This window comes from Rhodospirillales bacterium (genome assembly GCA_016872535.1).
In the GTDB taxonomy this organism is placed as follows: domain Bacteria; phylum Pseudomonadota; class Alphaproteobacteria; order Rhodospirillales; family 2-12-FULL-67-15; genus 2-12-FULL-67-15.
The window spans coordinates 1-57,671 of the sequence record VGZQ01000005.1; the positions used below are offsets into that span (position 1 = coordinate 1).

At 64.5% G+C, this 57,671-nt stretch carries 50 protein-coding genes, 3 tRNA genes and 2 rRNA genes (1 of these 55 running past the window's edge); 28 read left to right on the plus strand and 27 right to left on the minus strand.

Going from position 1 to position 57,671, the window contains the following annotated elements:
• The 4 genes from FJ311_02000 to FJ311_02015 form a co-directional block, all read right to left on the minus strand.
• The coding region (locus tag FJ311_02000) for a DUF2497 domain-containing protein (GenBank protein ID MBM3950210.1) at nucleotides 1-153 on the minus strand (153 nt) is incomplete at its 3' end.
• A 104-nt stretch (nucleotides 154-257) separates the two neighbouring features.
• Nucleotides 258-1,661 carry a TolC family outer membrane protein gene (locus tag FJ311_02005; GenBank protein MBM3950211.1) on the minus strand — a complete coding sequence of 468 codons (1,404 nt, stop codon included), beginning with the start codon at nucleotides 1,659-1,661 and terminating at the stop codon, nucleotides 258-260.
• A 239-nt stretch (nucleotides 1,662-1,900) separates the two neighbouring features.
• Complete coding sequence (locus FJ311_02010) at nucleotides 1,901-2,566, minus strand: protein-L-isoaspartate O-methyltransferase (protein ID MBM3950212.1); 666 nt, start codon at nucleotides 2,564-2,566, stop codon at nucleotides 1,901-1,903.
• A 72-nt stretch (nucleotides 2,567-2,638) separates the two neighbouring features.
• Nucleotides 2,639-3,880 (minus strand): hypothetical protein, encoded by a 1,242-nt coding sequence (locus tag FJ311_02015; GenBank protein ID MBM3950213.1) that lies wholly within the window; start codon nucleotides 3,878-3,880, stop codon nucleotides 2,639-2,641.
• Between the two features lie 233 nt (nucleotides 3,881-4,113).
• On the opposite strand from FJ311_02015, the gene FJ311_02020 reads away from it, so the two are divergent.
• From FJ311_02020 to FJ311_02030, 3 genes are all read left to right on the plus strand, one after another.
• Nucleotides 4,114-4,187, plus strand: a tRNA-Cys gene (locus tag FJ311_02020).
• A gap of 28 nt (nucleotides 4,188-4,215) precedes the next feature.
• Nucleotides 4,216-4,291, plus strand: a tRNA-Asn gene (locus FJ311_02025).
• Nucleotides 4,292-4,655: 364 nt separating this feature from the next.
• Complete coding sequence (locus tag FJ311_02030; GenBank protein ID MBM3950214.1) at nucleotides 4,656-5,048, plus strand: hypothetical protein; 393 nt, start codon at nucleotides 4,656-4,658, stop codon at nucleotides 5,046-5,048.
• A gap of 114 nt (nucleotides 5,049-5,162) precedes the next feature.
• On the opposite strand, the gene FJ311_02035 is transcribed toward FJ311_02030, so the two are convergent.
• On the minus strand, nucleotides 5,163-5,657 hold the full coding sequence (locus FJ311_02035; GenBank protein MBM3950215.1) for a thermonuclease family protein: 495 nt from the start codon (nucleotides 5,655-5,657) through the stop codon (nucleotides 5,163-5,165).
• A 3-nt stretch (nucleotides 5,658-5,660) separates the two neighbouring features.
• A complete protein-coding gene (locus FJ311_02040) occupies nucleotides 5,661-6,356 on the minus strand; it encodes a dienelactone hydrolase family protein (GenBank protein ID MBM3950216.1) in 696 nt (231 codons plus the stop codon).
• A gap of 86 nt (nucleotides 6,357-6,442) precedes the next feature.
• On the opposite strand from FJ311_02040, the gene FJ311_02045 reads away from it, so the two are divergent.
• The 4 genes from FJ311_02045 (at nucleotide 6,443) to FJ311_02060 (ending at nucleotide 12,984) form a co-directional block, all read left to right on the plus strand.
• Nucleotides 6,443-7,153: a hypothetical protein gene (locus tag FJ311_02045; GenBank protein ID MBM3950217.1), complete on the plus strand. Its 711-nt coding sequence runs from the start codon at nucleotides 6,443-6,445 to the stop codon at nucleotides 7,151-7,153.
• An 86-nt stretch (nucleotides 7,154-7,239) separates the two neighbouring features.
• Nucleotides 7,240-7,785, plus strand: coding sequence for a hypothetical protein (locus FJ311_02050; protein MBM3950218.1), 546 nt, complete (start codon nucleotides 7,240-7,242; stop codon nucleotides 7,783-7,785).
• A 96-nt stretch (nucleotides 7,786-7,881) separates the two neighbouring features.
• Entirely contained in the window at nucleotides 7,882-10,233 is a 2,352-nt protein-coding gene (locus tag FJ311_02055; GenBank protein ID MBM3950219.1) for a GAF domain-containing protein, read from the plus strand.
• 54 nt (nucleotides 10,234-10,287) lie between these two features.
• Entirely contained in the window at nucleotides 10,288-12,984 is a 2,697-nt protein-coding gene (locus FJ311_02060; GenBank protein ID MBM3950220.1) for a bifunctional acetate--CoA ligase family protein/GNAT family N-acetyltransferase, read from the plus strand.
• 3 nt (nucleotides 12,985-12,987) lie between these two features.
• Here the strand turns inward: FJ311_02060 and FJ311_02065 are convergent, their stop codons facing one another.
• Nucleotides 12,988-14,763 carry a cyclic nucleotide-binding domain-containing protein gene (locus tag FJ311_02065; protein ID MBM3950221.1) on the minus strand — a complete coding sequence of 592 codons (1,776 nt, stop codon included), beginning with the start codon at nucleotides 14,761-14,763 and terminating at the stop codon, nucleotides 12,988-12,990.
• 330 nt (nucleotides 14,764-15,093) lie between these two features.
• Here FJ311_02065 and hemN point away from each other — a divergent pair, with 330 nt between their 5' ends.
• The gene (gene hemN / locus FJ311_02070; protein ID MBM3950222.1) at nucleotides 15,094-16,449 is read left to right on the plus strand and encodes an oxygen-independent coproporphyrinogen III oxidase; all 1,356 of its coding nucleotides are present in this window, start codon (nucleotides 15,094-15,096) and stop codon (nucleotides 16,447-16,449) included.
• A gap of 274 nt (nucleotides 16,450-16,723) precedes the next feature.
• Nucleotides 16,724-16,927 (plus strand): cold-shock protein, encoded by a 204-nt coding sequence (locus FJ311_02075; GenBank protein MBM3950223.1) that lies wholly within the window; start codon nucleotides 16,724-16,726, stop codon nucleotides 16,925-16,927.
• Nucleotides 16,928-16,994: 67 nt separating this feature from the next.
• Here the strand turns inward: FJ311_02075 and FJ311_02080 are convergent, their stop codons facing one another.
• The 4 genes from FJ311_02080 to FJ311_02095 form a co-directional block, all read right to left on the minus strand.
• Complete coding sequence (locus tag FJ311_02080; protein ID MBM3950224.1) at nucleotides 16,995-18,197, minus strand: acyl-CoA desaturase; 1,203 nt, start codon at nucleotides 18,195-18,197, stop codon at nucleotides 16,995-16,997.
• 149 nt (nucleotides 18,198-18,346) lie between these two features.
• The gene (locus FJ311_02085; protein ID MBM3950225.1) at nucleotides 18,347-19,552 is read right to left on the minus strand and encodes a heterodisulfide reductase subunit B; all 1,206 of its coding nucleotides are present in this window, start codon (nucleotides 19,550-19,552) and stop codon (nucleotides 18,347-18,349) included.
• Nucleotides 19,237-20,220: a 4Fe-4S dicluster domain-containing protein gene (locus FJ311_02090; GenBank protein MBM3950226.1), complete on the minus strand. Its 984-nt coding sequence runs from the start codon at nucleotides 20,218-20,220 to the stop codon at nucleotides 19,237-19,239. The genes FJ311_02085 and FJ311_02090 overlap by 316 nt, the downstream gene beginning before the upstream one ends.
• On the minus strand, nucleotides 20,159-21,868 hold the full coding sequence (locus FJ311_02095; GenBank protein MBM3950227.1) for an FAD-binding protein: 1,710 nt from the start codon (nucleotides 21,866-21,868) through the stop codon (nucleotides 20,159-20,161). The genes FJ311_02090 and FJ311_02095 overlap by 62 nt, the downstream gene beginning before the upstream one ends.
• A 123-nt stretch (nucleotides 21,869-21,991) precedes the next feature.
• Here FJ311_02095 and FJ311_02100 point away from each other — a divergent pair, with 123 nt between their 5' ends.
• Genes FJ311_02100 through FJ311_02120 form a run of 5 tightly spaced genes read left to right on the plus strand, consistent with a single transcriptional unit; the run spans nucleotide 21,992 to nucleotide 26,551 of the window.
• Nucleotides 21,992-22,660 carry a GntR family transcriptional regulator gene (locus tag FJ311_02100; protein ID MBM3950228.1) on the plus strand — a complete coding sequence of 223 codons (669 nt, stop codon included), beginning with the start codon at nucleotides 21,992-21,994 and terminating at the stop codon, nucleotides 22,658-22,660.
• A gap of 25 nt (nucleotides 22,661-22,685) precedes the next feature.
• Entirely contained in the window at nucleotides 22,686-23,768 is a 1,083-nt protein-coding gene (locus FJ311_02105) for an extracellular solute-binding protein (GenBank protein ID MBM3950229.1), read from the plus strand.
• Between the two features lie 46 nt (nucleotides 23,769-23,814).
• Nucleotides 23,815-24,678 carry an ABC transporter permease gene (locus tag FJ311_02110; GenBank protein MBM3950230.1) on the plus strand — a complete coding sequence of 288 codons (864 nt, stop codon included), beginning with the start codon at nucleotides 23,815-23,817 and terminating at the stop codon, nucleotides 24,676-24,678.
• Nucleotides 24,675-25,481 carry an ABC transporter permease gene (locus tag FJ311_02115; GenBank protein MBM3950231.1) on the plus strand — a complete coding sequence of 269 codons (807 nt, stop codon included), beginning with the start codon at nucleotides 24,675-24,677 and terminating at the stop codon, nucleotides 25,479-25,481. Before FJ311_02110 ends, FJ311_02115 begins: the two co-directional genes overlap by 4 nt.
• Complete coding sequence (locus tag FJ311_02120) at nucleotides 25,481-26,551, plus strand: ABC transporter ATP-binding protein (protein MBM3950232.1); 1,071 nt, start codon at nucleotides 25,481-25,483, stop codon at nucleotides 26,549-26,551. Before FJ311_02115 ends, FJ311_02120 begins: the two co-directional genes overlap by 1 nt.
• 9 nt (nucleotides 26,552-26,560) lie before the next feature.
• Here the strand turns inward: FJ311_02120 and FJ311_02125 are convergent, their stop codons facing one another.
• The 10 genes from FJ311_02125 to FJ311_02170 form a co-directional block, all read right to left on the minus strand.
• Nucleotides 26,561-27,940 carry a UbiD family decarboxylase gene (locus FJ311_02125; protein MBM3950233.1) on the minus strand — a complete coding sequence of 460 codons (1,380 nt, stop codon included), beginning with the start codon at nucleotides 27,938-27,940 and terminating at the stop codon, nucleotides 26,561-26,563.
• Nucleotides 27,937-28,947: an ornithine cyclodeaminase family protein gene (locus tag FJ311_02130; GenBank protein MBM3950234.1), complete on the minus strand. Its 1,011-nt coding sequence runs from the start codon at nucleotides 28,945-28,947 to the stop codon at nucleotides 27,937-27,939. The genes FJ311_02125 and FJ311_02130 overlap by 4 nt, the downstream gene beginning before the upstream one ends.
• Nucleotides 28,948-28,953: 6 nt before the next feature.
• A complete protein-coding gene (locus FJ311_02135) occupies nucleotides 28,954-30,024 on the minus strand; it encodes an ABC transporter substrate-binding protein (protein MBM3950235.1) in 1,071 nt (356 codons plus the stop codon).
• A gap of 58 nt (nucleotides 30,025-30,082) precedes the next feature.
• A complete protein-coding gene (locus FJ311_02140) occupies nucleotides 30,083-30,928 on the minus strand; it encodes an ABC transporter permease (protein ID MBM3950236.1) in 846 nt (281 codons plus the stop codon).
• A 15-nt stretch (nucleotides 30,929-30,943) separates the two neighbouring features.
• On the minus strand, nucleotides 30,944-31,831 hold the full coding sequence (locus FJ311_02145) for an ABC transporter ATP-binding protein (protein ID MBM3950237.1): 888 nt from the start codon (nucleotides 31,829-31,831) through the stop codon (nucleotides 30,944-30,946).
• Nucleotides 31,832-31,968: 137 nt separating this feature from the next.
• Entirely contained in the window at nucleotides 31,969-32,760 is a 792-nt protein-coding gene (locus FJ311_02150) for an ABC transporter permease (GenBank protein ID MBM3950238.1), read from the minus strand.
• Nucleotides 32,761-32,765: 5 nt separating this feature from the next.
• A complete protein-coding gene (locus FJ311_02155) occupies nucleotides 32,766-33,569 on the minus strand; it encodes an ABC transporter ATP-binding protein (protein MBM3950239.1) in 804 nt (267 codons plus the stop codon).
• Between the two features lie 16 nt (nucleotides 33,570-33,585).
• The gene (locus FJ311_02160) at nucleotides 33,586-34,608 is read right to left on the minus strand and encodes an ABC transporter substrate-binding protein (GenBank protein MBM3950240.1); all 1,023 of its coding nucleotides are present in this window, start codon (nucleotides 34,606-34,608) and stop codon (nucleotides 33,586-33,588) included.
• A gap of 27 nt (nucleotides 34,609-34,635) precedes the next feature.
• Entirely contained in the window at nucleotides 34,636-35,961 is a 1,326-nt protein-coding gene (locus FJ311_02165) for a UbiD family decarboxylase (protein ID MBM3950241.1), read from the minus strand.
• Nucleotides 35,962-35,980: 19 nt separating this feature from the next.
• Nucleotides 35,981-36,856 (minus strand): IclR family transcriptional regulator, encoded by an 876-nt coding sequence (locus FJ311_02170; GenBank protein ID MBM3950242.1) that lies wholly within the window; start codon nucleotides 36,854-36,856, stop codon nucleotides 35,981-35,983.
• Between FJ311_02170 and FJ311_02175 the strand changes: the two genes are divergently transcribed.
• The 13 genes from FJ311_02175 (at nucleotide 36,855) to FJ311_02235 (ending at nucleotide 52,777) form a co-directional block, all read left to right on the plus strand.
• Entirely contained in the window at nucleotides 36,855-38,255 is a 1,401-nt protein-coding gene (locus FJ311_02175; protein MBM3950243.1) for an aminotransferase class III-fold pyridoxal phosphate-dependent enzyme, read from the plus strand. The genes FJ311_02170 and FJ311_02175 overlap by 2 nt on opposite strands.
• Nucleotides 38,248-40,287 (plus strand): hydantoinase/oxoprolinase family protein, encoded by a 2,040-nt coding sequence (locus FJ311_02180; protein MBM3950244.1) that lies wholly within the window; start codon nucleotides 38,248-38,250, stop codon nucleotides 40,285-40,287. The genes FJ311_02175 and FJ311_02180 overlap by 8 nt, the downstream gene beginning before the upstream one ends.
• Nucleotides 40,284-41,894 carry a hydantoinase B/oxoprolinase family protein gene (locus FJ311_02185; protein MBM3950245.1) on the plus strand — a complete coding sequence of 537 codons (1,611 nt, stop codon included), beginning with the start codon at nucleotides 40,284-40,286 and terminating at the stop codon, nucleotides 41,892-41,894. The genes FJ311_02180 and FJ311_02185 overlap by 4 nt, the downstream gene beginning before the upstream one ends.
• Nucleotides 41,895-41,935: 41 nt before the next feature.
• The gene (locus FJ311_02190) at nucleotides 41,936-42,718 is read left to right on the plus strand and encodes an SDR family oxidoreductase (protein ID MBM3950246.1); all 783 of its coding nucleotides are present in this window, start codon (nucleotides 41,936-41,938) and stop codon (nucleotides 42,716-42,718) included.
• A gap of 29 nt (nucleotides 42,719-42,747) precedes the next feature.
• The gene (locus FJ311_02195) at nucleotides 42,748-44,217 is read left to right on the plus strand and encodes an aldehyde dehydrogenase family protein (protein MBM3950247.1); all 1,470 of its coding nucleotides are present in this window, start codon (nucleotides 42,748-42,750) and stop codon (nucleotides 44,215-44,217) included.
• A gap of 17 nt (nucleotides 44,218-44,234) precedes the next feature.
• Nucleotides 44,235-45,092: a xanthine dehydrogenase family protein subunit M gene (locus FJ311_02200; GenBank protein MBM3950248.1), complete on the plus strand. Its 858-nt coding sequence runs from the start codon at nucleotides 44,235-44,237 to the stop codon at nucleotides 45,090-45,092.
• 44 nt (nucleotides 45,093-45,136) lie between these two features.
• Nucleotides 45,137-45,625, plus strand: coding sequence for a (2Fe-2S)-binding protein (locus tag FJ311_02205; GenBank protein ID MBM3950249.1), 489 nt, complete (start codon nucleotides 45,137-45,139; stop codon nucleotides 45,623-45,625).
• A complete protein-coding gene (locus FJ311_02210; protein MBM3950250.1) occupies nucleotides 45,622-47,934 on the plus strand; it encodes a xanthine dehydrogenase family protein in 2,313 nt (770 codons plus the stop codon). The genes FJ311_02205 and FJ311_02210 overlap by 4 nt, the downstream gene beginning before the upstream one ends.
• An 88-nt stretch (nucleotides 47,935-48,022) precedes the next feature.
• Entirely contained in the window at nucleotides 48,023-49,144 is a 1,122-nt protein-coding gene (locus FJ311_02215) for a branched-chain amino acid ABC transporter substrate-binding protein (protein MBM3950251.1), read from the plus strand.
• Nucleotides 49,145-49,242: 98 nt separating this feature from the next.
• Entirely contained in the window at nucleotides 49,243-50,148 is a 906-nt protein-coding gene (locus tag FJ311_02220; protein MBM3950252.1) for a branched-chain amino acid ABC transporter permease, read from the plus strand.
• A gap of 6 nt (nucleotides 50,149-50,154) precedes the next feature.
• On the plus strand, nucleotides 50,155-51,291 hold the full coding sequence (locus FJ311_02225; protein ID MBM3950253.1) for a branched-chain amino acid ABC transporter permease: 1,137 nt from the start codon (nucleotides 50,155-50,157) through the stop codon (nucleotides 51,289-51,291).
• Nucleotides 51,291-52,073 carry an ABC transporter ATP-binding protein gene (locus tag FJ311_02230; protein ID MBM3950254.1) on the plus strand — a complete coding sequence of 261 codons (783 nt, stop codon included), beginning with the start codon at nucleotides 51,291-51,293 and terminating at the stop codon, nucleotides 52,071-52,073. Before FJ311_02225 ends, FJ311_02230 begins: the two co-directional genes overlap by 1 nt.
• A 44-nt stretch (nucleotides 52,074-52,117) precedes the next feature.
• On the plus strand, nucleotides 52,118-52,777 hold the full coding sequence (locus FJ311_02235) for an ABC transporter ATP-binding protein (protein ID MBM3950255.1): 660 nt from the start codon (nucleotides 52,118-52,120) through the stop codon (nucleotides 52,775-52,777).
• Between the two features lie 255 nt (nucleotides 52,778-53,032).
• On the opposite strand, the gene FJ311_02240 is transcribed toward FJ311_02235, so the two are convergent.
• A complete protein-coding gene (locus FJ311_02240) occupies nucleotides 53,033-53,626 on the minus strand; it encodes a hypothetical protein (protein MBM3950256.1) in 594 nt (197 codons plus the stop codon).
• Nucleotides 53,627-53,757: 131 nt separating this feature from the next.
• Here FJ311_02240 and FJ311_02245 point away from each other — a divergent pair, with 131 nt between their 5' ends.
• A complete protein-coding gene (locus tag FJ311_02245) occupies nucleotides 53,758-54,102 on the plus strand; it encodes a DUF2190 family protein (GenBank protein ID MBM3950257.1) in 345 nt (114 codons plus the stop codon).
• 53 nt (nucleotides 54,103-54,155) lie between these two features.
• Here the strand turns inward: FJ311_02245 and FJ311_02250 are convergent, their stop codons facing one another.
• The 5 genes from FJ311_02250 to FJ311_02270 all read right to left on the minus strand — a co-directional run.
• Complete coding sequence (locus FJ311_02250) at nucleotides 54,156-55,928, minus strand: hypothetical protein (GenBank protein ID MBM3950258.1); 1,773 nt, start codon at nucleotides 55,926-55,928, stop codon at nucleotides 54,156-54,158.
• A 91-nt stretch (nucleotides 55,929-56,019) separates the two neighbouring features.
• Nucleotides 56,020-56,667, minus strand: coding sequence for a hypothetical protein (locus FJ311_02255; GenBank protein MBM3950259.1), 648 nt, complete (start codon nucleotides 56,665-56,667; stop codon nucleotides 56,020-56,022).
• Between the two features lie 151 nt (nucleotides 56,668-56,818).
• A tRNA-Met gene (locus FJ311_02260) sits at nucleotides 56,819-56,895 on the minus strand.
• 211 nt (nucleotides 56,896-57,106) lie between these two features.
• A 5S ribosomal RNA gene (gene rrf / locus FJ311_02265) occupies nucleotides 57,107-57,220 on the minus strand.
• Nucleotides 57,221-57,352: 132 nt separating this feature from the next.
• A 23S ribosomal RNA gene (locus FJ311_02270) occupies nucleotides 57,353-57,671 on the minus strand; it runs 2,428 nt beyond the window's last position.

Here is a 57,671-nt window from a genome sequence, read left to right on the forward strand (position 1 = left end):
CGGAGGCGGCGGAGGCGGTGGCGGCGGCGGTGGAGCAGCCGCAGGTTTTGGCGGTGGCGGTGGCGGCGCAGCCTCGGTTTTCGGCGGCGGCGGCGCAGCCTGTTGTTCGTCGTCGGAGAGGATCCTCCGGATGGAGGAAAGGATGTCCTCCATCGACGGTTCTTGGCCGGTTTGTGCGCTCTGATCGCCCAACGATTCACCCTAGCGGCGCGCTGATCCCGCGCCTTGTCCCCATCGGTTTCTTTTACCCCAAGCCGTCATTCGGCGCCACCCTTGACGGACGTTCCGAACCACCTGTCCCGCGATTCGTCGTAGTTAACGACCGGATCGTAGAGATCGACCTTGAGTCCCATGCGCTCGGCGGTGAGCAGCCCGATCGCCGATTTAAGCTCAAATGCCGCCACCAATTCGTCGCGCTGAGCCCGGACGTGATTGACCTTGGCGTCGAGCAATTCCTGTTCCGCGTTGAGCACATCGAGCACGGTGCGCGAGCCGACGGCGGCTTCCCGCTCGACCCCCTCGAGGGCGACGGTGGCCGCCTTGATCTGCGAATCGAACGAATCGACCCGGGCCCGGGCCGACAGCAGGGTATCCCAGGCGCGGGTCGCGGTCTGGACCGCGTCGCGGCGTTCCTTGTCGATCAGGTTCTGGCGCTCGGCCGCCGTCTGCTTGGCGCCGCGCACCTTGGCGTAAGTCGCCCCCGCCTCGTAGAGCGGCATCGAGAACTTGAGCTTGGCTTCGAGATTGGAGATGCGCGAGCTTTCGTTCGAGGATTCCCAATCCTTCCCGGCCGACGCCACGATGCGGAACGTGGGCAGCAATTCGCCCTCGGCGCCATCGACCCGGTCCTTCGCCGCTTTCTGGTCGAACTCGGCGGCGATCACCGCCGGGTTCTGGACCGCCGCGTCGCGGATTGCCTTGTCCTTGTCCTCGGGCAAGCGGTCCGGCGAGGCGGGCAAGGCCGGGGCGGCCGGTGGCGCGGCGCCGATCACCTTGACGAAGGACGCGCGCGCGATTTCGAGGTCGCCTTCGGCCTTGATCCGGTCGGCGGTGGCGCGAGCAAGGCGAGCCTCGGCCTGAAAGACGTCGGTACGGGTGATTTCGCCGACTTGGAAACGGTCGCGGGTGGCTTCGAGCTGGCGGCGCAGAACCTGTTCGTTGTTGACGTTGAGATCGAGAACCGCGATTTCCCGGTACAGATCGAGATACGCGATCGCCGCATCGAGCAATACCCGCTGTTCGACGGCGACCAGACGCGCCCGCTCGGCCTTGACGTTGTTTTCCGCCTCCGACGTCGCCGCCCGGGTGCGGCCGCCGCGATAGAGCGGTTGCGTGAGTTCGAGTTTGGTGCTTTTCGGCTCGCGATGCTGCAGGGCCGGACTCGATGATGACGGGATATTCGTTTCGTAACGCGACGTGCCCGCGTCGGCGGTCATGTCCACGGTCGGACGCCAGCCGGCGAGCGCCTGCGGCACCTGTTCGTCGGTGGCCCGAACGCGCGCGCGCTGTGCCAGCAATTGCGGGTTGTTGCGGTAGGCTTCGGCCAACGCGTCCTCGATTCCCTGGGCGCGCGCGCCGAACGGAAAGGCGCCCGCCGCGACCGCGCACGCAAGCGCGCAGCCGACCGTCGCCAGGTTGTTCGCGAATTTCGCCAACGTCATTACCCGCCTTGGCCGGAGGCTCGAAGCGTTCGGCACAGCCTTAATCCCCTTTTGCCACAACATATTGTGGCTTCGAGGGAATTATTCAACTTCACCTTGGTTAACAAAAGGACCAGAAACCCCTACCGACGGTCAATGGCCTGAAAAATATCATTTTATTCATATCGTTAACAATCCGGAGCGGTCTCGCCCCCGGGAAACTGCCCGGAAATCCGCCGAATCGACCGCTTGAGGCACGACTAAAAAACGAACGCCGGCTTGCGCGCGAATTCCAGGAGAACGGGCGTGCCGCCGTCGAATGCCTCGCGGCGCGCGAACGCGTCGCCGACCCGCGTCATCACCACCGCCTTGCCGCCCCGCAGCGTGTCGGACCCGGGGCGCGCGACAATCGCCACCAGACGCCCGCCGTCGGCGAGCTGGGAAAGGATGGCCTGCGGAATATCCGCGACCGCGCCGTCGAACACGATCACGTCGTAAGGTGCCTGACGCGGGTACCCGAACGTCAGCGCGCCTTCGATCACGGCGACCGTGTCGGCGCCAACCTCGCTCAACCGCCGGCCGGCTTCCTTGACGAGTTCCGGATCGCTTTCCAACGCCACCACCGCCGGCGCGAGCCGCGCCAGTACGGCCGCCAGGTAGCCGCTCCCGGCGCCGATCAGCAGAACAGCATCGGTCGGCCGGATCGCGGCGGCCTCGATCAGGCGCGCGGCGAGCATCGGCTCCATCAGATAGCGACCGGGGGCGATTTCCACTGCTTCATCGGCATAGGCCAGCGCGCGTCGGGCCTTGGGTACGAACAATTCGCGCGGAATCGTGCCCATCGCATCGAGAATGCGTTCGTCCGTGACCCGGTTGGGACGGACTTGGCTTTCGACCATGTTGCGCCGGAGCGTCGCGAAATCCATCGGAGCGGCCCATGTTCAACGGACGTGCGCGGTGCCGGACAGGCTAGCGGGAGAAGGCCGAAAACTCAACCGTTACCGAACCGTGCGCGAGGACGTTGCCCTCATTCCAGCCTCTATTGCCTCCGCAAGAGCGGTATAACCGCGCTCATTGAAATGCCCGGCGTCATTCGGCCCATGCAAATGCCCCCAATCGAAAGCGCGGCGGCGCAAGTATGGACGGGTATCGATGAAATCAACATCGACCTCGATTGCGGCCCGATGAATCTCCTTACGGACACGCGCGTCGGCGGCTTCCAGATCCGCCGCGGAGAAATGGGTTTCTGGCCCGCGCGTTTCCGAGGTTGGCGTGCGAATGCGATCCGTCAAGATCGTGCCATCGGGAAGATCGTAGACTCCCGCCGGACTCGGAATGTAGACGACCGCGACATTCGAATTGGGGAATTTCTCTTTCAAAACACGCAGGGACTCTTGAAGCCAGAGTCCCGCGATTCGGATATCCCGATCCGTATCGAAAGCGAAAGGCTCGACGGTGGACGCGGGATAGCGCTTGAGGCCGTCACGGGTGACGAAGGTAATCCGGGATTGCTCGTAACGGCTCCAGTCTTCCCGATATTGGCCTCCGCCCCGAAATAAAGGATCGGTCGCGTCCAGGGACGGGCGCCGATGACCCCAATTCTTCGCGAGCAATTTGATCAATTTGGTGGCCGTGTCAAACAGGTGCGCATTACGCAAAGGGTGCCAGCGGGCCGCGCTCGCGTTTTCCGCGTGAGTGCCGAGCGCGGACAGGTAGGCATACACGTAATTCCTATCATCGGCCCTCGCATGATCGAAATCCGGCGGCATGAGGAATTGCAATCGCGCCATTTCGTCGTTCACATCGTTTCCGGCATAGAAGAAAACAAGAATGGAGTCGGGGTCGGCTAGGCTCATTCCCCGGTAAAGCCTGATGCCATGTAACGCCGCGGGTGCCTGAAAGACGGCGGTCCAACTGGGCGAGCCGCCCCGAAACCCGAACGTCACGACATCGCGCCCGGTTTGGTCGTGCAGTACGTGAGCCGCGTTGAATTTGGGATTTCCCTTGTCGATGACCTGCATCAACCAGTCGCCAAGTCCTTCCGCGTATGAGTCACCGATGATCATAATATAATTATTTGGAATCACGCTCGTCTTCGACGGCTGGGCGAGCCATTGCAGGCGTCCCAATTCTTTGTGAAGGGTCAAGGGCACCTGATCGAGCGCGTGCCGCCATATGATTTCGAGCGGGATATAAGCGAAGATCGTCGCGACGACCGCCAGTAAAAGGTTCTTTTTCATCACAGGCCCATTGCCGCTTCAATCAAACGGACGTCAAGAACCTGCGTCCGGCGGGTGCGTCTGACTGGGGTGGCGCAGAGCCTACCATTACCCTCTAGCGCATACACGCCTCCAGGCCTGTCGGACGAACTTGGCGGCCTCAACGAAATCGCTCTGGAAACGTTTCGGAGCTACCTTGACGGAGGGTCGGGGGTACCTCTAAGGTCCCCACCCTCGCGCGGAGACCGGGTTTCGGCGCGGTGGCAGAGTGGTGATGCAGAGGATTGCAAATCCTTGAATGCCGGTTCGATTCCGGCCCGCGCCTCCAACGCTGATGTGATATTTTATCGCGATATTCCGGCGTAGCTCAGTCGGTAGAGCAAGCGGCTGTTAACCGCTGGGTCGTAGGTTCGAGTCCTACCGCCGGAGCCATTTCGATCGACGCCAAAGCCCGTCCTCGGACGCCCCGAGGGCGGGCTTTCCATTACCGGTTTTCATTGCTTGCCCATTGTCCAGACGAGCAACTGTCAACTGTTGGGTTGCGGGTTCCAGTCCTACCGCTGGGGTCGTGCGGAACCATGCGAAAACTGACAGTTTACAAATGGTTTTTATCGAGGCGGGCTACTGCCAAATTCGGCCCTTTCCGCGGCTTTGTGCGAGCTTGCGGAACTCGTTGGGCGTTTCTATCTCGTTTTTAGCGAATTGCGCCAGCCGGCCGGACATGGAAGCCCGTCCCCGGGCGCCATCTCCGGTCGCGCGCGAGGGACGCAATGATTCGAAAGGAGGAAGTGCAGCAATGAACGCCTTATTGCAAACCGCGAAACGCCAGTGGCCGGACGTCTGTAACCTGCTCCTGGGTATTTGGCTGATCGTCTCGCCATGGGTGCTTGCCTACACAAACACCCAGCTCGCGATGTGGAACGCCTACATCCTGGGCGCCATCATCGCTATCGCCGCTGCGGCGGCGTTGATCGCGTTCCACGAGTGGGAGGAGTGGGTGAGCATGGCGCTGGGAATTTGGCTGATTGTGTCGCCATGGGTTCTCGGCTTCGCCACTACCAAGTTCACTACCGAAGTCGGAACCCTTTACTCCGCTACCTGGAACTTCGTCTTCATCGGCGTGTTCGTCGTCGGCTTAGCCGGGTGGACGACCTGGAAGGCGCATCACCCCGGTCAGACCGCGACCTAAGCATCGACAAACAGGGCGCAGAACAACAATTCAACGACAACGACCTTTCGGAGCGGTTCGCCGCTCTTTTTTTTGCCGGCCGCGCGACGGCGGGCTTGCCGCAACGGGGCGGGGCTATTTGGCGGCCTCCGCCGCCCGTAATTTGCGCCAATCCCACGGCTTCTGGAATTCGCCCCGCCACATGCCTTCGCGCAGTTTTTCCGCCGTCGCTTCCGCGCGACGGTAATCGCCGCCGGTTTCCGGGTCGGCGAACGCGCGCCCGGTGAGCACGTATTGTTCGCCCACGTCGAAACCGCGAATGGCGCAGCGCGCCAACAGCCGTCCGGCGGCGTCGGTGCGCTCGCCCCGGCAGTCGAGCGACCCGTCCTTCACGATACGCACCAGCGTTTGCGCCGCCACCCGGCCGCAAGGATATGTTTCGCCCTTGCGTGTCGGGCATGTCTGGTCGAGATCGGGCGCGTCGACCCCGATCAGGCGCACGCGCCGGCCGTCGATCTCGATGGTATTCGAATCGATCACTCGGGCCGGGCCCGAGATCTCGTCGGCCACGGCCGCCGACAGCATGGCCAGCAGCGCGAACAATCCTGCGCCGGTTCGGAGCGCGGACATGGTTCAGCCGAGGTGCTTGCCGAAAAACGTCAGCGTGCGGGCGTTCGCCGTCTTGGCTGCCTGCGCATCCCAATGCTTGCCGCCTTCGCGCGCGAAGGCGTGGCCAAGGCCGGGATAATCGTACAGCGTCGCCTTGGCATGCCGGTCGAGGGCGGCGTGAATCTGCTTCTGCGCCTCGGGCGGAACGAATTCGTCGGCGCCGGCAATATGGAGCATAAGCGGACAGCGGATGATTTCGTTGAGATGTTCGGTCAGATAGACGCCGTAGTATCCGACCGCGGCGTTGGCCTTGGTGCGGGTTGCGGTCAGATAAGCGAGCCGACCGCCGAGGCAGAATCCGACCGTGCCGACCTTGCCCGAGCACCCCGGCATTTTCCGCAACGCTTCGATGGTCACATCAAGATCGGCAATGCCCTTCGCCAGATCGAAGCCCTTGAACAGTTCGAAGGCGCGCGCCCATTCGGCGTCGGTCTGGTCGGTGAGCTGGATGCCCGGCTCCTGGCGCCAGAAGAGATCGGGGCAGAGCGCCACAAAGCCGTCCCGGGCGAACTGGTCGGTAATGCCGCGCATGACCGCGTTGACGCCGAAAATTTCCTGGATCACCACCACCCCCGGCCCGCGGCCGGATTCGGGTTTTGCGAGATAACCCATGAAGCTGCCGCCATCCTTAGCTTTCAGCGTGATTTCCTGACCGCCCATGCGCGCGTCCTCCTTGATTCCGATGGCCTGCCCGGCAAGAGCCGCAAGCGTATCCGTTTTTATTCTTCTATAATAATGCCCGTACCATGATCGCGATCAAGCGTTTACGAACCGGACTTGTTTTTGCGCTGGCATTGGCAAGTCCGGCGGCGGCCGACGAATGCCGCCCGGGCGGACGGGGCAAGACTCCCGATATCTCTTTTACCCTGCAACCGCCCGTCGTCAACTGGCACTACCATAAGACCAACGAAGAAATTCGCGTCTTGCGCGCCCGGTCGGGCGGCAAGGTCGCCGCCGTCGGCCCCAATTGGCAATCGATCGGCCTCACGCTCGCCACCACCGTCCTGGCCGTCGACGTGCGCGTCGAGGCAACACCGATCCGTGGCGCGCGCTCCGGCGCCGCCGGTCCCGAATTCTGCGCCCGCCTGATTTGGGCCGACGTCAAATTCGGGTCTTCCCGCCTTGATGCCTACGTCGCGCGCGGCTACCGCCAAGGATCGTGCCCCTTCCAGGTCGTGCGCGCGCACGAGGAAAAACACATCGAGGTCCACCGTGCCGCGATCGAGCGCTACGCGCCGCGGATCGAGGCGCGGCTGAGGGAAGCCGCGCCCGCCCTGCCGCCGGTACGCGTCGCCGATCCCAAGGCGGGCGCCGAGCGGCTGCGCAAGATGCTGCATGACGACCTCGCAACAATCTTCGACGCCATGCATAAAGACGTGGAACGGGAAAACGCGGCCCTCGACACCCCCGAGGCCTATGCCAAGGAGCGCCGCCTGTGCCCCAAGGGCGAATGGTAGGCGGCGCTTTCGCGGCTCCGCCATATGGCGAAGCCGGCGGAGACGGGGTATCCTGCCGGCGCAAAACGTCTTGAGGGCAATCCGTCATGCCGGCCAACGGCCCCCGCGCGAGCAACCCGACCAACGGGAACAACGACGCCGCCCAGGACGCCCTGCGGGCGGCGGAGACGGAAATCCGCCATCTCAAGGGCACGATCGCCGCGCTGCGCGAATCTCTCGAAAGCGAGCGGTACGCCCGCGAGCAGGCGGTGCAAACCGCCGTGGCGGTCGCCAACGACGAAATCGTCCAGCTCAAGGCCACCGTTTCGGCCATGCGCGATCAGGTGGATTCGGTGCGCGCCAGCAAGGACGACGCCGTGCAAACCGCGGTACGGACAACCGCCGACGAAGTGGCGCAACTCAAGGCCGCGGTCCAGGCCCTGCGCGACCAGATGGACAGCGTACGGCACGATGCCGATCAACGCATCCAGCAGTTTCAACGCGAGGCACACGACGAAATCAAGCAGCTGCGCGCCACCATCCAGGATTTGCGCGATCGGTTGGAAGATGCCCAACGCTCCGGCGTCGCCATGCGCGCCGCTCGTAGCGACCCGACGCGCGCGGCCAAGCTCGAACACGCCCCGGGAACCTAACGTATGAACGACGGCAAAGCCCCGCCGCAATCCGCTTCCGCGCCCGGCGCCTCCGGCGCCGCGCCGGCAAAATCGGGACGCTCCGGCTCGCGCCTGATGTCCGCCGACCCTACCCGTCCGCCCTCCGGCCGGGTTGTGCCCGCGGTGCCGCGGGCGGCGAAAGAGCCGCTGCGGGCGACGGCCGAAACCGGCGCGGCGACAGTCACCGCCGAGGAGCGGCGGCGCCTGCAGAACGCCGAGATGCTGCTGGCGCTGTCGCGCAAGGTGGCGGCAATCGATTCTCTCGACGAAATCATCGAGACGGTGATGGAAATGACGTCGTGGGAGCTGGGCGCCGAGCGCGCGACGCTGTTTCTCAACGACGCGCAGACCGGGGAACTTTATTCCCGCTTCGCCCAGGGAAATTTCCGGCGCGAAATCCGCTTCCTCAACGCCCAGGGCATCGCCGGCCACGTCTTTCAGACCGGCGAAAGCCTGATCGTCGACGACCCCTACAGCAACCCGCACTTCAACCGGCAGGTCGACCAGCAAACCGGTTTCGTCACCCGCAACATCATCGCCGTGCCGGTCAAGACGGTGAAGGGCGAGATCATCGGCGTCGCCCAATGCCTGAACAAGAAAGAAGGCTCCTTCGGCGAGGAGGATCTCCGCGTCCTCGAGGCGATGACCTCGCAGGCGACCGTCGCCCTGCAAAGTTCCCAGTTCATCGAGCGGATGAAGAAGAACCGGGAAAAAGAGATGGAGTTCCTCGACGTCGTCGCCGACGTCACTTCGGACATCGATCTCGGCTCGCTGCTGAAGAAGGTGATGGGCGAAGCCACCAAGATGCTGCAGGCGGAACGCTCGACCCTGTTCCTCAACGACGAAAAGACCAACGAACTGTGGTCCCAGGTCGGCGAAGGCCTCGGCGCCACCCAAATCCGTTTTCCCAACCATCTCGGCATCGCCGGCGCCGTGTTCACCAGCGGCAAGTCGGTCAATATCCCGCACGCCTACGCCGATCTGCGCTTCAATCCGGGGTTCGACAAGAAAACGGGGTTTTTCACCCGCTCGATCCTGTGCGTGCCGGTGATCAACAAGCAGGGCAAGGTGATCGGGGTCACCCAGGTTCTCAACAAGAAGGGCGGTCCCTTCACCGACGAGGACGAACAGCGCCTGCGCGCCTTCACCGCGCAGATTTCCATCGGCCTGGAGAACGCCAAGCTCTTCGCCGACGTCCAGAACATGAAAAACTACAACGAATCGATGCTGCAAAGCATGTCGAACGGGGTGATCACCCTCAACGAGGACGGGGTGATCGTCACCTGCAACGCCGCCGCGTCGCGCATTCTGCATGCCGCCGTCAAGGACGTGGTCGGCAAGAAAGCCAAAGATTACTTCGCCGGCGACAACGCCTGGCTGCTGGAGAAAATCGCCAAGGTCGATGAAACCCAGATCGGCGAAATCGCCATGGACGCCGAACTTACCTGCGGCGGAGAAAAAGGCTCGGCCAATGTCACGATCCAGCCGCTGGTCAGCGCGGAACACAAGAAGCTCGGCTCGATGGTCATGATCGAAGACATCAGCTCGGAAAAGCGGATGAAATCGACCATGGCCCGCTACATGGACCCGGGCCTCGCCGACCAGTTGCTGGCGAGCGGCGCCGAGGCGCTCGGCGGGCGCAGCGTGCCGGCGACCGTGCTATTCTCGGACGTGCGCGGTTTCACGACGCTTTCCGAAAACCTCGGACCGCAAGGCATCGTCTCGGTGCTCAACGAATACTTCACGATCATGGTCGACTGCATCACGCGCGAAGGCGGCATGCTCGACAAGTTCATCGGCGACGCGATCATGGCGGAATTCGGCCTGCCGGTTCCGCACGACGACGATGAAGACCGTGCCGTGCGCGCGGCGGTTTCGATGATGCGGGAGATGAACGCCTGGAACGTGGACCGCGCCGCCAAGGGATTGCTCACGATCGATATGGGCATCGGGCTCAACACCGACACGGTAGTTTCCGGCAACATCGGATCGCCCAAGCGCATGGACTACACCGTGATCGGCGACGGCGTGAATCTCGCCTCGCGGCTGGAAAGCGCCTGCAAGCAGTACGCGGCGCACATCTTGATCAGCGAGAACACCTACAAGAAGCTGAAAGGCACCTATCGCACGCGCGAGGTGGACTTGGTGGTGGTCAAAGGCAAGACCCAGCCGGTCGCGGTTCACGAGGTGCTCGATTACCACACCGACGACAGCTTCCCCAACATGATGGACGTCATCAACCAGTTCCGCGCCGGCATCAAGCAGTATCGCGCGGGCAACTGGGACAAGGCCATCGCCGGTTTCCAGGAGGCCCTGAAGGCCAATCCCGACGACAAGCTGTCCAAGATCTACATCGAGCGCTGCGAACACCTCAAGACCGAGCCGCCCGAGAAATGGGACGGCGTCTACGTGATGAAGTCGAAATAACCGGACACATGCCCGCGCGGGGAGGGCGCGGGCCGGAAAAGCGCCAATCCTTCCATGCCGCTCCGCGCCCTCGATAAACTGTTTTCGCCCCGCTCCGTCGCCGTAATCGGCGCTTCCGCCGACGACGGCACCGTCGGGCACGTGACCCTGCACAATCTGCTGGCGGGCGGATTCACGGGGCCGATCCTGCCGGTCAATCCCAAGCACAAGGCGGTCGCCGGAGTGCTCGCTTATCCGGACGTGGCGAGCCTGCCCGAGACGCCGGACCTGGCCGTCGTCTGCACGCCGCCCGCGACGATACCGGGCGTGATCGAGGCCCTCGGCGCCAAGGGCGTCCGCGCCGCCATCGTCGTCACCGCCGGTCTCGCGCAAACAATCCTTGCCGACGGCGCCAATGCCCAAGTGACGATGCTGGCCGCGGCCAAACGCCACGGCATTCGGTTGCTTGGACCCAATTGTCTCGGCGCGATCGTGCCGCGCATCGGATTGAACGCCAGTTTCGCGCACACCTCCGCGCTGCCCGGCGAGATCGCGTTCGTGTCGCAATCGGGTGCGCTCGGCACTGCCGTGCTCGATTGGGCGCGCGCGCGCGGCATCGGTTTTTCGTGCTTCGTCTCCCTCGGCGACAGCGCCGACGTCGGCTTCGGCGACATGCTCGACATCCTCGGCAGCGATCCCCACACCCGCGCCATCCTGCTCTACATCGAATCGATCGGCGCGCGCCGCAACTTCATGTCGGCGGCGCGGGCGGCGGCGCGCAACAAGCCGGTGCTCGTGGTCAAGGCCGGTCGCTTCGCCGACGGCATGCGCGCGGCCCGTTCCCACACCGGCGCGCTGGCCGGATCGGACGACGTCTACGACGCCGCCATCCGCCGGGCCGGCATGCTGCGCGTGTTCAGTGTCGAGGAGCTGTTCGCCGCCGTCGAAACGCTCGCCCGCATCCGCCGTCCAGGGGGCGATCGCCTCGCCATTCTCACCAACGGCGGCGGCATCGGGGTGATGGCCGTCGACCGATTGGTCGAGGACGGCGGGCGGCTTGCCGCGCTCTCGCCCGAGACGGTCGCCGCGCTCGACGCCGTCCTGCCCGCCACCTGGTCGCGCGGCAATCCCGTCGATATCGTCGGCGACGCGAACGGCGCCCGCTACGCCGAGGCCGCCCGCATTCTGGCGCACGCCCCGGAAATCGACGCCCTGCTGGTCATGCACGCGCCGACCGCGGTCGCCGACTCGACCGAAGCCGCCCGCGCCGTCGCCGAAGTTTTTCGCGCCGAAAAAGCCACGGTGCTCACCAACTGGGTCGGCGGCGACACGGTCGCCCCGGCGCGGGCCTTGTTCGCGCGCGAAGGAATTCCGACCTTCGACACACCCGAGGCGGCGGTGCGCGCCTTCCTTCACCTCGACCGTTACCGGCGCAACCAGGACATGCTGATGGAAACGCCGCCGTCGGTGCCGTCCGAATTCACCGTGTCGGCGACCGCGGCACGCCTGATGGTCGAGGAAACGCTCGCCCGCGCGCCCGAGGCCGCCGATGGCATCATGCTCGACGAACTGCAATCGAAGGCGGTGCTCGCCGCCTACGGCATCCCGACGGTCGAGACCCATATCGCGCGCACGCCGGCCGAGGCCGCCCTCAAGGCGCGCGGCATCGGTTTTCCGGTCGCCCTCAAGATCCTGGCCGAGGGCATCACGCACAAATCCGATGTCGGCGGCGTCGATCTGTTTCTCGACTCCGAGCCGACCGTGGAAGCGGCGGCGAAGCGCATGCTGCGCCTGGTCGCCGCGCGCGCGCCCGAAGCGCGCGTCGTCGGCTTCACCGTGCAGCCGATGGCGGCGCGACCCGGGTCGCATGAGTTGATCGTCGGCATTGCCACCGATCCGATCTTTGGTCCGGTCGTGCTGTTCGGCCAGGGCGGCACCGCGGTCGAGGCGATCGCCGACCGGGCGATCGCACTGCCGCCGCTCAACATGACCCTCGCTCGCGAACTGGTCGGGCGCACGCGCGTGGCGCGGTTGCTGCGCAGCGCGCGCGGGCGGGCGCCGGCGAACGCCGAGGCCCTCAACCTCGCCTTGATGCGGGTCGCGCAGATGATCGTCGACATCCCCGAGATCGTCGAGATGGACATCAACCCGTTGCTGGCGGACGCGAACGGGGTGCTCGCGCTCGACGCGCGCATCCGCGTGCGCCCCGCCGAAAGCGACGGCGCGGGCCGGCTCAGCATCCGCCCCTACCCGCGCGAACTGGAGGAGATGTTCACGCTGACGTCCGGACGGCGCGTGCTGCTGCGCCCGATCCGCCCCGAGGACGAGCCGGAGCATTACGAATTCATCGCCAAGCTCAGCCCCGAGGACGTCCGCTTCCGTTTCTTCGGCCTGGTGCGCCAGTTGCCGCACACGGAAATGGCCCGCTTCACCCAGATCGACTACGACCGCGAAATGGCCTTCATCGCCTCGGCCGATCGCGACGGCGGCGGGCGCGAAACCCTGGGCGTCGTGCGCACCGCGACCGACCCGGACAACCAACGCGCCGAATTCGCGATCGTGGTGCGTTCCGACCTCGGCGGCCAGGGGCTCGGCCATCGCCTGCTGGAAAAGATGATCGCCTATTGCCGGGCACGCGGCACGCGCACCATCGTCGGCCAGGTGATGAACGAAAACGCGAAAATGCGCGAGCTGGCCCGCAACCTCGGCTTCGCCCAGCGCATGATCCCGGAGGAAGGCGTGGTCGAAGTGACGCTCGACTTGCAATCCTGAGGCTCAGACGCTCACGGCCGTCCGCAACCGGGAAGTATAGACATCGAGGATGCGGCGCAGGACGCGGTCGGTTTCCGCGAGCCGATCGAGGCGCGCCTGGAACATTTCTTCGGGAACGACGATCAGTTCCGCGGGCGCGCGCACCCGCGCCGAGGCCACGCGCGGCGCATGGGCAAGCAACGCCATTTCGCCGACCACGTCGCCGCGCCGCGCCACCGACAGAATCCGTTCCTTGCCGTTTTCCGCGAGCAGGATGTCGATTTCACCCGACATCACCAAATACGCCTCGTCGCCGGGATCGCCCTGGCGGAACAGGTATTCCCCCGCCGGCACGGAGCGCCGCGGCAGATCCTGACCATCGACGCGGACTTTTTCCGACGCCATCGGGGGAGGCGAGGTTGGCGGCGATTCACCGTCGGTTCCGGCGGGCGTGGTTTTTTCGCCGGAGGCCAAACTTTCGAGCCGCCGCGCGAGCTGTTCGCGGAGTTCCTTGGGAATCGCCTCGCCGGCCAGCCTGCGGCGGAGATCGGCAATGATCGCCGTCTGTTGCGGGCGCGTGGTGCCTGCCGGGAACAGGGCGGCAAGATCGGGCAATTCGGCCATCAATTCCGCGAGCGCCTTGACCACCAGAGGCAGATTCTTTTGCCCGAACGAACTTCGCGCAAGATCGAGCAAATAGCCGAGCCGGGGCGCGCGCCCGGGCAGGATGGCCTGAATTTCGGCAATGGCCTTTTCCGGGGTCAGGTCCTCTCCGCCGGCGGCAAGGCTCATGCGCGCGCGTTGCGTGATCGCCTCGCTCATGCCGGGGCCGCCGATCAGTCCGGCCGGAGCGACAAGCATGCGGATCAGATCGACGAACGCTTCCCGGTCGGCCTTCGGGTTCTCCTTGGTCAACGGGGCAATTCCCTTCAGCGCGCGCTCCACCCGCCCGACGACGATCTGGGACGAGCGCCCGAGGCGGACGCGGCCGAGAACAGCGTTGAGCCGAGGGAGGCAGGAATTGCGCCCACCTTTCGCGGTGCAAGCGCCGTAGCTGAGAAGCGTCAAGTTGCGCAGCGCGGAGCCGAGGTCCGACTGCCCGCCGAAGATCGATTGAATGGCCTGACCGCCATCGAGAATTTCAGCCAGCGAGTCGTCGAGAACCGACAAGGCCTCGCCATCCGCGCCGCGCTCCAATTCGTCGCACAATAGCGCGACTTTGCCGTTCCACTCGGCGTCCTCGCCGAGCAGCTTCGCTACCGCGCCGCACTTGAGATAGGTGGCTTGATCGTTTTTAAATTCCCGATCGACGGCCGCGACCATGCTCGGCGCGCCTTTTTCCTTGAGAATCGCGTGAAACCGGCCGAGATCGCTGTCGTCGCGGGCGCGGTCCATCAGCTCCATCATGCCACGGTGCAGAAAGTCAACGCGAGTGGCGGGCTTTTCCCCGATCTTGCGCGCCTGAATATTCGCGAGCCGGTGAAGCGCCTGGGGATAAAGGGTTTCGTGGCGATAAATCTGGCGCAACCGTCCGTAATCGTAGAGAAGTTCGAGGGCGGTCAACCCGTATTCATCGAGAAAATGGCGCATCAAGCGCGCAACGGTCAGCCGGGCATCGAACGCGAAGAAACCGGACACCGCCCGACAAACCGGAGAATCCTCGATCGCGGTGATGGAGATCGGTTTTTCGGCGCGGCCGGCACCGACCTTCTCAAAAATGGTTTTCGGCTTGCGCCCTTCGCGCTCTTCCAGTACGCGGACGGCATCGGCTTTCCCGCCGGCGAGGAGAGCCTCGGCCACCTTTACGCCCTCGCCACGGGTGGTGCACAACTCGGCGACGTTCCAGCGTCCCTGCTTGCTGACCTGGATCTCGTAGGTGATTTCCCCAGTCAGGTTGCCCCCTTCGCGATATGCGCGTGCGCCCGATGATGATTAAAAGCGCGTCAATTAGAACATGTTTGGTTATACGCGGTTAAGGTACAATTGGCCCGCCCGAGAAACGAACCGGGACCCTGCGATTAAACTAGATATTTGAAATCGCTGAACTTTCTGTAAAGACGCATGTTCGGAGAAACACGGGGTTTTGACCCCCATCAAGGCCCAAATCGGACCGCGGACTAAATTGGCGTCATGGATTCCTCCCCTTATTTGTCCGAGCGCTACGACCGGCCGGTGCCGCGCTACACCAGCTATCCGACCGCGCCGCATTTCCACGCCGACGTGGGCGCGGACCGCTACCGGCGCTGGATCGAGACGCTGCCGGCGGACGCGGTCGTCTCGCTTTATCTGCACGTGCCGTTCTGCGCCGAGATGTGCTGGTACTGCGGCTGCCACACCAAGGTCGCCGCCCGCTACACCCCGATCGCCGACTATGCCGCCAGGCTCGCGCGCGAAATCGCTCTCGTCGCCGGGATCGCCGGGCGCGCGATCGCGGTCGGGCACGTTCATTGGGGCGGCGGAACGCCGACGCAGCTCGCGGCCGACGATTTTCTCCGCCTGATGGACGTCTTGCGGCGACATTTTGACATCCGGCCGGACGCCGAGATCGCGGTCGAGGCCGATCCGCGCACGCTCGACTCGGCGCGCGTGGGCGCGCTGGCGGCGGCCGGTGTGACGCGAGCAAGCTTGGGCGTGCAGGACTTCAACGACCATGTCCAGAAAGCAATCAACCGCATCCAGCCTTTCGCCAAGGTGGCCGAAGCGGCCGATGGATTGCGCGGCGCCGGCATCGGCGCGCTCAACATGGATTTGATGTACGGACTTCCCTATCAGAGCGTGAACGACGCGCGACGCACGGCGGAGTTGGCCGCGTCGTTGCGGCCCGACCGGCTCGCGGTCTTCGGTTACGCGCATGTGCCGTGGATGAAATCCCACCAGAAGATGATCCCCGAAAGCGCGCTCCCCGGCACGCGCGAGCGCCTGTCGCAAGCCCTGGCCGTGGCCGAGACGCTCGCGGCGCGCGGCTACCGCCCGATTGGACTTGACCATTTCGCCAAACCGGACGACGCGATGGCCCGCGCCCTCGACGACGGAACACTCAGGCGGAACTTCCAGGGCTATACCGACGATCCGGCGGACGTTCTGATCGGATTCGGCACCTCCGCCATCGGACAGTTCCCGCAGGGCTACGTTCAGAACGCCGTGCCTTTCCATGAATACGACGGGGCGATCACGGCCGGCCGGCTCGCCGTCCATCGCGGGATCGTCCTGACGCCGGAGGATCGATTGCGGCGAGCGGTCATCGAGCGGGTCATGTGCGACATGCGGGCCGATCTCGCGGCCCTTTGCCGTTCCCACGGATTTCCCGAAGACGCGCTAACCCCCGACGCCGAAGCGCTCAAACCCATGGTCGACGACGGTCTTGCCGAGTTGACGGGACCGGTCGTGCGCGTGACCGAAACCGGCCGGCCGTTCATGCGCACCATTGCGGCTGTATTCGACACCTATCTCGGGAGCGGCAAGGCACGCCATTCGCGCGCCGTTTGAACCCACTCATCATCTGACAAGTATCTGAAAGAAAAAGCGATTTCTTTCTAAACGGAAACGGCGAGTTTGGAGTGGCTTGACTTGGTGGAACAAATGGTGTCCTCTGCCCACGGCAATCGCGATTTTGGCCTGCCTTGCAGCTCGCCTTGAGAGACGCTGTGCGTCGACCGAATGGCTCACACTTCAAGTCACTCCCCACAAATCCGGATTGTTCGTGACCGCGTGGAGTTCCGCGCGGGCGCTTGTCTCAACACGTGCTTAAAGGAGGCCAAATATGGCTAGCGGCACCGTCAAATGGTTCAACCCCAGCAAGGGCTACGGCTTCATCCAGCCGAGCGACGGCGGTAAGGACGTTTTCGTCCACATCACTGCCGTGCAACGCGCCGGACTCGATACCCTGCGCGAAGGCCAGAAGATCAGCTACGATATGACGACCGAGCGGGGCAAAACCGTCGCGACCAACCTGAAGGTCGAGTAACTCTCCCTTCGGATTAGATGCGCCGCCGCCCCGTCCGGGGCCGGCGGCGTTTTTCTTCGGCAAACGATCAGGCCCGCGTGGGAACGAGCGCCGCGTGACCGCCGAGCACGGCTTCGCACACGCTCTCGATCAACTTTTGCCGCGCCCGTCCGACGATGTCGTTCATCGACGAACTGCGCGCGAACAGGTCGGCGGCGCGGGCGTGAAGATCGGATAAGGTCGGCATCGGTGGCTGCTGCACGGTGCGGACCAATTCCTCCAGGTCGCGGCGCACCATCGCCACCCGGCCGTCGAACCGTTGGCGCCAATCCTCGATTCGCCCGGCGAACTGGGCGCGCACGTCGGCGGCGATGCGTTCGATCGGAAAACTCGCGGCCAGCAGGCTTGCGGCCTTTTCCACGACCGCCGGGCGCAACGGCTGGTCGCCGCGCACAACATGGTCTGGCGGCATGCGCAAATCCCGGATCAGTCCCACGGCGGCGAGCGTCTTCAGGACGTAAAAGCTGGCGTCGAACTCGTACCAGCGGAACCCCTGGCGGGCCGCGCTCTGATAGTGATGGTGATTGTTGTGCCAGCCCTCGCCGAAGGTCAGCAGGGCGAGCCACCAGTTGTTGCGCGACTGGTCGCCGGTCACGTAACGCCGGCGACCGATCACGTGGGCGAGCGAATTGATCGAGAACGTGGCGTGCCACACGGCGACCGTGGACCAGAAAAAGCCCACGACCAGGCCGGACCAGCCGGCGAGCAGCCAGACGGCGAATCCGGCCAGAATCGCGGGCAGGTACGGATGCCGGTCAAGCCACCGGAGCTCGGGGTATTTGGCGAGGTCCCGGACCGTGGCCAGGTCCGTGCGCGAATGCCGTTTGGTGAAGAACCAGCCGAGATGGGCGTGCCAGAATCCATCGCGGACCGGCGAATGGGTATCATTGGACGTGTCCGAATAGCGGTGATGATGACGGTGATTGGCCGCCCACCACAGAACGCCGCGCTGGGCCGAGGTTTGCGCGAGAAACGCCAGGACAAATTGAAACGCCCGCCCCGTCTTGAACGCGCGGTGCGAAAAATAACGGTGATAGCCCGCCGTCACCGCAAACATGCGCAGCGCATACAGCCCGGCCGCGATCGCCACGTCCGACCCGTGCACGCCAGTCCAGATTGCGCCGAGGCAGACGACGTGCGCGAGCGCGAAGGGAATCGCCTCGACATACTGATAGGTTTGAACTGGGCCCCGGGGGGATCGCGCTGGAGCCGGAGGTGAAGTGGAACGCATTGGGTGATCTAATGTAGTCACATAAAGCCTGATGCGAAAGATATGAAAGTCGGCTTATTTCAGTTTGGGTCCAGGCACGGAAAAGCCCTTGGTGGGCAATCCGCCAAAGGCTCATTCGATGGATCAGGAAGTCGCCGTCACGCCTGGGTTTAAGCTGCACCAGAGGCCTGAGGGATGTGGGCGAGCATATCCCCGCATTCGACCACATGACGGGAAAGCGCCAACGCTTCGGCGGAAAGGCCGATCGCCAATCCGACCATCTGCGAAACGTGCAGGATCGGCAGACCCAGGGAACGGTTCTTGGCTCGCTCGATGTCCGGTTGATAGGCGTCGAACACCGTGTGGCAGAGGGGGCAAGGCGTGACGACGCAATGGGCGCCGCCGTCCTTGGCGTTGCCGAGGTGCGAGCCGCTCATGTTGAGCGCGATCTTTTCCTCGGCCGCGACCACGTGGAAGCCGCAGCAGCGGCTGGCGCCTTCGTATTGGACGACGGTGGCGCCGAGCAGTTCACATAACCGATCCAGCGCCGGCTTTTCCTCGGCGCGCGAGCCGTGGGCAGCGACCGGGCGTTGAATGTGGCAGCCGTAGAACGGCGCTACTTTCAGTCCGCGCAGGGGGCGGACGATGTTCTTGCGCAACACGTCCGGGCCGAGGTCGTCGGTCAGCACCCAGAGGAAATGCTTGACCGCGATCGTGCCCTTGAACTCGAGCCCTTCGGCGGAAAGCGCGTCGTTGACCGCCCGGCGCCATTCCGCATCGGCTTTCAACTTCGCGTTTGCCTCCACCAGGTTGAGCAGGCAAGTGTCGCAGACCACGACCAAGTCGCGGCCCATCCTTTCCGCCTTGGCGATGATGCGGCCATTGGCGGTCAAATGAACCAGTTCGCTGATGGCGCGGAATTCGCGTGCGCCGGTGCAGCCCGGATTTTCGAGCGGGCTCAGCTCGATCCCGAAGCGGTTGGCGACGGCGGCGGTGCTGACGTCGAGTTCCTGGCAGGTGCCTTTGGCCGAGCAGCCGGGAAAATAGGCGTAACGGCGATTCATGGGCGTTTCTCCGAAGCTTGATGGGCGCGGCGCACGGCGTCCGAACCGGAGCCGCCCTTGCCGAAGACCGACGCGAAGCTGATCTTGCCCCGCCGCCATAGCCGGAAGCCGAGGGCGAGCGCGCCGAGGCCGGATTTGCCGGCGCGCAGCGCTACTTTGGCGCCGTTGACCATGCCCTCGTCGCGGGCGATTTCCCAGAACGCACGGGCGCGCCGGGCCCCCGAGCTGGCACCCGAACGGCGCGCGATACGCTTCAAGGGCTCGATCGCTTCGCCGACGATCGGGATTTCGGTCGGGCAGACCCGTTCGCATTCGTAGCAGGAAACGCACTTGAACACTTGAGCGACGCGGTCGGCGAGATCGGCCCGGTCGGCGTCGTCGCGCGGGTCCTGGGCCAGATCGCTCAACTGCACCAGGATCGCCGGGCCGGCGAAGCCGCTGTCCTTTTGCGCGAACACCGGGCACGCGGACTGGCAGGCGAGGCACTGTATGCAATCGCGCAAGTGCACCGTCGACGCGAACTGGGTTTCGGTGATCGGCTCGGGAAAGCCGGGGTAGTCGCGCTTGCGCACCAGGAGGGGCGATACGCGCGCCAGCATATCCTGATATTCGGCGCGCGAGGTCACCAAATCGCGCACTACCGGCACGTTGTCGATCGGCTCGACCGTCATGTCCGGCAGCGCCTCGTCCCAGCACGCGAGCTTGGGCGTGCCGTTGACCTTGACCGCGCAGGTGCCGCATTTCTTCGACGTGCACAGCCAGCGGTAGCCGATATCGACCTGCAGGTCCTCGTGCACGCAATCGAGCACGTCGATGATCCGCATCAGCGGCTTGGCCGGCACCTCGAATTGCTCGAAGCGCGGCACCGCATCGACGGTCGGATCGAAACGGCGGATGCGGACCCGGATGGTGCCGGAACTAGAAGTCGGCTTCGAAGAAGGGCTCACGGCTTTTCTCCGGCTTGAGGTAGGGCAACGCATAAGGTTCGGTGCGCGATTTCCATTCGTTTCCGTCGCGCGTCAGGATGATCTTGCGCAGCCAGTTCTCGTTGTCGACGTACGGATAATCCTCGCGGTAGAACGGGCCCCGGCTCTCCTTGCGCAGCAGAGCGGAACGGACCATCGCCTCGGTCGCGTCGATCATCGAACAGGCGTCGAGGGCGTCCATCCAGCCGGTGTTCCAGGCGCGCGAGGCGCTTTGCAGGCCGAATTTGGGGACCATTTGTTCGCGCACCGCGACGATTCCGTCGAGAGCGGCGTTTAACTTCTGCTCGTTTTTGACGTAGCCGAGCTCCCACATCAGTTCGCGAATCCTGAGCTTGGCCGCCATCGGCCGCACGCCCGCGGAATCCGCCTTGAGGAAGCCGAATACGCGGCGCTGTTCGGCATCCAGCATGGCGCGCGGCATGGCCGGCTTGCTCGATTCCGCCGCCAGCGCCGCCGCCGATTCTCCCGCAACCTTGCCGTCGTAGCTCGATGGTCCTACCCCGCCCAAGTAATGGGCGCCGAGCCCGCCCGCGATGAACAGGCCGGGCAGGTTCGATTCCATGCGTTCGGTCGAGACGTTGATGCCGCCCTGGCGCATGTGCCAGGTGATGCCGCATTCGAGCAGATCCTTGCCGACGTCGAGGCCGAGCTTGCCCCAGATCTTGGCCTGGTGCTGGTACTTGAGCACGGTGTCGGCGGGAATGTGGGTGAAGCCCGAATAATAGCCGCCGTCCCAGCGCGCCTTGCCGGCCTTGACCTGCTGCGCGAGCAGACGGAGCTGGTGGATATAGGGCGCCGAGGTTCCGGGATTGTGGGTCTTCTGCTCGAAGAACATCTCGCCGTCGGAGTTGTAGACGCGCGAGGTTTCTTCCGTTCCCATCAGCGGGTTGGGATAGATGTGGTAGCGCATCCACGATTTTGGCGCGAGCACGTCGCTGATGTGCCACCACTGGATTTCGAGGTTGGCGACCTCGGCGCCGGCGCGGATCGCCATCGCCACGCCATCGGCCGATTGTTCGCGCGTGCCGGTGGAGCGGGTCGAGAGGTAATCCGAATGCCCGGCGGCGAGGACCACCGCCTTGGCCGAAACGGCGAAGAACCGTCCGCGCTGGAGATCGAGCACCGTCGCCCCGACCACGCGCCCATTGTCCTGCAACAACGACGTGACCGCGCATTCCTCGTAGACCGGAATGGCACGGTCAAAGATCTGGCGGCGGCGCTTGTCCATGATCAGGACGCCGGAAGCGCCCTGCTTGTGCGCGACCAGCGTCGGCGTGCGCGCGGCGGTGGCGTTCAGCTTGTCGCCGTCGCGGCGCCAATAAATGCCGAGCCGCTCGAGTTCGACGAAGAACTCGGTGCGCATGTAGACGCTGGCCCGTTTGCAGTATTCCTGATCGGTCAGGTAGTGATTGTAATAGCGAATCGCGTAGGCCAACCGGTCGCGGCTTTTCTGTTCGGTCGAGATGTCGTGGTAGGGAATGTGGCTGGCGAAGATCGAACAGCCGCTCTTGCCGAGCAGCCCCTTCACCACCAGCACCACGCGCGCGCCTTGGTCGGCGGCCTTGACCGCGGCGTTGGCGCCCGCCGCGCCGCCGCCGATCACCAAGACATCCGTCTCGACGACTTCGACTTCCTCAACCACGGACAGCCTCCCCCGGCGCCACCATAAAGACGACCGCTAGATTGTTGTATACGGGATACTGTATTTGATATTATTATTCCTGGCAAGCTCGCCCGTAACTCACCTTATTCGGAGGAACGGCCGTTGAACCGTGTCATTGCGCGCGAACGGGTCTTTTCCCAGGTCCACCGCTATCTTCGCGACAAGATCCTACGCGGGGAATATCCCCGGGGGGCGCGCCTGATTGAAACCGACATCGCCGCCGAGCTGAGCGTCAGCCGCACGCCTGTGCGCGAGGCGTTGGTTCTGCTGCAAGGCCAGGACCTGGTTTCCGCCATCGAGAACGGCGGCTACATTGTCGCCGATCCGCGCCAGCAATTGACCGAAATCCTCGACATCCGCATCGCCCTCGAAACCCACGCGGTGACTAAGGCGATCGAGCGCTTCGACGGCGACGACCTCCGCCGGTTGGAAAACATCTGCGACAACATGGAGGCTCTCAGGGTCGAAGACGTCGCCCCCCGGGCCGAATTGAACCGCCGTTTCCACGAAACCCTGGTCGGGGCCGCCCACAACCGCCGCCTGGCCAAGATGGTGGTCGACTATCAGGACTATTTCCATGTCATTCAGCCGCTGTACGATTCCGACGCGATCGACAAGACTCAAGCCGAGCACCGCGCCATTGTCGACGCGTTGCGCCGGCGCGACGTGTCGGCCGCGACGCGGCTGGTGACCGAGCACATTACGGACGCAGGGGAACTGATCGCGAAAAAATTCGAGCATCCGCCGCGAGCGGTTTCAACGACGACATGAGGCCGAAAAACGAACGTTCCGCCGAATGTTGAAGACCACGAAAACGGCACAACGATTCATCAGGGAGCGCACCATGCTTAAGCAACGAGCGTTATCGACTTTCGTCACCGGCGCGGTCGCGGCCGCGTTCGTCTGGACGGCGACACCGGCGTCCGCGGAAACCATCCGCCTGATGACCTGGGGCGGGCATTGGCTCGATATCTTCCGCCCGATCGCGGAAAAATTCGAGAAGGATACCGGCCACAAGGTCGAATTCGTGGTGCAAACCGGCGCCGGCGACGGCATGAACAAGCTGATCGCGCAAAAGGCCACTCCCCAGATCGACGTCTGGACATCGATCGAAAGCACGGTGGCCGCGGCAACCAAGGCCGATTTGCTCGCCAAGCTCGACCCGCAGAAAATTCCCAACCTGGCGGCGATCCCGGCGAATTTGAAGACCGACACGGGCGCCGCGATCTGGCTTTCGCCGCGCGGGATTTTCTACCGCAAGGACCTGGTGCCGTTCAAAATCACCAAGTGGGAAGACCTGTGGGATTCCCGGCTCAAGGGCAAGGTCGGCACTTCCTTCACCCTCGATCGCGGCAATTTCCTGATCCTCGCCGCGCTGCTCAACGGCGGCAGCGAAAAGGACATCGACAAGGGCTTCGCCAAGATCAAAGCCCTGAAAGACAACCTGCACGCGATTTACAAGACCGACCCCGAGTCGATCAAGCTTCTGGAAACCGGCGAAATCGCGGTCGCGGGCTGGGGCATTCTGCCCAACGTCTATCGCCACCTCGGCCCCGATTCCAAATACGAGTTCGTGATGCCGGCGCCCCGCTTCCTCGCTACCATTCCCGTGTCCCTGGTCGCCGGACGCAGCGCGTCCCAGACCAAGACGGCGGAGCAGTTCATCAACCTGATGCTGACCCCCGAATCGCAGACCATCATGGCTGGAATCGCGGGCACCATTCCGGCCAACCCCAAATCGCCCGCTCCGGAAAAGTTGAAAACCATCATTCCCGCGCTGCCGGTGCCGGAAGTCTACTCGGTCGATTGGACGCACGTGAACGCCCAGTACGCCAAATGGGAGGAGCGCTGGATGCAGGAAGTGCAAGTGCGCCGCTGAACGGCGCGCCGGATCGTCCGTCCATCGAGGGCGTGCCTTGCTTCGGGTGTCGACCGTAACGGCCGGTCGCCGATGGCTTTGGCCGACGACGTTCCTGCTTCCTTCCGGGATCGTCGTCGGCTTTTTCTTTTACACGCTCTCGATCATGCTCCACTACAGCGTCCGGCCGAGTCTCGGTCCGGGCTTGGTCGGCGACGGGTTCACGCTCGACAATTACGCCAAGTTCCTAGCGTCTCCCTTTTATCTCGACTTCCTGCTCCGCTCGCTGTGGATTTCGCTTTACTGCACGGCCATCACGGCGGTGCTCGGCTACACGATCGCCTATTTCATGTATCGTTCGTCGCCCGCCGTGCGCCTGGTCGCGGGCGTCGTTCTGATCGTCCAGTTCTTCACCGCCTACGTCATCCGCACCTACGCGGTGATGATGGTGATCGGCAAGAACGGCGTCATCAACAAGACCCTGCTCGGCCTCGGCCTGGTCGACGCGCCGCTCCGGTTGCTCTACACCGAAGCCGGCGTCGCCATCGGCATGGTGCTGGTGTCGTTGCCGTTCATGGTGTTTCCGATCTTCAACAGCCTGCAGGCGCTGCCGCGCAACCTGGAGATCGCCGCCATGTCGCTCGGCGCCGGGCGGCTGCGCACGTTCTGGCAGGTGATCTTTCCCTTGACCCTGCCCGGAGTCGCCGCCGGAATCGTGATCGTGTACCTGTTCGAACTGACCTCCTACATCGTTCCCGGCGCCCTCGGCGGCGGCTACGTCGACATGATGGCCAACCTGATCTACGCGAAGGCGATGCAGTCCTTCGACCATCCGTTCGCCGCCGCTTCGGCGATGGTGATGCTGGCGGTATCGCTGGCGGCCGTGTACCTGCTGCAGAAATTCTTTCGCCGGGTGACGCCGCGCCAATGAGCATGCGCGCCCGAACATCGCGCCATTTCGGCGTCAAGCTGGCGGGAATTACGCTGTTGTTTTTGCTCGCCTTTCCGTTGATCGTCCTGTTCGGCGTATCGCTCAATCCCGGCGTCGAGCAGATTTTCCCGCCGACCGGGCTCTCGCTGCGTTGGTATTACAACCTCGCCAACCGTGACGGCTTCGCCAACGCCGCGGTCTTGACCATGATCCTGGCATCGGCGACCGCCGTCATCAGCGTGGTGATCGCGACATTCGCCGGCATCGCCCTCGTCCGTTACCGGTTCTTCGGCCGCGACGCCGTTCTCACCCTCCTGCTGTCGCCCCTGATCGTGCCCCAGGTGGTGGTCGGCATGGCGTTCCTGGTGACGCTCTCCTCCCTCGGCATCGTCAGTTCCGTCGTTTCGCTCGCCATCCTGCACGTGGTCATCACCTTACCGTTCGCGACCCGGGTGGTGGTGGCGGCGCTGGAGGGTGCTTCGCGCACGCTGGAGGAAGCCGCCCGCTCCCTCGGCGCGCCACCGGCCAAGGCGTTCATGCTGGTGACGCTGCCGCTGGTGCGGCCGGGTATCGTCGCGGGCGGCGTGTTCGCCTTCGTCACCTCGTTCGAGAACTTCACCGCCTCGCAGTTCCTGGTCTGGAACCGCACCACCTTGCCGGTCGAGCTTTATCTTTTCGTCCAGACCGAAAACGATCCGACCGGGGCGGCGGTTTCCTCGCTGGTGGTGCTCGGCGTCATCCTGTTCGTGCTCGCGTTCAATCGTGTCGTCGGGCGCCATCTGTTCGCGCCGGGGGGGCACTGATGGCGCAGGTCGAACTTCGCCAGATTCGCGTACAGATCGCGGGGCTCGAAATCCTGAAAGGAGTCTCCCTCGATCTCGCTCCCGCCGAGTTCGTCGCCGTCCTGGGCCCGAGCGGTTGCGGCAAAACGACGCTGCTTCGGGTCATCGCGGGGTTCGTCGATTACAAGGGCGAGTTGATCGTCGGTGGTCAGCCCTACGACGCGGTGCCCGCCCACCGCCGCGACATGGGGCTGGTATTCCAGGATTACGCGCTCTTTCCCCACATCACGGTCGCCGACAACATCGCCTTCGGACTGCGGCTGCGCCGCCAGCCCGCGGCCGAAATCGAGCGACGCACGGCCGATCTGATCCGCCTTCTGCAACTCGACGGGCTGGAGCGGCGCCTGCCGAGCGAACTTTCCGGCGGCCAGCGCCAGCGGGTGGCGCTCGCCCGCGCGCTCGCCATCGACCCCAAGGTCCTCTTGTTGGACGAGCCGTTGAGCGCGCTCGACAAGAAGCTGCGCGAGGAAATGCAGGTCGAACTGCGCCAGTTGCAGCACCGCTTCAAGATCACGACCCTGTTCGTGACCCACGACCAGGAGGAAGCCCTTGCCCTTGCCGACAAGGTAGTGGTGATGGATCGCGGCGTCATCCGCCAAGTCGGCACGCCGGAAGACATCTACCAACGCCCGCTCGACCGGTTCGTTGCCACCTTCATCGGCAAGTCCAACATCTTCGAAGGCGAACGCGTTGGCGCCGACGCCGGCATGATCGTGTGCCGGCTTTTCGGTAACGCGACGGTCCGGGTTCCCGCGCGCGGCGGCGTCGAGGCTGGCGCGGGCCCGGTTTATTTCTCGATCCGGCCGGAAAAAATTCAACTCGACCGCGCGCCGCCGGACAGCCACGTTACCAACATCCTGAAAGGACGGATTGCGCACGCCGCTTATCTCGGTACTCACCAGCGCGTCGGCGTACGGCTCGAGTCCGGCGCCATAATCGATGTGCGCCTGCCGCACCAACAGCCGTTCGCGCCGGACGAGCCCGTCGCCGTGTGGTGGGCGCCGGAGGACAGCCTGCTCGTGCGCCCCTGAACGGCGCCGTCAGCGCCCCGTCAACAACGCCCGCGCGCGCCCGACCGCGTCCGCCGGCAGCGTGTGCCGGCGCGGGAAATCGGCGCTCGGCCGCGTGGCATCGACGATCATCTTGGCGGTGAGGCCGGCGTTGTTGGAAGGGTCGAGGATTGCGCCCATGGCGTTGCGCAAAATGTCGACGTCGCGGTCGGCCTGAAAGCGCGTCGCCATCGCCCACATCACGTCCCGGTCGCTCCGGATATCGACGTCGTCGTCCACCACCACGACCAATTTCAGGCTGAGATCGTCGCCGAACGCGGCGGCGGCCGCGTTTCGGGCCTGGCCCGGCGCCGGCGCGCGCATCGCGATATAGGCGTGAAACCGGCAACATCCGGATTTCGGATAGGCGACGCCGACGACGTTGGGGAAATTCTGGCGCAGCACGCGCGTGAGCCGCGCTTCCTGCGGCACCGCCAAAAGGCCGATGTGCTCGTCCGAGATTCCGGGAATGATGTCGTGATAGATCGCGCCGCGGCGATGGGTGATGGCGGTGAACTCGATCACCTGCTGGGTCGAACGTTCCGAGGCGTAGCCGGTGAATTCGGCGAACGGGCCTTCCGGTTCGCGCACGCCGCAGAGAATATGGCCTTCGAGCACGATCTCGGCGTGAATCGGCGATTCGACCGGCACCGTCACGCCGGGAACGATTTCCAGCGGCCGGCCGAGAAAACCGCCGGCGACTTCGTATTCGTCGGCGTCGATCGGCCCCTTCCATAGGCCACTGCCGAAAATGAACATCGGATGCGCGCCGACGATGACCGCGACCGGAACCTGCTTCAAGCCCATGGCCTCGGCGCGTTGGACGTAATTCCAGAGATGGCGGCGGCTGTGCAGGCTGGTGCCGACCCGGGTCCGCCCCTTGACCTGCATGCGGTGAAAGCTGGCGTTGCGCACGCCGGTTTCCGGGTCCTTGGCGACGACGATGCCGTTGGTGATGTAGCGCCCGCCGTCTTCCTTGAAGTGATTCATGATCGGCAGGTAGCCGAGGTCGACCCTGTCGCCGGTCAGCACCACGTCGCGGATCGGCCCCTTGTCCACCAGCTTGGGCGGGAGGCGCTTGTCGCCGAGACCGGCCCAGGCCTCGATCAGCTTGTCTTCGGCAACGCCGAGCGCGCGGGCGTAACGTCGGCGCGAGCCGAACACGTTGGCGACCACGGGGAAACGGCCGTCGCCGACCCGCTCGAACCACAGCACCGGCGCGCGGTCCTGACGCTCAAGCTCCATCGCCACGGCCGTGACGTCGTAATCGAGCGATACCGGCTCGGCGATGCGCAGGATGCCGTGCGGATCGTCGGCCTCCAATTCGGCCAGAAACCCCCGCAGATCGGGGGCCTTGTCTTTTCCGGTCATTCGTCTTCCTGATCGAAGAGAGTCATGATTTGACCGATCTTTTCTTCCTCGGCGCGCCGCAACACATGGGCGCCGAGCATGATGTCGCTGATGGCGAAGCCGCGGTGCCAATAAACGATCCGCTCGCCCGGGGCGGTTCGGCCCGGCTTGCGCCCGGCGACGATTTCGCCGATTTCGGCGTGAACCTTGGCGCGCGTCAATTCGCCGCTTTCGATCATCGGGAACAATTGGCCGCCCTTGCGGCATTGTTCCCAATCGTCGACCACGATCTTGTCCGCGGCCCGCACCGTTTTCGGATCGACCGCCATGATCCAGCCGTAAGTCACCAGCAGGACGTTCGGCTTCAGCCATTCGTCGCGGATCAGGATGTCCGGCCGTTCCAGCCGCGTCGCCTCGACGACGATATCGGCGCCGCGCACCGCCTCTTCCGTCGTCGCCACGGCGCGCGCTTTGACCCCGAGCGTCGTTTCCACCCGGCGCGCCAGTTCCTCGCGCGTGGCGGTACGCTTGCTGGTGATCCGAATTTCGTCCAAATCGTAGAGTTCGGCCAGCGCCGCGAGATTGGCGTAAGCCGTGCCGCGCGCGCCGACATGACCGACGATCTTGGGTTCGGGCGGCGCCAGATGCTTGGCGCCGATCCCGGTCACCGCGCCGGTGCGCGCGGTGGTGAGATCGGTCGCGTCCATCAGCGCCTTGGGCGCCCCGGTGCGGGGGTTATACAGCGTCAACATCGCCACTTCCGACGGAAGACCGTGGCGGTAATTCTCGACGTAGTCGCCGACCACCTTGACGCCCGCCGTGTCGACCGGCCCCGCCCACCCGACCAGGATATTGAAATGGCCGTTGTAGCGGTCGTCGAGCTGGATGTGCGCCTTGGGCGGGAGAACCACCTCGCGCCGGCCGTGCGCCGCCAGCCCGGATGCGACGATCTCGAGCAACGCACCGGTTGGCGGCAACAACGACCTGACTTCGGCCCGGTTCAGGAAACGGAAATCAACCCGGGCCACGTCGGCTTACCACTTCGACTGCTTCGCCATCGCCTCGATTTTCTTGGCGTCGAAGCGGTTGATGTCGTCGATGAAGCGATTGGTGTAGGCGGCGGCGACGTTGAAGTCCGCCGGAATGAGTTTTTCCTGGATGGCAAGATCGGCCATCCGCTTCCACACTGTCTCCACATTCTGGCCCCATTTCACGCCCGGCTCGAGCCGCATCAGATCGAAGCGCGAGAGGAAAACGTGTTTCGCCTTCTTGAGCGCCTCGGCCTCGTCCATACCCTGCGGCTTGGTTTGCGGATAGACCTTCCAGTGGTTGCGGATCGAGGCGTCGGGGTTGGCAAGGCCGTAGATGCTGGCCTTGGCGATCCCGCGCACCATCTTGATGACCCACTCCGGATTCTTGTTCAGGATGTCCTCGTGGGTGATGACGACGTTACCGAGCATTTCGTTATTCCACGGCGGAACGATTAAGTTAAATTTGACGCCGGTGTTCTCGAAGGAGGCGACTTCCGTGTCCCAAACGGCGTATACGTCGATGTCCTTCTTCTTGAGCGCGTTCAGGGCCGGCGCACCGAGGCCGACCGCCAGCCACTTCACGTCCTTGTCCGGATCGATGCCCGCGGTCTTGAGCGCCGCGCGGGTGAAGGCAACCGAGCCGACCGCCATGTTGGGCACGCCGATGGTCTTGCCCTTGAGGTGCTCGGGTTTGGTGATCGGCGTATCGGATAGCGACACGATACGATAGATCGGCTTGCGGGCGTAAGTGTAGACCGCGACGATCGGCACGCCCTTGGCGCGCGCCTTCATCACGTCCTCGCCGCCGACCGACGAAAAGTGAACCTGGCCGCTGGCGACCTGCTGGATACCGGCGGTCGAACCTTGCAGGCCGATAACCTCGACCTCCAGGCCTTCCTCCTTCCAAAAACCGGCCGAGAGCGGGATCGAGGAATGGGCCGCGTGCCCGGTCGTAATGCTGGTCGTGGTCGGAGCAAAAACGAGCTTGGTCTTTTGTTGGGCGTGCGCCGTGCCGCCGATAACAACGGCGGCGAGAATCAGAGCCGCCAGGCGCATGATCGAATGTCTGAACATGTTGACCTCCTTGGGTTGACGTGCCCCGGTTGCCGTCCGGGATCGTTGGTTGATTGGGTTAGACCGTGTGCAAGTCGGCGCCGCGACTCCAGAACACGAGACGGCGCTGAAATGCCTGGATGATCAGGTTCAACGATACCCCGAAAACGCCGAGAATGACGAGGATCGCAAATACCTGGGCGATGTTGAATTGGAAATTGGCCTCGAGAATGAGATTGCCGAGGCCGGATTTCGAACCGACGAATTCGCCGACGATCGAGCCCAAGATGCTGAAGATCAGCGCGATATTGAGCCCGGCGAACACGAACGGCAGCGCATTGGGCAGCTTGACCATGCGGAAGGTTTCCCAGCGCGTGGCGCGGAGCGAACGCATCAGGTCGAGCTTGCCCTGGTCGCAGGTCTTGAGGCCGACGATGGTGTTGACCAGCACCGGGAAGAACGACACCAGCGCCGCGATCACCACCTTCGATTGGATGCCGTAGCCGGCCCAGATGATGATCAAGGGGGCAATGGCGATCTTGGGCAGGGTCTGCAGGGCGACCAGATAGGGATAAACGGTTTTCTCGACGATCCAGAATTGGGCGACCAGGGCGCCGATGCCGATGCCCAACACCGACGCCAAGGCGAATCCGCAGAGCGCCTGAAAGGCGGTGACCAGAAAATGATGGAGGAACAATCCCGACTTGATTCCGGCGAACAGGGACACGGCGATCTTGGTCGGCGGCGGCAGAATGTAGTCGGGGACGCCGAAGGCGTGGACCGAGCCTTCCCACACCACCAGCAGCAGAACCAGGAACGCGGGCGCGAGATAATATTCCGGCTTGGCGAGGACGGTGTGCCACCCGAATGACCGGCCTTGCGGCTCCAACGGCACGGTGGCGGTATCGCTTGCGGGCTGCATCATCGGGCGGCTCCATTCTCAGGCCGGCGGCGCGGCGCTGGCATCGAGCACCCGCCGGATGCGGCGGGTGAACGTTCCGAAGGTCTCGTCGCTCAACATGTCGAGGTTGCGCGGGCGCGGCAACGCAATCGGCACGTCGGCGAGAATGCGTCCCGGGCGCGGCGACAGCACGATCACCCGGTCGCTCAGGAATACCGCCTCGGTGATCGAGTGGGTGATGAGAAATACGGTCTTGCGCGCCGTGTCCCAGATTTTCAGCAGCTCCAACCCCATGGTTTCGCGCGTCAGCGCGTCGAGCGCGCCGAACGGCTCGTCCATCAGCAACACCGCCGGATCGTGAACCAACGCGCGCGCGATCGAAACGCGCTGGCGCATGCCGCCCGACAGCTCATGCGGATACTTGTCCTCGAAGCCCTTGAGGCCGACCAATTCGAGAAGCCGGCGGGCCGTCGCCAACGCCGAGGCGCTTTCCAACCGCAGCACCTGCGCGGGCAGCAGGACATTGTTGAGAACCGTGCGCCACGGCAACAACGTGGCGTCCTGAAACACGATGCCGATGTCGCGGCTCGGCCCGGTCACGGTCTCGCCCGCCAGCCGGAACGTGCCGCCATGATCGCCTTCCAGGCCGGCAATGATGCGCAGAAGCGTGGTCTTGCCGCAGCCCGACGGACCGACCACGGAAACGAATTCGCTGGACCCGATGGTCAGGTTGACCTGGTCGAGAGCTTTGACCGTGCCCCCGGAGGTGGTACGGAACGTCTTGCTGACGCCGTCGAGTTGAATGAGAGCGGCCGCAGCGGTATTGGCGTTCGCGGGCGCTCCCGCGAATTTTTCAGCGACCGGAAAGCTCAAGACGTTCGATGGCACGTACCGCCTCGCCCCGAAAAGCCGTTCTCCCGCTGCCATTATTCGCCACCCCGTCTCCGCGAGGTTGTCGAAACATCTAAGCGTCTACGGTTTTTGGCGTCAACCATTCCGGCGCGAATGCAATGCGTTGTTCCGCAATCCGGAACTCGACCGCCAGGGCCGTTTGCGGGCGCGGGTCAGCCTTTCGCGGGATCGACTTCGGCCGGCAGATACCACGGGCACAGCCAGCGTTCGGTCCAGGCCACAACATAGAAACACGTGATCCCGGTGAGCGAGAGAATGACCAACATCCCGAACATGATCGACGTCTTCATCGCCCCGGCGCTCGATATGATCAGATAGCCGAGGCCTTTGTCGGCGCCGACGAATTCGGCCACGACCGCGCCAATGACGGCAAGTGTGATGGCGACCTTGAAGCTCGAAAACACGTATGGCATCGCCCACGGCAACCGCACGCGCCAGAACACGCGCCATGCGCTGGAATCGAACGAGCGCGTCAACTCGAGCAATTCGGCATTCACCGATTCCAGCCCGGTGGCCGTATTAATGACGATCGGAAAAAATGCCACCGTCGCGGCGACGACCATGTTCGACGTCATGCCGTACCCGATCCACAGGAGCAAAAGCGGCGCGAGCGCGACTTTGGGCACCGATTGCAGCATCAACAGGATCGGGTAAATCACCCGGCGCAGAAACGGCGAATAAACCACCAGGATGGCGAGCGGAATACCGACGGCGATGGCGATGAAAAATCCGCCGACGATGGCCGTCAGGGTCGCGAAGAAATGCAACGGCAGAACCGCGCGAATCTCCCAGGTTTCGATCGCGATGTGGCTCGGCGCCGGCAGCAGCCACTTGGGCACGTCCAGCGCGCGGCACAGAATTTCCCACGCGACGATCAGGCCGGCGAGAGTCAGGATCGCGGGCGCGTATTCGACAGCCGAGCGGCGATATCGGACCCAGGCCATCGGCGTCAGCGCTCCCGCCGCTCGGCGTAAATCGCCTTGCGGATCGTCCGCAGGTATTGGGTGAACTCGGGCGTAAATTCGGTGCTCGGGGCGCGCGGGCGCGGCAAGTCAATGGGGACGTCCATCACGACCCGGCCGGGGCGCGCCGTCATGACGATGACGCGATCGGCCAGCAACACGGCCTCGGCGATGCTATGGGTGACGAACACCACGGTCTTGCGCCGTTCGTTCCAGATGCGCAGCAGTTCGAAACTCAGGTCTTCGCGCGTCATGGCGTCGAGCGCGCCGAACGGCTCGTCCATCAGCAACATTTCCGGGTCGTACACCAGGGCGCGGCAGATCGACACCCGCTGCTGCATGCCGCCCGACAACTCGCTCGGCAACGCGCCTTCGAAGCCGCCGAGGCCGACCAGTTCGATCAAGCGCCGCGCCTCGTCGCGATAGTCGGTCACCGGCCAGCCGAGCATTTCGATCGGAAAGAGAACATTGTCGAGCACCGAGCGCCACGGCAGCAGCACCGGCTGCTGGAACACCATGCCGATCTTGCGCGACGGCCGGCTGAGAATCTGTCCGTCGAGCCGAATCTCTCCTTGCGTGGGCGGCGTGATGCCGCCGATCAGCTTCATCAGCGTACTCTTGCCGCACCCGCTCGGGCCCACCACCGTCACGAACTGGTCGCGCGGAATCGACAGGGTGAGCTCGCGCAGCGCCTCGACGTCGGCGCCGGCGCGCGTGACGAAGCGCTTCGCCACGCGCGCGAGCGACACGAGCGGCGGCGCGACCGCCGACGGCGACGCGATAACGACCATCGCGGCGCTTCCGGATCTATTTGCCGGCGGGCACGACGGGCATCGCGGGCAGATATCCGGTCAGGTAGATGTCCTCGACCGGGACGGTCCGCTTGAGCGACAACGCGGGCGTAATGTTGTCGCGCGTTTTTTCCATCCGATTGCGGTCGATATGGCCAAGTCCGACGCGGCGGAGTTCGGCGGTCGTTTGCATCTCCTTGAGGGTCGTGAGTTCGTCCATCGCCGCGTTTGCATCGACTTCCGGATGGTGTTTGCGCAGGATGGCGATCGCCTCGTCGGGATGGTCGAAGGCGTAGGCGATGCCCTTCAGCGACGCCGCCACGAACCGGCGGACAAGGTCGGATTTTTCCTGCGCGGTCGAGGTCCGCACCAGAATGGCGTTACCGTAGGCTTCGAGGCCGAAATCGGAATAACGCATGCCGAGCGCGGTCTTGCCCTGCTGCGCCGCGGCGCGGCGGAATTTGCCGATGTTGATGCTTTGCTCGAGCACCGCATCGACCTGCCCCGACATCAACAGCGGCAGGAAGGTGGCGCCATCCACCACCACTTCGCGGATTTTGCTCCGATCGATGCCGTTGACCTTGAGAAACGCCGGAAACATGTTGACCGACGCGCCCGAGGCGGAGCGACCGATCGCCCGGCCTTCGAGGTCCTTGGGCGCCTTGATCCCCGATTGCGCGAGATAGATCAGCCCGAGCGTCGCCCGGTCGTAGATCATAGCGACGATGCGGACCGGAATGTCGTCGTTGGCGCGGGCGGCGATAATCGCGCCGGTATCGGCAAGGCCGATCAGCGCCGATCCCGCGGCGACGCGCTTGATGGTATCGCCCGAGCCGAACCCGCGCGCGATCGTCACCTCCAACCCGACGTCCTTGTAAAATCCTTTCTCGCGCGCCGTAAAGTAGCCGCTGTGGGTCCCGTTCACTACCCAATCGAGCGCGAAACTGACGTTATCCGCGGCGCCGGCGGAAACGGGCGCCAGCGCCAGGGCCAGCCCGAGAAGGCGCCGGCCTATTGCGTTCATCGTGCGTCGCAACATGATCGTTCTCCCTGTTATCCGTGATGGTCAGTTCTTGATGTAATCCTCGAGTTTCAGTTCGTTAAGGCCCGGGGCTTTTTTCCGCTCGAAGGCCTCGACGTGTTCGAGCGGCTTGGTAGCGTCGATTCCCAAGCGCCCCCAATGCATGCGATGAGGGTCGCGGGCGAATGACGGCACGCCGGGAATTTGCATGATGTCCCGATCGGGGCGGCAGCGGGTCGCCATCGCCCACAGCACGTCGTTCCAATTGTGGATATCGACGTCCTCGTCCACCACCACGCAATAAAGGATGCGGTTCATTTCGGCGCCGAAGGCGGCCAACATCGCCCGTTGGGCTTGCCCGTCCGCGGTCTTGGCGATCTGCACCGCGCAGAATTGCAACAGCGGAAAACAGGTTACGTCGCGGACGGCGGGCACCCAGGTGCGAATGCCGTTGTAAATTCCGCCCGCGAGCGGCACCGCGCTCATCGCCAATTCCTCGCTCGAGCCGGAGCTGATCGCGTAAAAAACCGCGTCCTTGCGGGCATAAGCGCGCTTCACCGTGAACACGTGGTTGTCCATCACCGGCACGTAATAATCCATCCATTCGCCGAAGGGGCCTTCCGGGCGCCGCACGTTGGGGAGGATTTCGCCTTCGATCAGAAATTCGGTGGTCGCCGGCACCGGCAAGCCCGAGATCGGCGACGGTCGCATCGGGAAACGCCGCCCGGAAATGCGCGCGGCCAAATCGTATTCGCTGGCGGTCGGCCCGATCGTCGCTGCGCCGGCCAATATCGCCGCCGGCGGCATGCCGATGGCCACCACCGCGGGCACCGGCGCGCCGCGTTTCTCCATCTTCTGCTGGATCCGGTACAAATCGCCCGAGGTGCTCAATCGGCAACGCAGTTCGTCCGGGCCGATAATCTGCATGCGGTGGTAGGAAAGATTGACGACACCGCTGTCGGGATCGCGCGCGATGATGACGCTTGCGGTCAGGTACGGTCCGGCGTCTTTCTCCGAAAAGATGATCTGCGGAACGTCTGCAGGCGATACCTCCTTCCAGTCGTCGCCTTCCGTCGGATGTTCGTCGCAAATCGGTTCCGCCGTCGTCGTCAATTCGCTCCACCGCGCGGCAACCTTGTTTTTGTCGACGCCGAGCAATTCAGCGATGATTCCATAGTTGCCGAAGATATTGCTGACCACCGGATAGCGGGTGCCGCGCACCTTTTCGAACAGGACCGGCAAATTCGGGCCCATTTGAATCTTCCGCACCACGGCGTTCAACTCGAATCGCCGATCGACTGCCTTGCGCACCGTCAGCAATTGGCCGCGACTTTCGAGTAAGCGCAGATAGCTGCGCAGGCTTGCCGTCATGAATCACCCCGTCGCCCGCTCATTGCCCCAGTGCCTGCCCCGCGAAGCGCTCCCGCAATGCTTGCGCCGCGTCGCGCAGCGCATTGACGATGGTCGATCTGGGCACTTGTTCCAGGCGCTGCGAGACACCGACCAGACCGACGCTATGGAACACGCCGCCGGGGACATGAATCGGGCAAGCGTAGCTCGACACGCCGGGATCCAGTTCGTCGAGGCAGGCGGCGTACCCGGCTTTGCGCACCTCCGCCAGTTCGGACAGCACTTTTTTCTTGGAGGTGGTCGATTTCGGCGTGAACGCCGTCAGCGGCCGATCGAGCACGCGGCCGAGAAACTCATCGTTCTGGAACGCGAAGATCGCCTTGGCCGAAGCGGCGGCGTGCAACGGCATCACCCGTCCCGGCTGGACGTAGGAATGGCGTTCGCTATCGGGCAACACCATGGCGATCGATTCCACGTTTTCGCCTTCGAGCTTGGCGACGAACGCCGTTTCGGCGAAACGTTCGACCAGGCTTTCGAGCACCGGCCGAGCCAGATCGGCGACCACTTCGCGCGGCGTGCGCAGATGCAACAGGCGCAGAATGCGGCTGCCGAGGACATAAATCTTCCGGTTCTGGCTCGGCTCCAGATAGCCGACACGCAACAATGCGCCGATCAGGCGATGAACCGTGCCCTGAGGCAGTTCCGTCCGGCGCATGATTTCGGCGAACGTCAGTCCGCCCGGGCTCGCCGCAACCGCATCGAGCACGCGCGCGTATCGACCGAGAATCCCCTTTTCCACCGTCATTCGCGTTATCCCACTTTGTCCGTATTGACTCGACCTGGGACAAATCTTAACATTTTCTTTAAATAAAACAAAGTTCCGAATTTCGAAACTTTCGGAAAGGCCCCCGCCCATGTCCTCCGCGTCTTCCGCCCCCTCGCGCCTCGAGCCCAATTCGCCCTACGCGCGCGACATTCGGCGGCACCTGCATCCGTTCACCAACGCCGCTCTCCACCAAGAAAACGGGCCGCACATCTTTGTCCGCGGCGAGGGCATCCACGTCTTCGACGAAGGGGGCAAGCGCTACATCGAGGGATTGTCGGGGCTGTGGTGCACGTCGCTCGGTTTCAGCGAAAAGCGCCTCGCCGACGCCGCCCGGCGCCAATTGGAAACTCTGCCATTCTACCACAACTTCGCGCACAAGGCGGTGTCGCCGGCGATCGAGCTTGCCGATTATCTGGTCGGCCGCGCGCCGGTGCCCATGTCCAAGGTCTTCTTCACTTCCTCGGGTTCGGAAGCCAACGATACCCAGATCAAGCTCGCGTGGTACTACAACAACGTCCTCGACCGCCCGAACAAGAAAAAGATCATCGCACGGCGCGGCGCTTATCACGGCATCACCGTCGGCGCCGGTTGCCTGACCGGACTTGCCTACGCCCACAACGGCTTTGATACGCCGATTGCGCAAATCCTGCACACCGATTGCCCGCACGCTTATCATCACGCCCACCCGGGCGAGACCGAGGAAGCCTTCGCCGCCCGCTTGGCCTCCAACCTGGAAGCCCTGATCGAACGGGAAGGTCCCGACACCGTCGCCGCCTTCATCGCCGAGCCGTTCCTCGGCGCCGGAGGCGTGATCCCGCCGCCGAAGGGCTATTTCGAGCGCATCCAGCCGATTCTCGCCAAGCACGACATCCTGTTCATCGTCGACGAGGTGATCAGCGGCTTCTACCGCACCGGCCGGATGTTCGCGACCGAGACCTACGGTCTGAAACCCGACCTCATCACGCTGGCCAAGGCGCTATCCTCGGGCTACCAGCCGATCGGCGCGGTGATGCTGTCGGAGAAAATCTACCAGGCGGTGGTCGAAGGCAGCCGCCGCTACGGGATTTTCGGCACCGGCTTCACCTACACCGGCCATCCGGTGCCGTCGGCGGTCGCGCTGGAAACCCAGCGCGTCTACGACGAACGCGATATCGGCGCGCATGTCCGTTTCGTGATCCCGCGCTTCCAAAAGCGGCTCGCGGCGCTCGCCGACCGGCCGCTGGTCGGCGAGGTGCGCACCGCCGGATTGATCGGCGGCATCGAGCTGGTCGCCGACAGGAAAACCCGGACCAACTTCGATCCGGCCCGGAAAGTGGGCGCCTGGACCATGAACAAGGCCGCCGAGCACGGTCTGATCGTGCGCGCCTTGATCAACGATACCATCGCGCTTTGCCCGCCCTTGATCATCACCGAGCCCCAGATCGACGAGATGTTCGACCGCCTCGAACGCGCGCTCGACGACGCGGCCAAGGCGTTCGCCGGTGGCTGAGAAGGCCGCAGCCGCCACCGCCGGCTGGCGGGTGGGCGTGGACATCGGCGGGACGTTCACCGATGTCGTCGCGATCGCGACGACATCGGGCGAAACCCGGATCGCCAAGGTTCCGACCCGCCCCGGCGACCGGGTCGATAGCTTGTTCGACGCGCTCGCGGCGGTCGGGCTCGATTGGAAGGACGTCGGCGATCTGATCCACGGAACGACCATGATCACCAACGCCATCATCGAGGGCCATCTCGCCAAGGTCGCGTTGGTGACGACCAAGGGCTTCGCCGACACCCTCGCCATTGGCCGGCAAAACCGGCGCGAGCTTTACCGCCTCGACGTTACGCCGAAGCTGCCCCCGCTGGTGCCGCCCGAGCGCTGCTTCGAGGTGGACGAACGGCTCGATCACGACGGCAATGTCCTCAAGGCTCTCGGCGACGCCGACGCCGATAAGGCGATCGCAAGCTCCGAACGGAGCGGCGCCGAGGCGGTCGCCGTGTCGTTGATTCACGCCTATGCCAATCCCGCGCACGAGGAACGGCTCGGCGAGCGCTTGCGCCGCCGCTTCCCCTACGTCGCCCTTTCCAACCGCGTCAATCCCGAGGCGCGCGAGTACGAGCGGACCGCGACAACGGCGTTGAGCGCAAGCGTGATGCCGCTCGCCGCCGGTTATCTCGACAATCTCACCCGGCGCGTGCCCGCCGGCACGCGCATCCACTTGTTCCATTCCTCGGGCGGCATGGCGTCCGCCGAAGCGTTGCGCGACCTGCCGCTGGCGCTGGCCATGTCCGGTCCCGCCGCCGGAGTCGCCGCCGCCGCGCGCATCGCCCGCGACCTCGCCCTCGACCACGTCATCAGCTTCGACATGGGCGGTACCACCACCGACGTTTGCCTGATCAACGACGGGCGCCCCGAAATCGCCACCGACCGCGCCTTGGCCGGGCGGCCGCTGCGCCAGCCGATGGTTGCGGTCGAATCGATCGGCGCCGGCGGCGGTTCGATCGCCTACGTCGACCACGGTGCGTTGTGCGTGGGACCCGAAAGCGCCGGGGCCGAACCGGGGCCCGCCTGCTATGGCCGCGGCGGTACCAAACCCACGGTCAGCGACGCCAATCTCGCGCTCGGCTATCTCGATCCCGCCCGCCCGCTCGGCGGCGGCATGCGGCTCGACCCCGCCGCCGCCGACCGCGCCATCGCGGCGCTTGCCGCCGACGCGGGGCTCGGCACACGCGAAACCGCGCTCGGCGTCGTCGCCGTCGCCAACCAGACGATGGTTCGCGCGCTCCGGCGCATCACGGTCGAGCGCGGCGTCGACGGGCGGCGCTGCGTCCTGCTCGCCTTCGGCGGCGCGGGCCCGATGCATGCGGCCGCGGTGGCGCGCTCCTTCGGCATCGCGCGCGTCGTGGTGCCGGCGGCCTCCAGCATTTTCTCCGCCCTCGGTTGCGCCGCCGCCGAGATGAGCTATTCCCAGCAGCGCACACTGCGCATGCCCTTCGCCGCATGGGACGCGGGCCGCATCGCGACCGCCCGGACGGAACTCCGCGCGCGCCTCGCCGCGCCGCTGCTCGCGGCCGGCCACCGCGCGGACGACATCCGCTTCGAGGACGTCGCCTCGGTTCGCTACGGCGGCCAAAGCTACGCCGTCGAGATTGTCGATCCGGACTTCGCCGATCCCGCCGACCTGGGACGGCGCTTCCGCGACCGGCATGAGCGCCTCTACGGCTTCGCCACCGGCGAGCCGTGGGAGCTGGTCGCGCTCCGCACCCGGGCTTTTGCCCCGCAGCGGACCAACGACGCATTCGGTCTGGCGCCCACGGCGACTTCAAAAACGTCCGCGCCGGTCGCCGGAGCCTGCGTGTTCGACCGTTCGGGGCCGGTGGCGACGCCGCGCTACGACCGCGCCCACTTGGAACCCGGCAAGGCCATTCGCGGCCCGGCGGTGATCGCGGACGCGGTCTCGACCGTGGTGGTGCCGCCCGACGCGACCCTCACCCCGGACGAACGGGGTCACCTGTTCCTCGACGTGGGAGGCGCGCCGTGAGAACCCCGGGCACGAACGCGGGCGTCGATCCCGTCACCCTCGAGGTGATCCGCAACGCGCTGACCGCGATCGCCGAGGAAATGTCGCTGGTCATCATGCGCTCGGCGCGTTCGCCGCTTTTGCGCGAAGCGGGCGATCTGTCGTCGGCGGTGACCGACGCCAACGGTTTTCTCGTCGCCCAGGGCCGCGACGTACCCATGCATCTCGGCGTGATGAGTTTCACGGTGCGCGAATTTCTGAAGCGCGTGCCGAAGGAGCGCCTAGCCCCCGGCGACGTCTGGTTTCTCAACCTGCCCGAGGTCGGCGGCAATCACCTGCCCGACGTCAAGGCGATCCGCCCGATCTTCGAGGGTGGCGTCGTGCGCGCCTTCGCCGTCAACCTTGCCCATTGGGCGGACACCGGCGGCGCGATTCCCGGCAGCTACGTGCCCCACGCCACCGACGCCTGGCAGGAGGGCTTGCGCATTTCCCCCTTGCGCGTCTTCACCGCCGCCGGGCCGGATCGCGAAAAGCTCGATTTCATCCTCGCCAATGTGCGCGGCGCCGAGGAGCGCGAGGGCGATATTCTGGCCCAAATGGCCGCGACCCGCTCCGCCGAATTGCGCATGACCCAGCTGTTCGCCGAGCACGGCACCGAAACCGTTCTCGCCGCCATCGCCGCGATCCACGACCGCGCCGAGGCGCAGATGCGCGCCGCCATCGCCCAAGTTCCCGACGGCGCCTATATGGGCGAGGATTGGCTCGACGACGACGGTTCGGGGCGCGAACGGATCGCGATCCGGGTCAAGGTCCACGTCAAGGGCGACGAGGCGACGTTCGATTTCTCCGCGAGCGACGACGCGGTGCCGGGGCCCGTCAACACGACGCCGTTCATCACCGCCGCCTCGGTGTTTTACGTCGCCAAGGCGCTGCTCGGCCCCGACATCCAGCCGAGCGGCGGCTGCTACCGCCCGCTCAAGATCGTCACCCGCCCCGGCTCGGTGCTCGAACCCGGCCCGGACAAGCCGGTGGTCGGCGGCAACCACGAAACCTCGCAGCGCGTCGCCGACGCCATTTTCCGCGCGCTGGAATCGGCGCTGCCCGGCCGCGCCAGCGCGGGCGGCCCGACCACCTCGGGCCTCGTCCTGTTCGGCGGCCGCCGCGCCGACGGCGCCTGGACCACCCTTTACGAAGTGCACGGCGGCGGCGAAGGCGCCCGGCTCGATCGCGACGGCTGGCCGGTGATCCGCGTTCACATGTCCAACGTCATGAACACGCCGGCCGAGGTGATCGAGGCCGAATACCCCATTCGCATCGAAGCGCAGAAACTCCGGCGCGGCTCCGGCGGTCGCGGCTTGCACCGCGGCGGCGAGGGCTTGCACCGGGAATACCGGGTCATGTGCCCGGACATGTCGGTCACCACCATGTTCGAACGCCGGCTGATTCCGCCCTACGGCATGCACGGCGGCGAGGCGGGCGCGCCCTTCCGCGTCACCATCGCCTACGCCGACGGGCGGACCGAGGACATGCCCGGCAAAGCCAATATCCGCCTCAACACCGGCGACGTGGTGGTGGTCGACAGCTGCGGCGGCGGCGGCTACGGGGCGCCGTCCCGCGCGCGTAATTGACGGATGAAACGGAATCGCAAATCCAAGGAGGAACCGACCCAATGAAACTCGCCAACAAGAACGCGATCGTGACCGGCGCGGCCAAAGGTATGGGCGCAGCCATCACCACGACGCTCGCGCGCGAAGGTGCCGATCTGTTGCTCACCGCGCGCGACATTCAGGCGCTCGAAGAGGTCGCGAAGGAAGTCAAGGCGCTCGGCCGCAAAGCCCATATCGTCGCCTGCGACGTGACCGTGGAAAGCCAGGTCGCGGCGATGGCGCAGAAGGCGAAAGAGGTGTTCGGCGGCCGTATCGACATCCTGGTCAATGTCGCGGGCGTTACCGGCCCGATCGAAACCCCGGTCCAGGACATCAAGGTCGAGGATTTCGACTACGTCATCCACGCCAATGTGCGCGGCACCTTCCTGCCGATCAAGCACGTGGTGCCGGCTATGATTGCCCAGAAAAGCGGCAAGATCGTCAACATCGGCGGCACGTCGGGCCTGCGCGGCTATCCCATGCGCACATCCTACAGCGCGTCGAAATGGGCGGTGCGCGGCATCACCCGCACCGTCGCCCTCGAGGTCGGCAAGCACAACATCAACGTCAACGTGGTTTGCCCCGGCATCGTCGAGACGCCGCGCATGGAAAAGCTGTGCCAGGAAAAGGCGCGCGTGCGCGAATGGACCTACGAGCAGGTCTACGAAGAATACGTGCAAGACATGGCGCTGAAGCGCGTGACCACGCCCCAGGACGTCGCCAACGCCGTGCTCTTCATGTGCAGCGAGGAAAGCCGCAATATCACCGGCCAGGAACTCGCCGTCGACGGCGGTTGGGACGTCTAGGTATCCCCTTTTCCGAAAGCGAGGCAGCCATGAATAAAATTTCCGGCCGGCCCATTCCCGAAGGATTGCCGAGCAAGATGGTGATCGGCGGCGAACGCGTCGATGCCGTTCGCGGCAAGCGCTTCGCCACGCTCGATCCGGCGACCGGGGTCGCTTTCGCCGAGGTTCCCGCCGGCGGACCCGAGGATGTCGATCGCGCGGTCGCCGCCGCCAAGAAAGCCCTCAAGGGGCCGTGGTTCAAGACGTCGCCCGCCGAACGCGGCCGGATTCTCACCCGCACCGCCGCCCTTATCCGCCGCGACAAGGAGAAGCTCGCGCGGATCGAGACTCTCGATTGCGGCAAGCCTTTGCGCGAATCCTTGGGCGACATTGAAACCGCCGCCGGCTATTTCGAGTATTACGCCGGCATCGCCGACAAATTGCAGGGCGATACCATTCCTCTCGGCCCCGACTTTATTTCCTTCACCCTGCACGAGCCGGTCGGCGTCACCGCCCACATCATTCCTTGGAATTATCCCCTGGTGACGACGGCGCGCGGCATCGCGCCCGCCCTTGCCGCCGGTAACACCGCCGTGGTCAAGCCGGCCGAACAAACGCCGCTGACCGCGATCCTACTGGCCGATCTTCTCGCCGAGGCCGGGCTGCCGGCTGGAGTCTACAATGTCGTCACCGGCTTCGGTCCCGACGCCGGCGCGCCCCTGACCGCGCATCCCGACGTGGCGCACGTCACCTTCACCGGCTCGGTGCCCACCGGCAAGGCGGTGATGAAGGCCGCCGCCGACCATGTCGCCTCGGTCACCCTCGAACTCGGCGGCAAGTCGCCGGTGGTGGTGCTGGCCGACGCCGATCTGGACGCCGCCGTCGAAGGCACCTTGAAGGCGATCTACACCAACGCCGGACAGGTCTGCTCGGCCGGTTCGCGCCTGGTGGTCGAGCGCCGCCTGCACAACGCCATGATGGAACGCTTGGTGGCGCGCGCGGAAAAATTGGTGCTCGGCCACGGCCTCGACGATGCGCCGCTCGGCCCCCTGGTATCCGACGAACAACTGAAGCGCGTGAGCGGTTTCGTCGCCGAAGCGAAGAAGCGCGGCGTCACCGTGGCGACCGGCGGCAAGCCCGCGGCGGTTGCCGGGCTCGAAGGCGGCTACTTCTTCGCGCCGACCATCTTCGATAACGTCAAAGCGACCGACGAAGTGGCGCAGGAAGAAATCTTCGGACCGGTACTGACGGTCCAGGTGGTCGATTCGCCCGAGGAAGCGGTCGCCATCGGCAATTCCACCCGCTACGGCCTGGTGGCCGGCATCTACACCGCCGACATCGGCAAGGCGCTCCGCTTCGCGCGCGACATCGACGCCGGTCAGGTGTTCATCAACCAGTACTTCGCGGGCGGCGTCTCGACCCCCTTCGGCGGGGTCAAGAACAGCGGCTTCGGCCGGGAAAAGGGCCTGGCGGCCTTAACCAGCTATTTCCGCGTCAAGTGCGTCACCGCTAAGATTTAAAAGGAGCACGCGAGAACATGTACGCGACTTTCGATCTCGACCGCCCCGGCGATCTCGCCGGCGCCCTTGCCTTGCTCAAGGCCAAGGGGGCGGTCGCCCTGGCGGGCGGCACCAATCTCATCGTCGACGTGCGCGCCGGGCGGGAAAATCCCCGCCGGGTGGTTTCCCTCGACAAGCTCGACTCCTTGCGCGGCATCCGCCAGGCAGGCGGCAAGGTCGCGATCGGCGGGCGCACCACGGTCACCGATCTGCTGCGTTCGCCGATTATCGCCAAGACCGCGCCTGCCCTGGTCGAGTCCGCGCGGCAGTTCGCCGGACAGATGGTCCGCAACACCGCGACCGTCGCTGGCAACATCGCCTGCGGCTCGCCCGCGGCCGATCTGGTTCCGCCGCTGTTCGCGCTCGACGCCGAATTGACCCTGGCGTCGCCGCGCGGGCAACGGACGGTGCCGATCGCTTCCTATTTCACCGGCTACAAGAAAGACGTCCGCCGTCCGGGCGAACTCATTACCCGCATTTCGTGGAAAGCGCCGCCGCCGCGTTCGCGCGCCTTGTTCTACAAGCTTGCGCGGCGCAAGGGCGACGCGATCACCGTGGTCGGCGTCGCCGTGGCGCTGGACATCGAGCGCGGCATCTGCCGTCGGGCCCGTATCGCCCTCGGCGCCGTGGCGCCGACCGTGTTCCGGGCGCGCGAGGCCGAGGCCATGCTCGAGGGCCAGACCCTGACCCCGGCGCTGATCGAATCCGCCGCCAAGGCCGCGGCCGCGGCCGCGCGCCCGATCGACGACGTGCGCGCGTCCGCCGCCTATCGCCGCCACGGCGTCCACGTGCTCGTCCGCCGCCTGCTCGGGCAGGCGTGGGAACAGTTATCCTGAGGAGACCCGCCATCATGCCGAAAAAGAAAGCCAGCCGGAAACCCATGCCCAAGGACCGCGCCCTCGCGCTTCGGGTCAACGGCCGCACCGTCGAGGTCGAGATCCCGCCCCACCGCACACTGCTCGAGGCGCTGCGCGACACCGGCTTCGTCGACGTCAAGCGCGGTTGCGAAAAGGGCGATTGCGGCGCTTGCGCGGTATTGATCGACGGCGTCGCGGTCGATGCCTGCCTGACGCTGGCATGGACGGTCGAAGGCCGCGACATCGTCACCGCCGCCGGCCTCGGCACCCACGAAAACATGCACCCGCTGCAGAAGACGTTCGTCGAGAAGGGCGCGATCCAATGCGGCTATTGTACGCCCGGCCTGATCGTCGCCGCGCAATCGTTGATCAGCATGACACCGAACCCGAGCGAGGAGGATATTCGCGTCGGCCTCAGCGGCAACCTGTGCCGCTGCACCGGCTACGCCAAGGTGTTCGAGGCGGTGCGCGAGGCGGCCGCCGAAGTGCGCAACCAGAGGAGCCGGCGATGAGCACATCCTTCGATCCGACCACGGCCCGGGCCAACGTTGCCTTCCGCCAAGTAGGCAAGCCCCTGGCGCGCACCGATGCGCCCGGCAAGGCGATCGGCCGCACGCCCTACGCCGGCGATTACGTCATGCCCGGCATGCTGCACGCTAAGGTTTTGCGCAGCCCGCTGCCGAGCGCGCGGTTGGTGAAGCTCGACGTGCGCAAGGCCCGGGCGCTGCCCGGCGTGGTCGCGGTGCTGACGGCGCGCGAATTGCCCGACCGCCTGGCGCCCACCGACATTCCCGGCCAGACCGGCCAGGCACGACTCAAGACCGATCAGCAGATCCTGGTGCGCGAGCGCGTGCGTTACCACGGCGAGCCGCTCGCCCTGATCGCCGCCGAAAGCCCGGACATCGCCGAGCATGCGATGAAGCTGATCGAATACAAGCTGGAGCCGCTGCCGGCGGTGTTCGACCCCGAAGAAGCCTTGCGTCCCGGCGCGCCGATCGTGCAGGGCACCGACAACGTCGTCGCCCGCCACGCCATCAACAAGGGCGACGTCGCCGCCGGGTTCGCGGCCGCCGACGTGGTGGTCGAGCGCACCTACCGAACCCAGTTCATCGAGCACGCGTTCCTGGAGCCCGAGGTCGGCCTTGCCTGGATCGACGAGAACGACGTCGTCAACATCCGGGTCTCGACCCAGGTGATCGAGCATTTCCGCTTCATCGCCGACGCCATCGGCGTGCCCCACAACAAGGTGCGCATCATGGGCGCGCTGGTGGGCGGCGGCTTCGGCGGCAAGGAGGACATCACCGTCGAGGTCTATCTTGCGCTGCTCGCCAAATTTACGCACCGCCCCGTGCGGCTCGAATTCACGCGCGAGGATTCGTTCATGGGGCACGGCAAGCGCCACCCCTTCATTCTGCGCTACAAAACCGGGGTCAAGCGCGACGGCAAGATCACCGCGCTCGAGGTACGCTTGATTTCGGACGCCGGCGCCTACGTGTTCCTGAGCCCGTACGTGCTGCTTTACGGCACCATTGCCGCGCCGGGGCCGTATTTGATCGAGAATCTGAAGGTCGACGCCGTCTCGGTCGCCACCAACAACATGTATACCAGCGCTTTTCGCGGGTTCGGCTCGGCCCAGGCCTGCGTCGCCTACGAACAGCAAATGGACGAGATCGCCAAGACCCTCGGCATCGACCGGCTCGAACTGCGCCGCCGCAACTACCTCAAGACCGGCGAGCCGACCGCCACCGGCTTTCCGCCGCCGAGCGCGATCTGGACCGAACGCTGCGCCGATCTCGCCTGGCAGGCGCTGGGCGAAAAAACCAAGGCCAAGGGCGCGGTGCGCATCGGCCGCGGCCTTGCCGCCTACCAGCAGAGCTACGGCCGCCTCACGTTCCTGCACGACACCTCGGAAGGCTGGGTCGGGGTCGAGGTCGACGGCACCGTCGTGGTTCGCTCCGGCGTCACCGACATCGGCGCCGGTCAGGTTTCGGCGCTGGCCCAGATCGCGGTCGAAATTCTCGGCGTCACGCTCGACAACGTGGTCGTTTACAACAGCGACTCGGCGGTGACGCCGCTCGCCGGCACGACCACGGCGACCCGCGCCCTCTACATGACCGGCAATGCCGTGCGGGTGGCGGCCGAGGCGGTGCGCAATCGCCTCGCCGCGCGCGCCGCCAAAGCCTTCGGGGTCGCGGCCGAGGACGTGGTGCTGGCCGACAACAAGGTTACCGCCGCGAGCCGGTCCGACAAGTCCATGGGCTTCGCCGAACTGGTGCGGTTGTGCGCCTCGGAAGGCATCCAACGCTCCGAACTGGCGATTTTCCGGGCGCCTTTCACCGACCGGCTGGATCCGGTCACCGGCCAGGGGCAGGCCTATCCCGACTTTACCTACGGGGCGCATGCGATCGAGGTTGCCGTCGACACCGAAACCGGCGAGGTCAGCGTGCTCAAAAGCGTCGCCTGCCACGACGTCGGCCAATGCATCAACCCCGCCGCGGTCGAAGGCCAGATCGAGGGCGGCGCGGCGCAGGGCCAGGGCTACGCCCTCTCCGAGGAAATGATCTACCGCGACGGCCGGCTGATGACGCCGTCCTTCAGCGAATACCTGATCCCGACCGCCATGGACGTGCCGGTGGTCAAGTCGATCATCCTGGAATCGCGGAGCGGCCTTGGCCCGTTCGGCGCCAAGGGGATCGGCGAGCCGGCGCTGACCCCGGTCGCGCCCGCGATCGCCAACGCGGTCGCCGACGCCATCGGCCAAAGGATTTTCGATCTGCCGATCACGCCCGAAAAAATCGTGCGGGCGCTGAACGGTATCTAGCTTGCCGTAAAAGGTGCCGGCGGCGCCTGACGAACGAAATCCCGCCGAAGAGCGATCCACTTGAACGCGTCAACCAGAGGAGGACTTCATGATTGCCCGTAGAAGGTTGTTAATTCTGTCAGCCGCGGCCGCAGCCGGCGCCCTCGCCCTGCCCACCGGTTCCTACGCCCAACAAAAGACCATCAAGATCGGGTTCATCGGCCCGCTCAGCGGCGGCAATGCCCACCACGGGCTCGCCGCGCGCAATGGCTACCAGCTCGCGGTGCGCCAAGCCAACGCCGCCAACCTGCCGTTCAAGATCGAGCCGGTCATTCTCGACGACGCATCCGATCCGCCGACCGGCGTCAATGCGGCGACCAAGCTGGTGAACGACCCCGCCGTGGTCGCCGCCATCGGCCACTGGAACAGCCCGGTCGCGCTGGCGACCACCCCGGTGTTCAACCGCTCCGGCGTGCCGTTTATCGTCTGGGGCGCCATCAGCCCGCGCGTCACCGAACAGAACCTGCCCTTCGTCACCCGGGTCACGCCGACGCTGACCGCCGAAAACGCTCCCCTCGCCGAAACGATCGCCAAGAATCTGAATGTTAAGACCCTGGTGATCGTGTCCGATACCAGCGACTACGGCAAGCAGAACACCGTCTCGTTCACCGATCTGTTTGGCAAAGCCGGCGGCAAAATCGTCGCCGCCGACGCGGCCCCGGTCGGCACCACCGATTTCCGCCCGATGCTGACCAAGCTCAAGGCCGCCAACGCCCAAGGGCTCTACTTCGGCGGGGTCGTCACCGAGGCCGGCATCGTGCGCAAGCAGATGAAGGAAGTCGGCATGAACGTTCCGATGTACGGCATTTCCGGCATCTATGATCCGAAGGTGATCGAGATCGCCGGCGACGCCGCGGAAGGCACCATCGCCGGCGTGCGCGAGGCGCAGAAAAACCCGAAACACGACGCCATGATCAAGGCCTACGAAGCGGAGAAGTTCGCCGAGCCGCATTCGCACTATACGGCGTTCGCCTACGACGCGATCGGCATCCTGCTCGACGTGATGAAAAAGCACGGCACCACGGACAAAGCGGCGATCGCCAAGGCCGTCCGCGCCATCAAATACGACGGCGTGCTGGGCACGACCACGTTCGATTCCAACGGCCAGACCGAGGTGTCGGTCGCCATTTCGCTCTACGTCGTCAAGGGCGGAAAGTGGACGAAGATGTGACCGGCGATCATCGCTAGACGACGTCGGACGCGCTACAGTCCCGGGCGCGGGCCCTCGCCCGCGCCCGGGAAAATGTTGAATCCGAACGGGAGTTTCCGGTGGAACAGGTCATCCAACAGATCGTCAACTGGCTCGCGCTCGGCGCCATTTACGCGCTGCTCGCCATCGGTTTCAGCCTGCTGTTCGGGGTGCTCAACGTCATTCAGTTTTCCCACGGCGACGTCGGCCTGGTGGCGCCGTTCGTCGCCATCGCCTGCCTGTCGGCGGCGTCGGCGCTGGTGCCCGGGGCCGGCCTGTTCGTCGCCGTCCTGATCTCGATACTCGCCGTCGGAGTCCTCGGCATCCTGCTCGACCGGGTCATGATCCGACGATTCCGCACCGCGCCGCCGATGATGGCGCTGGTCGCCACCGTCGCGCTCGGCATCGTGCTGCGCGAACTGATCCGGCTGGTGTATCCGGACGGCTCGAACCCCCATCCCTTTCCGGTGCTGATCGAAGGCAACGCGGCCGTCATCGGCGGCGTGAACGTCTCGTGGCTGGTGGTGTCGATGCTGGCCGTGACCGTGCTGATGGTCGCGGCGCTGACCCTCTTTCTCCATCGCACCACCCTCGGCATGCATATCCGCGCCGTGTCGCAGGACCTCGACATGGCGCGCATGCTCGCCATCAACCCCAACCGCATTTTCCAGGCGACGTTCTTCATCGCCTCGGCGACCGGCGCCGTCGCCGGGGTTTTTTACGCCAGTTACATCGGCCTGATGCGGTTCGATCTCGGCATCATCGCCGGGCTGCTCGGCTTTTCGGCGGCGGTGATCGGCGGCCTCGGCAACATGACCGGCGCCATCGTCGGCAGCCTGGTGCTGGCCGCGCTCGACACCCTGGTCCAGGCGGTGATGCCCGACGGCACCGCCTACCGCCTGGTGGTCGCCTTCCTGCTGGTGCTCGTGGTTCTCGTCTTCCGCCCCGCCGGGCTGCTCGGCCGGACGGTCCCGGAAAAAGTGTGACCCCCCATGCGCGCGCAACTCCTCGTCGCCGCCGTCAGCCTCGGAATCGCCGCGTTCCTGTGGGCGTTCATGGTGGCCAACGACCCGTTCCTGGTGGCGATCCTGCTGGCCGCCCTCGGCGTCGTCTTCTGGGCGCTGGAACGTTTTCCGCGACTTGAAACCGCGGTGATCGACTCGTTCCGCCAGGCGCGCTGGACCGCGTCCGCCGTCTGGCTGGCGATCGTCCTGCTGTTTCCGTTCCTGTTCGGCCAGAACGCCTACTACTCGCACCTGCTGGTGCTCTCGCTGATCTATTCGGTGCTCGGCATCGCCCTCAACTTCCAACTCGGTTCCGCCAACATTCCCAATTTCGCGACCGGCGCCACCTACGGCATCGGCGCCTATTGCTCGGCCCTGCTCGCGCTCAATTGGGGCTGGAGCTTCTGGCTGACGCTGCCGGTCGCGGCCTTCGCGGCGACCGTGTTCGGGTTCGTCCTCGGCCTGCCGTCCATGCGCACGCGCGACGCGTATCTCGCGCTGGTGACCATCGCCTGCGGCGTCATCATCCATCAGCTGCTCAACAATTTCGAATGGACCGGCGGCGCCCAGGGATTGATCGGCATTCCGGCGCCGAGCCTGTTCGGCTACAGCTTCGCCCAGCCGCTGAGGATTTTCGGCTTCACCCTGCCGTTCCAGGTCCACTTCTACTACCTGTCGCTGGCGCTGCTGGCGCTCGCCGTCGTCGTCGCCAACCGGCTCCACCATTCGCGCATCGGGCTCGCGTGGAACGCGCTCCGCGCCGACGAGGTGGCGGCGCGCTCGGTCGGCATCAACGTCGTCTGGTACAAGGTGCTGGCGTTCGCGGTCGACGCCTTCCTGGCCGCGTTCGCCGGCGTCGTTTACGCCTTCTACATCAGCTACATCTCGCCCGATAATTTCACCTTCCTGGTGTCGGTGACCTTGATGACCATGGTCATCGTCGGCGGCATGGACAACATCGTCGGCGTGATCGTCGGCGCCTTCCTGCTCACCCTGCTGCCGGAAAAACTGCGCGCCTATTCCGACTATCGCCTGCTGTTCTACGGCGTGGTGGTGATCGCCTTCCTGATGATCCGTCCCCAGGGGCTGCTGCCGCAGCGGCTGCGCAATTACGAGATCAGGTGATGAGCGGCGCGCTGTTGTCCATCCGGGAACTGACCATCCGGTTCGGCGGCCTCGTCGCCCTCGACCGGGTCGACATCGAGGTCGAGCGCGGCGAGATCGTCGCCGTGATCGGCCCCAACGGCGCCGGCAAGTCGACCCTGTTCAACGTCGTCACCGGCATCTACAGGCCGACCGAGGGGCATATCCGATTCGACGGCGACGACATTACCGGCTGGCCGACCCACGATATCGTCGCCCGCGGCGTCGCGCGCACGTTCCAGGCGAGCCGGTTGTTTTCGGACCTGTCGGTGCTCGACAACGTGGTCATCGGCCTGCACACCCGCACCGTCACCTCGGTGATCGAGGCGTTGCTGCTGCCGTCGCGTTCGCGCCGCGAATTGGCCCGCGCCGCCGAGATCGCGACCGGGCTCTTGAAACGGGTCGGCGGGGATTTGTACGACCAGCGTTTCCGCTACGCCCGCGAACTGGCCCAGGCCGACCGGCGGCGGCTCGAGATCGCGCGCGCGCTGGCGTCCGAACCCAAGTTGCTGCTGCTCGACGAGCCGACCGCCGGCATGGACGACCGCGACACCGACGCGCTGATCGCCGACATCCGCAAGGTGAAAAGCGAAAGCCCGGACCTGACCATTATCGTGGTCGAACACGACATGCGGCTGGTGGCGACGCTGCCCGGCCGGGTGGTGGTGTTCGACTACGGCCGCAAGATCGCGGACGCGCCGTTCGCCGAGGTCCGGCAGAACCGCCGCGTCCAGGAAGCCTATCTCGGGAGCGCGCAGCCGTGAGCGTCGAACTGGCCGGAGTTTCGACCAATTACGGTTCGGTGCCGATGCTGCGCGAGATCGATCTCCGCGTCGGCGAGGGCGAGATCGTCTGCGTGCTCGGCCCCAACGGCGCGGGCAAGACCACCCTGTTCAAGGTTTTCGCCGGCCTGATCGCGCCGGTCGCGGGGACCGCGCGTGTCATGAACGCCGACGTCGCCCGGACCGGCACCGAGCGCATTCCCCGCCTCGGCGTCGGCTTCGTGCCGGAAGGCCGGCGGCTGTTTCCGCAGCTGACGGTCGCCGAGAACATCCGGCTCGGCTACGACGCGGTGCGGCCGGGCGGCGGCGACCTCGACGAACGGCTGGCGGCGGTCGGGCGGATTTTCCCGCGCGTCGCCGAACGGCTCGGCCAGATGGCGGGAACGCTCTCGGGCGGCGAGCAATCGATGGTGGCGCTGGCGCGCGCGCTGATCGGCCGGCCCAGGCTCGTGATCATGGACGAGCCCTCGCTCGGGCTTTCGCCCAAGCTGATCCGGGAGTATTTCGAGGTGCTGCGGACGGTCCACCGCGAGGGCACCACGGTGCTGCTGATCGAGCAGAACGCGGAAATGGCGCTCCGCGTCGCCGCCCGCGGCTACGTGCTGGCGCGCGGCAGGATCGTCGCCGCCGACCATTGCGAGGCGCTGCGCGCCTCCAGCGTGGTGCGCAATCTGTATTTCAGTTGACGGGCGCGTTCGCCGCCGAGCGAAAGCCCTGCAAGCGCTCGAAGTGCGGGGCTTGCCCTCCGGGGGATCGCTTCGAGCTCCGCTAGGGCATGTCCCGATTAAACGAAATCGTCACCCCCGCGCCAGCGGGGGTCCAGGATTTTGAAAAAACTGGATTCCCGCATTCGCGGGAATGACAGAATGGAGATATCGAGTCGGGATCGACTCTAAAGCAAAACGGCCTGGGGTATCCCAGGCCGTCTCGCCGGGAGACCGTCAGCCCGCTTTCTTTTCCCGGCCGAGGACGTATTCGCGAAGGGCGCGGTTGATGTTCGTTTGGTAGCCCCGGCCGCCGCGGGTATGGCGCTTGAACCATGCCACCACGTCGGCGTCCAGACGAAGCGTGAGCTGCCGCTTGACCGGCCGGTAGAACTTGCCCCGCTCCGCGGTTTTCCAGAATGCCTCGTCCGTCGGCGGAATGTCGGAATAGTCGATCGCTTCGTCGGACAAGGCCGCAAGGGCCTTCAGCCTGACCTTCTGCTTCCTGGTCAGCGGCGGGGGCCGCGCCGGATCGAAGTCAACGGTGACGATGCCTTTCTTCCTCATAGCGTCTCCTTTCCTGGCGCGTCGCGCCGAGATGATGCGGACCGACACGGTTCCATCCGGGTCCTCGCGGAAGGTATGGGCGACGAGCACGACTACCGCGCCCTCGATCAAGCCGACCGTCCGCCAGCGCTCCTCGCCGTCCTCGATCCGGTCCTGTTCGCTCATCGCGAAGGGATCGGAAAACACGCGCAGGGCGGTTTCGAAGCCGATGCCGTGCTTGCGCCGGTTGCTCCGGTCCTTATTCGGGTCCCACGACCAGCGCAATGTTGGCTCCGTGTAACTACAGAAATATAGCTACGAACGCGGAGGGCGTCAACCGTTTCGACCGAACCCCGCCGGTTATCCACGGCCGCGTGACGCAGGTCAGGATCAACGCAACGAAGGGAGCGTGAACGATGAAGAACTTCATTCAGAACGGCGACACGATCTCGGTGACGGCGCCTGCCGGCGGAATTGCCTCGGGCCAGGGCATCGTCGTCGGCAGCCTGTTCGGCGTCGCCGCCAAGGCGGCGGCCGAAGGCGAGAGCGTCGAGATCGCGACGACCGGCGTTTACGAGCTGCCCAAGGCGCCGGCGACCGTGATCGCGCAAGGCGCGCGCGTCGCCTGGGACGACGCGGCGAAGCAGGTGGTGCTGCCCGGCGCGGGGCTGTATCCTATCGGCGTCGCCGTCCTGGCCGTCGGCAACGGCGCTACCACGGTGCGCGTCAGGCTGGATGGCATCGCCACTGCAGCCGCATGAGCCAGAAATCTAGCGCTCGTGTAAAGCCGTAGGAATCAAGATGCGACTGACATTCATCTTGTCAGGCGCTTCTCCACCCAGCGCCAGCGCTTGTACGCGATCTCCATTGAGCGCTTATAGGCAACATTGGTCCGCATAAAGTTAAAGTCTCCTTCGGCGGCCTTTGCTGCATATAGCTTGTCGGCTACGAGATCAGACAATATGAAGCGGCACCGCGTCGTCGCAAAGTTGGATAACCAATCGGTATACTGCGCTTCGAGGCTGAGCCCTTTACCGAAGCGCTCGGCGTGATCTTCAAGTTTTGGATCATTCAAAATCGATTGACAAAGTAACGCCCACAACAAATTCCTAGCACGTTGCACATAGGCGTATTTGTTCGCGCCCTTGTCGACGATGTCGTTGACGAGGCGGCGCAACCGAAACTGAATCTTGTAACAGAGGATAATCTTTCGGGAATCAGCCTTCAACCGGTTTTGGTTGAACACCTGATTATAAATACGGTCGTCCTCAAAGACCTCGCGAAATCGCGAGAACTTATCAATTTCACCATCGCTGGCCAAATACGTTCGCGCGAGGCGAGCTAGTTCAACCGCTTTGTATTGTGTGATTCCTTGTTCCTCTAGGTCTTCATCGCTAAGGCCCTCGAAAGCTCGCTCCTGCCGTTCATAGTAGACCCCAAGGTCATCCCGGAATTTGTCCTGCAATTCGAGCTGGATCATATCGTTCGCGTGCAGATTCCATGGATCGACAGGATTTTGCCGGTTGTTGTTGATCGTGACGGTGGTCACGAATTCCGGCGTTGCGTCGGTAATAATCCTGCACAAAACATGGATTTTCTCTAATTCCGCTCGCCGTTCTGCCAACCTGTTATTTCCCTCGTTTGCCTTTAAGAACCTTGCAATTGTTGTCACGGTCTGAGCGCCATTCAGTAAGCGCGGTTCGGTGATCTTGAATTGACCATCAACTGCGCTCAAGGCTTCCGCAAAAAGTGTTACACCATTGTGGTTAAAGGCGAAGGCATCTGCATTTTCCGTATCGTCCAAAACGATACGCTTGATCGATTGCTGAATGGATCGATTTACCGCTTTGTCCTCTGGCAGCGCAGCCCGGATGTTCCGTTCAAAGAAACGTGGGCCCATTTCACGGTACATGTCCTGGAGATCGACCAATCGAATGAATCCAATGGTCATCGCCTCTCCGCTCGGCCCGGAGCGGGTCACAGTTTTATCCAGATCGACTGGATATGTGTGCGTCTTCCGGAGGTGAGTCGTGGAACCGACCTTGCGTGTCCGCGCCGAACGAAATTCGATCACCATCGTGATCGGGCGGCCAAAATGCTGATCGATGAGATATTTCTTGTTTTCTAGATCTTCGCGGAGCTTATCCAGCACCTGACTGCGCTCGGCCTCTGCCGGATCGCCTGTAAACACAAAATGAATAAAAACGCGATCGATCACGGCCTCGTTTTCGATGAGGCAACTCTTGATCTGCTGCAGAAGCTGATTTTGATGTTGATCCTGGCTCCGAGCGCCAAAAATGCGCTCAATGCCCACCTCCGTGAGCCGATTGAACGACTGCTTAAATTGAGCGTGGGAGTCCGAATACTTGAATTGGAAGAGATAGAGGTTGCGCTTCTCGTTGTCGAAATGAAAGCCATCCACTCCGTAATCATTCCCTCCGAAGGCCACCTGCGGTATCACATGACCGCGACCTAACCCAAACTCTTGTTCCAGATAGAGAAGACCAAAGTAGTCGTTGCGAACCCCTCCGCAGGAAGCCCTCAAATCGGAATAAGCTTGGTCGATTGCGCGATCAGTAATCATCATTGTCTAGCCCCCGTATGGATTCTTTGATTTCCCAATCGGCCACCCAATAACCTGCCTTCAGCAGCGGTTGGACTGCACAACGTGTCTGCCTTCAATGCGCTCTTGACTTACTGATCTTGGCGGGGGTCACACGCTCAATTCGCCATTTTCGCACTTCGACGGCAATGGCATTAAGATCGGCGTGCATAGCATGATCGACCTCGGGAAACACCCGTGCAAGCTCGGTCATCATTTGCGCGTCGTCGGGACCGGGCGGCTTGGCGAACGTGTTGCGCGTCGTGGCGAGAAGCTCGATCCCCTTCTCCACACGCCCGAGCAGTTCGCCGACGCCGGGCGGCACGTCGATCCGGTCGCCACCGCCCATGAAGCCGTGGAGGAACCCGTCGTGCAGTTCCTCGACGCGCAGGTTAGCGGCATCATGCAAGCTCTCCCGCATGTCCAAGCGCCCGACCTTCTGCAGCTTCACGCCGGGCGATCCGTCCTGGAACTTGGCCATGCGGTTCCACAGGCCGAGCATGGTCTGGAAGAAATCGTTCGCTTCGCGCTCGCTCTCGAACTCGGGCAAGCCGCCGGGCCAAAGGCCCTGGATGGTGGCGATGGGCGAAGCCTTGAGCGAAGGGCTGACGATCTCGCCCCAGAATCGCATGCGCACGACGTGGAAAGGCTTCGAGCAGCCGTGCCGTTCCAGGAAGCGTCGCATGGCTGCGTCGCCGACGTAGGGCAGGTTCGGTTTCTTCATGGCGCCCATCCCCGAAATTCATTCCCAAATGATGCCACCCGCCGTCATCAGGCACATTGGTTTTGTTGACACAGTGTTGACATGGCTCCGAACGGCGTTGGAGCCCGCAAAAGCAAAACGCCGCTAAGTCTTTGACTTAGCGGCGTTTATCTGGTTGCGGGGAGAGGATTTGAACCTCTGACCTTCAGGTTATGAGCCTGACGAGCTACCGGGCTGCTCCACCCCGCGATGATTTCGTATGTCGGGCTGGGTCGCCCGGCTTTATCGGCTTGCCTCGCTCGCGCTCGGCGGGGCTGCTCCACCCCGCGATAAATCCTGGATTTTCAAAATGGAAAACGGGAGTGCGCAACAAGCGAAAAGGTCACTGGCCTAGGGAAGAGATATTTTGTTTTGCTTCGCGCCGCTTCCGTGCCGCTACGCGTCGCCGTCGTTTTTTAAGACCTGGCAGCGACCTACTCTTCCGCGTCTTAAGACGCAGTACCATCGGCGCGGAGGGGTTTCACGGCCGAGTTCGGGATGGATCGGGTGGGGCACCCTCGCTATAGCCACCAGGTCGTAAAAAACGAAGACGAAGAATCCGCGAAACGCGGACGCCGGCGCAAACGTAAGCAAGCGCATACTCGAAATCCTCGGTTCCGCGCGGCGCGCCCTTCGGGACGCCGCGCGAAACGCGCAGGAATTGAGGCTCTCAAGCCAAACGAGCGATTAGGACCGGTTAGCTCAACGCGTTGCCGCGCTTACACATCCGGCCTATCAACGTGGTGGTCTACCACGGCTCTTCGGGGAAACCTGGTTTCGAGGGGGGCTTCCCGCTTAGATGCGTTCAGCGGTTATCCCGTCCGTACATAGCTACCCTGCACTGCCGCTGGCGCGACAACAGGTCCACCAGAGGTACGTCCATCCCGGTCCTCTCGTACTAGGGACAGCTCCTCTCAAGTTTCCGACACCCACGGCAGATAGGGACCGAACTGTCTCGCGACGTTCTAAACCCAGCTCACGTACCA

Coding starts and splice junctions, on each gene's coding strand:
- FJ311_02005 (MBM3950211.1), bottom strand. CDS start 1,661: ATGACGTTGGCGAAATTCGCGAACAACCTGGCGACGGTCGGCTGCGCG.
- FJ311_02010 (MBM3950212.1), bottom strand. CDS start 2,566: ATGGATTTCGCGACGCTCCGGCGCAACATGGTCGAAAGCCAAGTCCGT.
- FJ311_02015 (MBM3950213.1), bottom strand. CDS start 3,880: ATGAAAAAGAACCTTTTACTGGCGGTCGTCGCGACGATCTTCGCTTAT.
- FJ311_02030 (MBM3950214.1), top strand. CDS start 4,656: ATGAACGCCTTATTGCAAACCGCGAAACGCCAGTGGCCGGACGTCTGT.
- FJ311_02035 (MBM3950215.1), bottom strand. CDS start 5,657: ATGTCCGCGCTCCGAACCGGCGCAGGATTGTTCGCGCTGCTGGCCATG.
- FJ311_02040 (MBM3950216.1), bottom strand. CDS start 6,356: ATGGGCGGTCAGGAAATCACGCTGAAAGCTAAGGATGGCGGCAGCTTC.
- FJ311_02045 (MBM3950217.1), top strand. CDS start 6,443: ATGATCGCGATCAAGCGTTTACGAACCGGACTTGTTTTTGCGCTGGCA.
- FJ311_02050 (MBM3950218.1), top strand. CDS start 7,240: ATGCCGGCCAACGGCCCCCGCGCGAGCAACCCGACCAACGGGAACAAC.
- FJ311_02055 (MBM3950219.1), top strand. CDS start 7,882: ATGTCCGCCGACCCTACCCGTCCGCCCTCCGGCCGGGTTGTGCCCGCG.
- FJ311_02060 (MBM3950220.1), top strand. CDS start 10,288: ATGCCGCTCCGCGCCCTCGATAAACTGTTTTCGCCCCGCTCCGTCGCC.
- hemN (MBM3950222.1), top strand. CDS start 15,094: ATGGATTCCTCCCCTTATTTGTCCGAGCGCTACGACCGGCCGGTGCCG.
- FJ311_02075 (MBM3950223.1), top strand. CDS start 16,724: ATGGCTAGCGGCACCGTCAAATGGTTCAACCCCAGCAAGGGCTACGGC.
- FJ311_02080 (MBM3950224.1), bottom strand. CDS start 18,197: ATGCGTTCCACTTCACCTCCGGCTCCAGCGCGATCCCCCCGGGGCCCA.
- FJ311_02085 (MBM3950225.1), bottom strand. CDS start 19,552: ATGCGAACGGGTCTGCCCGACCGAAATCCCGATCGTCGGCGAAGCGAT.
- FJ311_02090 (MBM3950226.1), bottom strand. CDS start 20,220: ATGCGTTGCCCTACCTCAAGCCGGAGAAAAGCCGTGAGCCCTTCTTCG.
- FJ311_02105 (MBM3950229.1), top strand. CDS start 22,686: ATGTTGAAGACCACGAAAACGGCACAACGATTCATCAGGGAGCGCACC.
- FJ311_02115 (MBM3950231.1), top strand. CDS start 24,675: ATGAGCATGCGCGCCCGAACATCGCGCCATTTCGGCGTCAAGCTGGCG.
- FJ311_02120 (MBM3950232.1), top strand. CDS start 25,481: ATGGCGCAGGTCGAACTTCGCCAGATTCGCGTACAGATCGCGGGGCTC.
- FJ311_02125 (MBM3950233.1), bottom strand. CDS start 27,940: ATGACCGGAAAAGACAAGGCCCCCGATCTGCGGGGGTTTCTGGCCGAA.
- FJ311_02135 (MBM3950235.1), bottom strand. CDS start 30,024: ATGTTCAGACATTCGATCATGCGCCTGGCGGCTCTGATTCTCGCCGCC.
- FJ311_02140 (MBM3950236.1), bottom strand. CDS start 30,928: ATGATGCAGCCCGCAAGCGATACCGCCACCGTGCCGTTGGAGCCGCAA.
- FJ311_02145 (MBM3950237.1), bottom strand. CDS start 31,831: ATGGCAGCGGGAGAACGGCTTTTCGGGGCGAGGCGGTACGTGCCATCG.
- FJ311_02150 (MBM3950238.1), bottom strand. CDS start 32,760: ATGGCCTGGGTCCGATATCGCCGCTCGGCTGTCGAATACGCGCCCGCG.
- FJ311_02155 (MBM3950239.1), bottom strand. CDS start 33,569: ATGGTCGTTATCGCGTCGCCGTCGGCGGTCGCGCCGCCGCTCGTGTCG.
- FJ311_02160 (MBM3950240.1), bottom strand. CDS start 34,608: ATGTTGCGACGCACGATGAACGCAATAGGCCGGCGCCTTCTCGGGCTG.
- FJ311_02165 (MBM3950241.1), bottom strand. CDS start 35,961: ATGACGGCAAGCCTGCGCAGCTATCTGCGCTTACTCGAAAGTCGCGGC.
- FJ311_02175 (MBM3950243.1), top strand. CDS start 36,855: ATGTCCTCCGCGTCTTCCGCCCCCTCGCGCCTCGAGCCCAATTCGCCC.
- FJ311_02170 (MBM3950242.1), bottom strand. CDS start 36,856: ATGGGCGGGGGCCTTTCCGAAAGTTTCGAAATTCGGAACTTTGTTTTA.
- FJ311_02190 (MBM3950246.1), top strand. CDS start 41,936: ATGAAACTCGCCAACAAGAACGCGATCGTGACCGGCGCGGCCAAAGGT.
- FJ311_02195 (MBM3950247.1), top strand. CDS start 42,748: ATGAATAAAATTTCCGGCCGGCCCATTCCCGAAGGATTGCCGAGCAAG.
- FJ311_02200 (MBM3950248.1), top strand. CDS start 44,235: ATGTACGCGACTTTCGATCTCGACCGCCCCGGCGATCTCGCCGGCGCC.
- FJ311_02205 (MBM3950249.1), top strand. CDS start 45,137: ATGCCCAAGGACCGCGCCCTCGCGCTTCGGGTCAACGGCCGCACCGTC.
- FJ311_02210 (MBM3950250.1), top strand. CDS start 45,622: ATGAGCACATCCTTCGATCCGACCACGGCCCGGGCCAACGTTGCCTTC.
- FJ311_02215 (MBM3950251.1), top strand. CDS start 48,023: ATGATTGCCCGTAGAAGGTTGTTAATTCTGTCAGCCGCGGCCGCAGCC.
- FJ311_02225 (MBM3950253.1), top strand. CDS start 50,155: ATGCGCGCGCAACTCCTCGTCGCCGCCGTCAGCCTCGGAATCGCCGCG.
- FJ311_02230 (MBM3950254.1), top strand. CDS start 51,291: ATGAGCGGCGCGCTGTTGTCCATCCGGGAACTGACCATCCGGTTCGGC.
- FJ311_02235 (MBM3950255.1), top strand. CDS start 52,118: ATGCTGCGCGAGATCGATCTCCGCGTCGGCGAGGGCGAGATCGTCTGC.
- FJ311_02245 (MBM3950257.1), top strand. CDS start 53,758: ATGAAGAACTTCATTCAGAACGGCGACACGATCTCGGTGACGGCGCCT.
- FJ311_02250 (MBM3950258.1), bottom strand. CDS start 55,928: ATGATGATTACTGATCGCGCAATCGACCAAGCTTATTCCGATTTGAGG.
- FJ311_02255 (MBM3950259.1), bottom strand. CDS start 56,667: ATGAAGAAACCGAACCTGCCCTACGTCGGCGACGCAGCCATGCGACGC.